General features: G+C 70.1%; 46 protein-coding genes and 1 pseudogene (1 of these 47 running past the window's edge). 25 read left to right on the top strand and 22 right to left on the bottom strand.

Annotation, left to right across the window (positions count from 1 at the left end):
- A protein-coding gene (locus I7X39_RS02850) for a nucleotide-binding protein (protein ID WP_198109459.1) crosses the window boundary here: on the top strand, positions 1-378 show its 3' portion. It extends 246 nt beyond the left edge of the window; the window shows 378 of its 624 coding nt (coding positions 247-624); the start codon falls outside the window, past its left edge; the stop codon is at positions 376-378.
- A gap of 5 nt (positions 379-383) precedes the next feature.
- Positions 384-1,052: a response regulator gene (locus I7X39_RS02845; RefSeq protein WP_198109458.1), complete on the top strand. Its 669-nt coding sequence runs from the start codon at positions 384-386 to the stop codon at positions 1,050-1,052.
- Here the strand turns inward: I7X39_RS02845 and I7X39_RS02840 are convergent.
- Genes I7X39_RS02840 through metG form a run of 4 tightly spaced genes read right to left on the bottom strand, consistent with a single transcriptional unit; the run spans position 1,046 to position 5,851 of the window.
- Positions 1,046-1,891, bottom strand: a complete 846-nt coding sequence (locus I7X39_RS02840) for a segregation and condensation protein A (RefSeq protein ID WP_232351680.1) — start codon at positions 1,889-1,891, stop codon at positions 1,046-1,048. The two genes, I7X39_RS02845 and I7X39_RS02840, sit on opposite strands and share 7 nt — an antisense overlap.
- Complete coding sequence (locus I7X39_RS02835; RefSeq protein WP_198109456.1) at positions 1,888-2,088, bottom strand: DUF3460 family protein; 201 nt, start codon at positions 2,086-2,088, stop codon at positions 1,888-1,890. Before I7X39_RS02835 ends, I7X39_RS02840 begins: the two co-directional genes overlap by 4 nt.
- 8 nt (positions 2,089-2,096) lie before the next feature.
- Entirely contained in the window at positions 2,097-3,761 is a 1,665-nt protein-coding gene (locus I7X39_RS02830) for a SulP family inorganic anion transporter (protein WP_198109455.1), read from the bottom strand.
- Between the two features lie 44 nt (positions 3,762-3,805).
- Positions 3,806-5,851, bottom strand: a complete 2,046-nt coding sequence (gene metG / locus I7X39_RS02825) for a methionine--tRNA ligase (RefSeq protein WP_198109454.1) — start codon at positions 5,849-5,851, stop codon at positions 3,806-3,808.
- A gap of 99 nt (positions 5,852-5,950) precedes the next feature.
- Here metG and I7X39_RS02820 point away from each other — a divergent pair, with 99 nt between their 5' ends.
- The 4 genes from I7X39_RS02820 to I7X39_RS02805 all read left to right on the top strand — a co-directional run bounded on the left by I7X39_RS02820 (position 5,951) and on the right by I7X39_RS02805 (position 13,455).
- The gene (locus I7X39_RS02820; RefSeq protein WP_198109453.1) at positions 5,951-8,608 is read left to right on the top strand and encodes a polysaccharide deacetylase family protein; all 2,658 of its coding nucleotides are present in this window, start codon (positions 5,951-5,953) and stop codon (positions 8,606-8,608) included.
- A 67-nt stretch (positions 8,609-8,675) separates the two neighbouring features.
- Positions 8,676-9,623, top strand: coding sequence for a hypothetical protein (locus I7X39_RS02815; protein WP_198109452.1), 948 nt, complete (start codon positions 8,676-8,678; stop codon positions 9,621-9,623).
- Positions 9,624-9,850: 227 nt separating this feature from the next.
- Positions 9,851-12,922, top strand: coding sequence for a DUF8508 domain-containing protein (locus I7X39_RS23585; RefSeq protein WP_198109451.1), 3,072 nt, complete (start codon positions 9,851-9,853; stop codon positions 12,920-12,922).
- A gap of 26 nt (positions 12,923-12,948) precedes the next feature.
- Complete coding sequence (locus tag I7X39_RS02805; protein WP_198109450.1) at positions 12,949-13,455, top strand: PEP-CTERM sorting domain-containing protein; 507 nt, start codon at positions 12,949-12,951, stop codon at positions 13,453-13,455.
- On the opposite strand, the gene I7X39_RS02800 is transcribed toward I7X39_RS02805, so the two are convergent.
- Both I7X39_RS02800 and I7X39_RS02795 read right to left on the bottom strand, forming a co-directional pair.
- Positions 13,456-14,163 carry a DUF599 domain-containing protein gene (locus I7X39_RS02800; RefSeq protein WP_198109449.1) on the bottom strand — a complete coding sequence of 236 codons (708 nt, stop codon included), beginning with the start codon at positions 14,161-14,163 and terminating at the stop codon, positions 13,456-13,458.
- Positions 14,164-14,166: 3 nt separating this feature from the next.
- Positions 14,167-14,775 (bottom strand): DUF6198 family protein, encoded by a 609-nt coding sequence (locus I7X39_RS02795; protein ID WP_198109448.1) that lies wholly within the window; start codon positions 14,773-14,775, stop codon positions 14,167-14,169.
- Positions 14,776-14,902: 127 nt separating this feature from the next.
- Between I7X39_RS02795 and I7X39_RS02790 the strand changes: the two genes are divergently transcribed.
- The gene (locus I7X39_RS02790; RefSeq protein WP_198109447.1) at positions 14,903-15,646 is read left to right on the top strand and encodes a PEP-CTERM/exosortase system-associated acyltransferase; all 744 of its coding nucleotides are present in this window, start codon (positions 14,903-14,905) and stop codon (positions 15,644-15,646) included.
- Positions 15,647-15,664: 18 nt separating this feature from the next.
- On the opposite strand, the gene I7X39_RS02785 is transcribed toward I7X39_RS02790, so the two are convergent.
- From I7X39_RS02785 to I7X39_RS02770, 4 genes are all read right to left on the bottom strand, one after another.
- Complete coding sequence (locus I7X39_RS02785; RefSeq protein WP_198109446.1) at positions 15,665-16,468, bottom strand: substrate-binding periplasmic protein; 804 nt, start codon at positions 16,466-16,468, stop codon at positions 15,665-15,667.
- Between the two features lie 5 nt (positions 16,469-16,473).
- On the bottom strand, positions 16,474-17,484 hold the full coding sequence (locus tag I7X39_RS02780) for an inorganic phosphate transporter (protein ID WP_198109445.1): 1,011 nt from the start codon (positions 17,482-17,484) through the stop codon (positions 16,474-16,476).
- A 21-nt stretch (positions 17,485-17,505) separates the two neighbouring features.
- Positions 17,506-18,153, bottom strand: a complete 648-nt coding sequence (locus I7X39_RS02775; protein ID WP_198109444.1) for a DUF47 domain-containing protein — start codon at positions 18,151-18,153, stop codon at positions 17,506-17,508.
- A 131-nt stretch (positions 18,154-18,284) separates the two neighbouring features.
- Positions 18,285-18,893: a PH domain-containing protein gene (locus I7X39_RS02770; RefSeq protein WP_198109443.1), complete on the bottom strand. Its 609-nt coding sequence runs from the start codon at positions 18,891-18,893 to the stop codon at positions 18,285-18,287.
- Between the two features lie 77 nt (positions 18,894-18,970).
- Here I7X39_RS02770 and I7X39_RS02765 point away from each other — a divergent pair, with 77 nt between their 5' ends.
- The gene (locus I7X39_RS02765) at positions 18,971-19,504 is read left to right on the top strand and encodes a GNAT family N-acetyltransferase (RefSeq protein WP_198109442.1); all 534 of its coding nucleotides are present in this window, start codon (positions 18,971-18,973) and stop codon (positions 19,502-19,504) included.
- On the opposite strand, the gene I7X39_RS02760 is transcribed toward I7X39_RS02765, so the two are convergent.
- The 5 genes from I7X39_RS02760 to I7X39_RS02740 are packed head-to-tail and all read right to left on the bottom strand — an operon-like array spanning position 19,464 to position 27,358.
- Positions 19,464-20,222, bottom strand: a complete 759-nt coding sequence (locus I7X39_RS02760) for a substrate-binding periplasmic protein (RefSeq protein ID WP_198109441.1) — start codon at positions 20,220-20,222, stop codon at positions 19,464-19,466. The genes I7X39_RS02765 and I7X39_RS02760 overlap by 41 nt on opposite strands.
- 29 nt (positions 20,223-20,251) lie before the next feature.
- Positions 20,252-20,557, bottom strand: a complete 306-nt coding sequence (locus tag I7X39_RS02755; RefSeq protein WP_198109440.1) for a hypothetical protein — start codon at positions 20,555-20,557, stop codon at positions 20,252-20,254.
- Between the two features lie 26 nt (positions 20,558-20,583).
- Positions 20,584-24,369 (bottom strand): translocation/assembly module TamB domain-containing protein, encoded by a 3,786-nt coding sequence (locus I7X39_RS23580; protein WP_198109439.1) that lies wholly within the window; start codon positions 24,367-24,369, stop codon positions 20,584-20,586.
- A 50-nt stretch (positions 24,370-24,419) separates the two neighbouring features.
- Positions 24,420-26,192, bottom strand: coding sequence for an autotransporter assembly complex protein TamA (locus I7X39_RS02745; protein WP_198109438.1), 1,773 nt, complete (start codon positions 26,190-26,192; stop codon positions 24,420-24,422).
- A complete protein-coding gene (locus I7X39_RS02740) occupies positions 26,189-27,358 on the bottom strand; it encodes a vWA domain-containing protein (protein ID WP_198109437.1) in 1,170 nt (389 codons plus the stop codon). Before I7X39_RS02740 ends, I7X39_RS02745 begins: the two co-directional genes overlap by 4 nt.
- A 71-nt stretch (positions 27,359-27,429) precedes the next feature.
- On the opposite strand from I7X39_RS02740, the gene I7X39_RS02735 reads away from it, so the two are divergent.
- Positions 27,430-28,599, top strand: a complete 1,170-nt coding sequence (locus tag I7X39_RS02735) for a GGDEF domain-containing protein (protein WP_198109436.1) — start codon at positions 27,430-27,432, stop codon at positions 28,597-28,599.
- Positions 28,599-29,768 carry a GGDEF domain-containing protein gene (locus I7X39_RS02730; RefSeq protein WP_198109435.1) on the top strand — a complete coding sequence of 390 codons (1,170 nt, stop codon included), beginning with the start codon at positions 28,599-28,601 and terminating at the stop codon, positions 29,766-29,768. The genes I7X39_RS02735 and I7X39_RS02730 overlap by 1 nt, the downstream gene beginning before the upstream one ends.
- Before the next feature lies 1 nt (position 29,769).
- On the opposite strand, the gene I7X39_RS02725 is transcribed toward I7X39_RS02730, so the two are convergent.
- On the bottom strand, positions 29,770-30,360 hold the full coding sequence (locus I7X39_RS02725) for a GNAT family N-acetyltransferase (RefSeq protein WP_375140735.1): 591 nt from the start codon (positions 30,358-30,360) through the stop codon (positions 29,770-29,772).
- Entirely contained in the window at positions 30,357-31,214 is an 858-nt protein-coding gene (locus I7X39_RS02720; protein ID WP_198109433.1) for an AAA family ATPase, read from the bottom strand. Before I7X39_RS02720 ends, I7X39_RS02725 begins: the two co-directional genes overlap by 4 nt.
- A gap of 92 nt (positions 31,215-31,306) precedes the next feature.
- Between I7X39_RS02720 and I7X39_RS02715 the strand changes: the two genes are divergently transcribed.
- The 6 genes from I7X39_RS02715 to pth (I7X39_RS02690) all read left to right on the top strand — a co-directional run bounded on the left by I7X39_RS02715 (position 31,307) and on the right by pth (I7X39_RS02690) (position 39,935).
- Complete coding sequence (locus tag I7X39_RS02715; protein ID WP_198109432.1) at positions 31,307-31,945, top strand: c-type cytochrome; 639 nt, start codon at positions 31,307-31,309, stop codon at positions 31,943-31,945.
- 111 nt (positions 31,946-32,056) lie between these two features.
- Entirely contained in the window at positions 32,057-33,295 is a 1,239-nt protein-coding gene (locus I7X39_RS02710; protein WP_198109431.1) for a cyclic di-GMP phosphodiesterase, read from the top strand.
- Positions 33,296-33,310: 15 nt separating this feature from the next.
- A complete protein-coding gene (locus tag I7X39_RS02705) occupies positions 33,311-34,894 on the top strand; it encodes an ABC transporter substrate-binding protein (RefSeq protein WP_232351679.1) in 1,584 nt (527 codons plus the stop codon).
- 62 nt (positions 34,895-34,956) lie between these two features.
- Complete coding sequence (locus I7X39_RS02700) at positions 34,957-36,066, top strand: serine hydrolase domain-containing protein (RefSeq protein ID WP_198109430.1); 1,110 nt, start codon at positions 34,957-34,959, stop codon at positions 36,064-36,066.
- A gap of 105 nt (positions 36,067-36,171) precedes the next feature.
- On the top strand, positions 36,172-38,067 hold the full coding sequence (pth, locus tag I7X39_RS02695; protein WP_198109429.1) for an aminoacyl-tRNA hydrolase: 1,896 nt from the start codon (positions 36,172-36,174) through the stop codon (positions 38,065-38,067).
- Positions 38,067-39,935, top strand: coding sequence for an aminoacyl-tRNA hydrolase (gene pth, locus I7X39_RS02690; protein ID WP_198109428.1), 1,869 nt, complete (start codon positions 38,067-38,069; stop codon positions 39,933-39,935). The genes pth (I7X39_RS02695) and pth (I7X39_RS02690) overlap by 1 nt, the downstream gene beginning before the upstream one ends.
- A 15-nt stretch (positions 39,936-39,950) precedes the next feature.
- Here pth (I7X39_RS02690) and I7X39_RS02685 read toward each other — a convergent pair whose 3' ends face one another.
- Complete coding sequence (locus I7X39_RS02685) at positions 39,951-40,808, bottom strand: HDOD domain-containing protein (protein WP_198109427.1); 858 nt, start codon at positions 40,806-40,808, stop codon at positions 39,951-39,953.
- 119 nt (positions 40,809-40,927) lie between these two features.
- Here I7X39_RS02685 and I7X39_RS02680 point away from each other — a divergent pair, with 119 nt between their 5' ends.
- From I7X39_RS02680 to ppk2, 4 genes are read left to right on the top strand one after another with little or no spacing between them, the layout of a single operon-like run.
- Positions 40,928-41,563 carry a transglutaminase-like cysteine peptidase gene (locus I7X39_RS02680; protein WP_310739838.1) on the top strand — a complete coding sequence of 212 codons (636 nt, stop codon included), beginning with the start codon at positions 40,928-40,930 and terminating at the stop codon, positions 41,561-41,563.
- Between the two features lie 9 nt (positions 41,564-41,572).
- Entirely contained in the window at positions 41,573-43,543 is a 1,971-nt protein-coding gene (locus I7X39_RS02675) for a bifunctional diguanylate cyclase/phosphodiesterase (RefSeq protein WP_198109425.1), read from the top strand.
- Positions 43,540-44,637, top strand: a complete 1,098-nt coding sequence (gene nemA, locus I7X39_RS02670; RefSeq protein ID WP_198109424.1) for an N-ethylmaleimide reductase — start codon at positions 43,540-43,542, stop codon at positions 44,635-44,637. The genes I7X39_RS02675 and nemA overlap by 4 nt, the downstream gene beginning before the upstream one ends.
- 3 nt (positions 44,638-44,640) lie before the next feature.
- Entirely contained in the window at positions 44,641-45,423 is a 783-nt protein-coding gene (gene ppk2 / locus I7X39_RS02665; protein WP_198109423.1) for a polyphosphate kinase 2, read from the top strand.
- A 37-nt stretch (positions 45,424-45,460) separates the two neighbouring features.
- Here the strand turns inward: ppk2 and I7X39_RS02660 are convergent, their stop codons facing one another.
- Positions 45,461-45,997, bottom strand: coding sequence for an NUDIX hydrolase (locus tag I7X39_RS02660; RefSeq protein ID WP_198109422.1), 537 nt, complete (start codon positions 45,995-45,997; stop codon positions 45,461-45,463).
- A 109-nt stretch (positions 45,998-46,106) separates the two neighbouring features.
- On the opposite strand from I7X39_RS02660, the gene I7X39_RS02655 reads away from it, so the two are divergent.
- Together I7X39_RS02655 and maiA are read left to right on the top strand one after the other, a co-directional pair.
- Positions 46,107-49,031 (top strand): M10 family metallopeptidase C-terminal domain-containing protein, encoded by a 2,925-nt coding sequence (locus tag I7X39_RS02655; protein WP_198109421.1) that lies wholly within the window; start codon positions 46,107-46,109, stop codon positions 49,029-49,031.
- A 15-nt stretch (positions 49,032-49,046) separates the two neighbouring features.
- Entirely contained in the window at positions 49,047-49,685 is a 639-nt protein-coding gene (maiA, locus tag I7X39_RS02650) for a maleylacetoacetate isomerase (RefSeq protein ID WP_198109420.1), read from the top strand.
- Between the two features lies 1 nt (position 49,686).
- On the opposite strand, the gene I7X39_RS02645 is transcribed toward maiA, so the two are convergent.
- From I7X39_RS02645 to I7X39_RS02635, 3 genes are all read right to left on the bottom strand, one after another.
- Complete coding sequence (locus tag I7X39_RS02645) at positions 49,687-51,048, bottom strand: sensor histidine kinase (protein ID WP_198109419.1); 1,362 nt, start codon at positions 51,046-51,048, stop codon at positions 49,687-49,689.
- Positions 51,048-51,452 carry a response regulator gene (locus tag I7X39_RS02640; RefSeq protein WP_198109418.1) on the bottom strand — a complete coding sequence of 135 codons (405 nt, stop codon included), beginning with the start codon at positions 51,450-51,452 and terminating at the stop codon, positions 51,048-51,050. The genes I7X39_RS02645 and I7X39_RS02640 overlap by 1 nt, the downstream gene beginning before the upstream one ends.
- A gap of 75 nt (positions 51,453-51,527) precedes the next feature.
- Entirely contained in the window at positions 51,528-52,451 is a 924-nt protein-coding gene (locus I7X39_RS02635; RefSeq protein WP_198109417.1) for a hypothetical protein, read from the bottom strand.
- A 217-nt stretch (positions 52,452-52,668) separates the two neighbouring features.
- On the opposite strand from I7X39_RS02635, the gene I7X39_RS02630 reads away from it, so the two are divergent.
- The 3 genes and pseudogenes from I7X39_RS02630 to I7X39_RS23575 all read left to right on the top strand — a co-directional run.
- A complete protein-coding gene (locus tag I7X39_RS02630) occupies positions 52,669-54,420 on the top strand; it encodes a sensor histidine kinase (protein ID WP_198109416.1) in 1,752 nt (583 codons plus the stop codon).
- Positions 54,404-55,732, top strand: a complete 1,329-nt coding sequence (locus I7X39_RS02625) for a diguanylate cyclase domain-containing protein (RefSeq protein ID WP_198109415.1) — start codon at positions 54,404-54,406, stop codon at positions 55,730-55,732. The genes I7X39_RS02630 and I7X39_RS02625 overlap by 17 nt, the downstream gene beginning before the upstream one ends.
- 108 nt (positions 55,733-55,840) lie before the next feature.
- Positions 55,841-56,465, top strand: a pseudogene (locus tag I7X39_RS23575) (hypothetical protein); the annotation flags it as partial.

Genomic DNA, 56,465 nt, shown 5'->3' with positions numbered 1-56,465 from the left:
GCCGGCCTGCACGGCAAACCGCTGGAGCAGGCCGTGGCGGTGGCGCGGCACATCCTCGTGCCCCTGCAGCCCAGCCCCTTCGATGCCCAGGCCAGCCTGCCCTTCGTGCGTCAGCTCGAAAAGCTGGCCGGCAAGCGCAGCCAGCCGCCGCGCATCGGCCTGGTGGTGATGCGCAACAAGGAGGGCACGCAGTCCAGCCAGCAGGTACAGACCTTTTTGGCCACCGCTGGTTTGTCGCCCGTGGCTGTTTTGCGCGACACGCAGAATTACATCCACCTCGCTGCCCGCGGCCTCACGCTTTGGGACGTGGCGCCCAGCCGGGTCGAGCGCGACCTGGAGCAATGGCAGCCCCTGCTGGAGTGGCTGAACTTGAACTGATTCCCATGCAGCTGCTGCTGATTGACGACCACCCGCTGATCCACCTCGCCCTGCAGGCCCTGCTGGCCGACTTCCAGCCCAGCGTGCGCCTGCAGCCGGTGCTGAACATTGCGGCTGCACGCGCGGCCCTGCAGCCGGGGCATGGCTTCGAGCTGGTGCTGCTCGATTTGCAGCTGCATGAGGAGGACGGCTTTGCCTTCCTGGACGAACTGCGCGAGGCCCACCCGGAGCTGCCGGTGGCGGTGATGTCGGCCTCCGATTCGATGAGCGACGTGATCCGCGCCATCGACCAGGGGGCGATGGCCTACATCCCCAAGACCATCGAGCCCGCGCTGATGAAGGAGGCGCTGGAGCTGGTGGTCAGCGGCGGCATCTACGTGCCCTCGATGCGCATGACCGGCGTGCCGCCCCCGCCGGCACCCGGCCAGCAGGCGGTGGCCGCCCCGCCGCCCCCTCGACCGCAGGCGCTGGACAGGCTCCCCATCACGCCGCGCCAGCAGGACGTGCTGCACGGCCTGCTGCTGGGCAAACCCAACAAGCTGATCGCCAACGAGCTCGGCATTTCGGCCGACACCGTGAAGGACCATGTGCAGGCCATCTTCCGCGCCCTGGGCGTGCGCACGCGCACGCAGGCGGTGCTGGCGGTCAGCCAGATGGGGAAGGTGAATCAGTAGGCCGCTTCCGCCTCGGCCTGGCGGTTGCCCAGCCGCACGTAAATCGGCGCAAAGGCCTCGGCCTGGGTCAGCTCCAGCAGGCCCTCGCGGGTCAGTTCCAGCATGGCGATGAAGGTCACCACCAGCACCTGGGGGCCGCGCACGGGCTCGAACAGGTCCTCGAAGCCCAGGTAGCGCTGGCCCTGCAGGCGGCGCAACAGGATACCCATGTGTTCGCGTACCGAGAGCTGCTCGCGCGTGATCTTGTGGTGCTGGTGCAGCTTGGCGCGCGCCAGCAGCTCGCGCCAGGCCTGGGCCAGGTCTTCCGGCCGCACGTCCTCATAGCGCGGCTCGGCGCTGAAATCGGCCTGCACCTGGGGGCGCCAGAAGTCGCGCCCCAGCAGCGGCAGCTCGTCCAGCTTCAGTGCGCCCAGCTTGATGCGCTCGTACTCCAGCAGGCGGCGCACCAACTCGGCGCGCGGGTCTTCGGCCTCGACGCCGTCATCGCGCGGCCGCACCGGCAGCAGCATGCGGCTCTTGATCTCGATGAGCAGCGCCGCCATCAGCAGGTACTCGGCGGCGAGTTCGAGGTTGTGCGTGCGGATCTGTTCGACGTAGCCCAGGTACTGCGCGGTCACGTCCGCCAGCGGGATGTCGAAGATGTTGAAGTTCTGCTTGCGGATCAGGTACAGCAGCAGATCCAGCGGACCCTGGAAGGCTTCCAGGAAGACTTCCAGCGCGTCGGGCGGGATGTAGAGATCCTGCGGCAGCTGGAACAGCGGCTCCCCATACAGGGTGGCCACCGCCACGTGGTCAACGACCTCGGGCGTGGTCTCCAGCTCGACCGGATCGGCGCTCAAGCCTTGTTTTGGTAAACGTAGGGCTGCTGCGGCACCTTGGCAGCCTGGAACTCGGCCTGCTGGCGGCGGTCCAGGTTCTTGTCCCACAGCAGGCCGCGGCCGGCGCGCTGTTCGGCTTCCAGGGTCGGCTTCTTGGCCTTGAGCTCCTGGATCATCTGGGTGACGTCCGAGGTGTAGGGCTTCCAGAAGAAGGGCATGGCTGATCTCAGGATTCCGGGGAACCGGCAATTTTAGAGTCGGCCAGCTTGGGCACGATCTGGGCGGCGCCCAGTTCGGCCTCGAAACCGCTGCGGCGGATCAAGGAAAGCGGCTGTTCGTTCACATCGGCCAGCACCAGGGCCACCTCGCGGCGCTGCAGGGCGCGGTGCAGCTGGCGCAGCGCGTCCAGGCCGGAGGTGTCCAGCTGCACCAGGCGGTGCAGGTCCAGCACCACCGCGCGGGTACCCGCAGCCACCTGCTCGGCCAGGCCCTCGACCTTGCCCACCGCGCCAAAGAACAGCGAGCCATAGAGCTCGAAGGCCTGCACGCCGGCGGGCAGCGGGCTGTCGGCCAGGGGGCTCACGCGGAAAAGCGTGCCCATGCGGTAGATGAAGAAGGCGCAGGCCAACAGCAGGCCGATCTCCACCGCCACGGTGAGGTCGAACACCACGGTCAGCACGAAGGTGCCCACCAGCACGGTGCGGTACTGCACCGAGAAATGGCGCAGGCGCGCGAACTCGTGCCACTCGCCCATGTTCCAGGCCACGAACAGCAGGATGCCGGCCAGCACCGCCAGCGGCACATGCAGGGCCAGCGGGGCGGCTAGCAGCATCACCGCCAGCACCGTGAGCGCGTGCACCATGCCGGCCAGCGGCGTGCGCGCCCCGGCCCGTACATTGGTGACGGTGCGCGCAATCGTGCCGGTGGCCGGCATGCCGCCCAGCAGCGGGCTGACCATATTGGCCAGGCCCTGCGCCATCAGCTCCTGATTCGGGTCATGACGGGGCAGTTCGGGGGCCAGGTTGTCGGCCACGCGGGCGCAGAGCAGGGATTCGATCGCGCCCAGCAGCGCGATCGTCAGTGTCGGGGTGACCAGCTGCTTGGCGTCCGTCCAGGCCAGGCTGGGCCACTGCGGCATCGGCAACTGGCTGGGGATGCTGCCGAAGCGGCTGCCGATGGTCTCCACCGGCCAGCCCAGCAGGGCGGCGAGCGCGCTGAGCGTGAGCAGGGCGACGATGGGCCCGGGCAGGCGCGAGATGGAGCGCAGTGCCTTGGCGCGTCGCAGCCCTTGCGGCAGCGGCGTGCGCTCGCCAAAGAGGCGTGGCCACAGGAACAAGCCGGCCACGCAGAGCAGGCCCAGCAGCAGGGCGTGCGGGTTCCAGCTGTGCGCGTGCTGGCTGAGCACATTGATCTGCGCAAAGAAGTCGGCCGGCAGCTTGCCCGGGATCTGCAAGCCGAACAGATCGCGCAGTTGCGACAGGGCGATCAGCACCGCGATCCCGTTCGTGAAACCGATGACGATGGTGACCGGCACATAGCGCACCAGCACGCCCAGGCGGAACAGGCCCATCAGGAAGAGCAGGCCGCCGGCCATCAGCGTGGAGAGCAGCAGGCCACCGAGGCCATGGCGCTCCACGATGCCGTAGACGACGACGATGAAGGCCCCGGCCGGCCCGCCGATCTGGACGTTCGAGCCGCCCAACAGCGCGATCAGAAAGCCCGCGGCAATGGCGGTGACCAAGCCCGCCTCGGGCTTGAGCCCGCTGGCGATGGCAAAGGCCATGGCCAGGGGCAGGGCCACCACGCCGACGGTGAGGCCTGCCCCCACATCCCGCCAGCCCGCCTGGCGCCAGACGTCCAGCGCGCGGGGGTGGAAGCGGTGCAGGGCCATGGTCTCAGTGTGTCAGACCCGCCCTTGCGTCACGCTGACGGGCGTCAGCGCACCCGCATCCCTGGCTGCGCGCCGGCGTGGGGTTCGAGCACGAACACGCCCGGCACCGCCTTTTCATCGGCGTGGCTGGCGGCCAGCACCATGCCTTCGCTGACGCCGAACTTCATCTTGCGCGGCGCCAGGTTGGCCACCAGCACGGTCAGCTTGCCTTCGAGGTCCTCGGGCTTGTAGGCGCCGGCAATGCCGCTGAAGACGTTGCGGGTGCGGCCCTCGCCGGCGTCCAGGGTCAGGCGCAGCAGCTTGGTGCTGCCCTCCACGCGCTCGGCCTTGACGATCTTGGCGATGCGCAGGTCGGGCTTGACGAAGTCGTCGATGGTGATTTCGGCCGCGATGGGCTCGCCACCCGGGATGGGCGCGGGCGGCTCGGGCTTGGTGAACAGGGCTTCGAGCTGCTCCACCGTGACGCGCTGCATCAGGTGCTGGAAAGCGCCGATCGGGGCCGCGCCCAGGCGCTGGCCAGCGGCCGCCCAGTCCATCGGGGCGATCTGCAGGAAGCTCTCCACCTTCGCGGCCAGCGCCGGCAGCACCGGCTTCAGGTAGAGCGTCAGCAGGCGGAAGGCCTCGATGCAGGTCGAGCAAGCCTGGTGCAGCTCGGTCTGCTTGTCGGCCTGCTTGGCCAGCTCCCAGGGCTTGTGGGCGTCCACGTACTCGTTCACGCGGTCGGCCAGGGCCATGATCTCGCGCAGGGCCTTGCCGAACTCGCGGCCGTCGTACTGCTCGGCCAGGCCGGCAGCCGCAGCCTGCAGCTGGGCAATCACCGCTTCGCCGTCGGCACCCAGGTCAGCGCACAGCCGGCCCTCGAAGCGCTTGGCAATGAAGCCGGCGGCGCGGCTGGCGATGTTGATGTACTTGCCGACCAGATCGGAGTTGACCCGGGCGATGAAGTCCTCGGGGTTGAAGTCCAGGTCCTCGACACGCGGGTTCAGCTTGGCTGCCAGGTAGTAGCGCAGCCATTCGGCGTCCAGCCCCACTTCGAGGTAGCGCAGCGGGTCGATGCCGGTGCCGCGGCTCTTGCTCATCTTCTCGGCGTTCACCGTCAGGAAGCCGTGCACGTAGACGCGATCGGGCGTCTTGCGGCCGCTGAAGTGCAGCATGGCCGGCCAGAACAGGGTGTGGAAGTAGGTGATGTCCTTGCCGATGAAGTGCACCTGCTCGGTCTTGGGGTCGGCCAGGAAGGCCTCGATGTCCTTGCCCTGCTGGGCGAACCAGGCGTACAACGAGGCCAGGTAGCCGATCGGCGCATCCAGCCAGACGTAGAAGTACTTGCCCGGCGCGTCGGGGATCTCGATGCCGAAGTAGGGTGCGTCGCGGCTGATGTCCCAGTCGCCCAGGCCACCATTGCCCTCTTCGTCGGTGGTGAACCACTCCTTGATCTTGTTCAGCACCTCGGGCTGCAGGCGGCCTTCCTCGTGCGTCCAGGCCTGCAGGAAGTCCTTGCAGCGCGCGTCGCTGAGCTTGAAGAAGTGGTGGTCGCTCGTCTTCAGCACGGGTGTCGCGCCACTGAGCACCGAGTAGGGGTTCTTGACCTCGGTGGGCGCGTAGACGGCGCCGCAGCTCTCGCAGGAATCGCCGTACTGGTCCTTGGCGCCGCACTTCGGGCACTCGCCCTTGATGAAGCGGTCCGGCAGGAACATGCCCTTGGCGGGGTCGAAGAACTGCTCGATGGCGCGCACCTCGATCAGGCCGGCGGCGCGCAGCTTGCGGTAGACGTCCTGGCTGAGCGCGTGGTTCTCGGGCGCGTCGGTGCTGTGCCAGTGGTCGAAGGCGATGTGGAAGCCGTCGAGGTAGGGCTTGCGGCCGGCGGCGATGTTGGCCACGAAGGCCTGTGGCGTGATACCGGCCTTCTCGGCCGCGATCATGATCGGCGCGCCGTGGGCGTCGTCGGCGCAGACGAAGTGCACCTCATGACCCTGCAGGCGCTGGAAGCGCACCCAGATGTCCGCCTGCGTGTACTCCATGATGTGCCCGATATGGAAGTTCGCGTTGGCGTAGGGCAGGGCGGTGGTGACGAAGAGCTGGCGGCGCGTCATGTCGGGCGGCTCACAGGAATCAGGCAGGGGGCGGGATTCTAGGGATTGCCCCTGGGCCGGGCCCAGAATGCGCGCCCCGCTTCGATTTGCTGCCGCGCCATGACCAAGAAAGTTCTGCTCGCACTGGCTGTCGCCTTGGCCCTGGCCGCGGCGGGCTATTGGGTCCAGAGGCCAGCACCGGCGGCGCCGGGAGCGCCTGCGGCCCCTGCGCCGGTGGCTGCGGAACCGGACCTGCGCCCCCGCCTGCAAGAGCTGGTGGCCGCGCAGCGCCAGATCATCGTGCTGCTGGCCGACGAGGCCCAGCTGAACCCGGCCGCGCGCACGGCCGCGCGCACGGTGGGCCAGGCCCTGTTCCACGACAAGCTGGCGCGTAGCCAGGCGCTGGAGGCCGAGCTGGCTGCGCTGGCGCAGCGCGAGCAGGGCCGCGGCTACCCGAACCTGGGCCGCCTGCTGGACTTCATCGAATCCGAGCCCGCGCTCTTCGACGCCGACCGCCTGGCCTTCCGCGAGCTGCTGCAGGGCCTGCAGCAGGCGCTCTCGCGCAGCGGCACGCTGGACGCCGTGAAGCTGCACAAGCGCCTGGGCGAGGACCTGGAGGCCCTGGCCGCCATCGAGCAGAACTACGAGAAGGAGTACGGGCAGATCTTCAGCCGCTTCCAGAGCCGCGCCATCGAGCAAAAGCGCGAGCGCTGGGACGACTACCTGGCCGCGCTGCGCAAGCTCTACAGCCGCGAGCAGGTCCTCAAGGACCAGGGCGTGGTGCTGGGCTACAGCCCTGAAAAGCTGGCCCAGCTGGACAAGGCGGCTGCCGAGCCGCCCCAGCCCGGCCTGCCGCCCAAGACCCTGCTGCTCACCTTCGACGACGGCCCGCACCCGCGCTACACGGAGGAGATCAAGGCCATCCTGCGCCAGTACGGCGTGCCGGCGGTGTTCTTCGCGGTGGGCCGCAACCTGGGCAGCGTGGCGGCCGATGGCAAGGCCCAGCTGGGCGCCCAGGCGGCGGTGGCGCGTCGGCTCAAGGACGAGGGCTTCACCCTTGCCAACCACAGCTACTCGCATGCCCAGCTCTCCAAGGCCAGTGGCGCGGCGCTGAAGGGCGAGATCCTGAACGCCGATGCCCTGCTCAAGGCCCTGGACCCGCAGCGGGCGCCGCTGTTCCGCTTCCCCTACGGCGCGCACAGCGGCGAGGGCCTGGCGATCCTGCAGGAGGCGCAGCTGCAGTCGGTGATGTGGCAGATCGACTCGCTGGACTGGGCCGACCCCGTGCCCAGCTCGATCGCCGACCGCGTGCTGCGCCAGATCGACCAGGCCGGCCGCGGCATCGTGCTGTTCCACGACATCCACGAGCGCACCGTCAAGGCCCTGCCGCAGATCCTCGACCGCCTGGTGGCCGAGGGCTACCAGTTCGCCGGCTGGGACGGCCAGGGCTTCAGCACCAAGACCCGCAGCGCGGCGGCGCCTGAGCGCATCACCACCGGCTACCGCCACAGCTGGGCGGTGGTGATCGGCATTGACGAGTACAAGGACTGGCCGCGCCTGCAGCATGCCGGCGCCGATGCCGACGCCATGCGCCAGCTGCTGCAGCAGCGCTTCGGCTTTGCGCCCGAGCGCACCATCGTGCTGAAGAACCAGGAGGCTACGCGCCAGGGCATCCTCTCGGCCTTCCACGAGCGCCTGGCCCATGGCGGCCTGCAGAAGGACGATCGCGTGCTGGTCTTCTTCGCCGGCCATGGCGCCACGCGCAAGCTCAGCTCCGGCCGCGAGCTGGGCTACATCGTGCCGGTGGATGCCGCCCACACGCCCGAGCGCCTGGCCACCGACGCAATTTCGATGAGCGAGCTGCAGAACATCGCCGAGAGCCTGCCGGCTAAGCACCTGCTGTTCGTGATGGACAGCTGCTACTCCGGCCTGGGGCTGACGCGCGGCAGTGCCGGCAGCGGCTTCCTGCGCCAGAACGCGCTGCGCCTGGGGCGTCAGATGCTCACCGCCGGCGGCGCCGACCAGTTGGTGGCCGATGGCGGCCCGGGCGGGCATTCCGTGTTCACCTGGACCCTGCTGCAGGCCCTGGGCGGCAAGGGTGACCTGAACGGCGACGGCCTGATCACCGGCACCGAGCTGGCCGCCTATGTGGCGCCGGCGGTGGCCGGGGTTTCGCAGCAGACGCCGGCCTTCGGCAGCCTGCCCGGTTCGCAGGGCGGCGAGTTCGTCTTCGAGCTGGCGGCGGAAAACGAGTTCCTGAGCCCGGAGAGCAACCAGCTGGCGCCCGAGGCGATCGCCCTCAACACCAAGCTGGATGCGGCCCAGGCCGAGGCGCCCGGCCCGGCCGCGGCACCCAAGGTGGCCGACCTCTCCGGCCAGGCCCGCCCGCTGGCCCCCAGCCCCACCGTGCCGCTGGCGGCGCGCCAGCTCGCCCAGCGCGCCAACGACCGCGGCCTGCAGCTCTACCGCGAGCAGCGCTACGCCGAGGCCGAGGCCGCCTTCACCGAGGCGCTGAAGCTGCGCCCCGAGTTCGCGCTCGCGGCCAACAACCTGGGCTACGTGTACCTGCGCCAGAACAAGCCGCGCGAGGCGGTGCGCTGGTTCGAGAACACGCTGAAGCTCGATCCCTCGCGCGCCATTGCCTACCTGAACCTGGGCGAGGCCTGGCAGGCTCTGGGCGACGCGACGGCCGCGCGCAAGGCCTTTCAGACCTATCTGGAGCTGGCGCCGCAAGGGGCCGGGGCCGAGCGCGCGCGGGCAGGGCTGAAGGCGGGCTAAGCCTCTGCCATTCAACCGTTCCGGCCCGCGCCGCGTTGTGGCGCGGCCTTCGACTCTCGGAATCCCCATGTCCCACACCCGCCGCACCTTGTTTGCCCTGAGCGCCCTGGCCTTGCTGCCCGCTCTGGCCCGGGCCGATCACGACGACCGCGACGAGGGCGAGTACCGCATCCTCTACGCCCGCTACGGCACGGCCGAACAGCAGGTCGACGTGACCGAGCGGCTCAAGCAGCTGGCACGCGAGGACGAGCGCTTCCGCGCCGGCAACGAGGCCTTCGGTGTGGACCCGGCGCCGGGCCGGCGCAAGACCCTGCGCATCGTGGCGCGCGGGCGCGACGGCCAGCAGCGCGTGTTCGAGTACCGCGAGGGCAGCCGCGTCGATGGCCGCGAGTTCATCGGCTGGCGCACTGGCCGCGGCTGGGGCGATGAGCGCGGCGGCTGGCGCGATGCCGATGGCGACGGCCGCGACAGCGGCCGCTACCGCATCCTCGAAGCCCGCTACGGCACGCCGCGCCGCCATGTGGATGTGACCGAGCGCCTGCGCCAGCTGGCCCGCCAGGACCTGCGCTTTCGCGTCGAGAACGAACGCCTGGGCGTGGACCCCGACCCGGGCCGCCGCAAGCAGCTGCGCCTGTTCGTGCGTGACCGCCAGGGCGAGGAGCGCGTGTTCGAGTACGACGAGGGCGCGGTGGTGGATGGCGCGCTGTTCACCGGCTGGCAGCGCGGCGACTGGGGTCATGAGCGCCGCGAGCGCGACTGGAGCGACGAGCGCCGCGAAGAGCAGTGGCTTCAGGTGCACGAGGCCCTCTGGGGTGCCGATTCGCGCTGGGCCGACGTGACCGCCGCCGTGCGCGCCGCCCTGGCGCGGGGCGGCCAGCCCCGTGTGAGCAACGAGCTGCTGGGCGTGGACCCGGCCCGGCGCGTGCGCAAGACCTTGCGCCTGCGCTACCAGCGCGGCCGCGGCCCGCTGCGTGAGCTGGAGCTGCGCGAGGGCGAGCCTTTGGCGCTGCCCTGAGCCCGCCGAGGGCCCCAGACGCGCCCCCCGACGGCCCCCCTCAGGCAGGGGGTGAAGCTGGGCCGGCCTCGCGCCGGTCAGCGCACTTTCTCCTATGAAGCGGCGGGCTTCTACGGGTTTGCCTGAGTGGGAAACAACGGAGCCGCCCTGTGTCCGTTTGTCACGGGATTTTCTTGACCGTTCGGTAAGTTACGCCGCTTGCAATTCACCCTCGACAGGCGGCTCCCGTGATCAGTCTCACCACCCTGGGTTCGGCGTACACGCAGAACTTCGATTCCCTGCCAACCAGCGGCACGTCCAGCACCCTGCCCGCGGGCTGGGTCATCCTGGAGTCGGGCACCAATGCCAATGCCACGCTCACGGCGGGCACGGGCAGCAGCAATACCGGCGACACCTACAGCTTCGGCCAGACCGGCAGCACCGACCGGGCGCTGGGTGGCTTGCTCTCGGGCAGCCTGACGCCGATGTTCGGCGTGGCCTTCACCAACAACACCGGGGCGTTGATCACCGAGCTGCAGATCAGCTACCGCGGCGAGCAATGGCGCCTGGGTACGCTGAACCGCGAGGACCGGCTCGACTTCCAGGGCAGCCTGGATGCGACCGCACTCAACACCGGTACCTGGCACGACCTGAACAACATGGACTTCATCGCACCGGTTCGCACCGGCTCGGTGGGGGCCCTGAATGGCAATCTCGATGCCAACTCGCTGCTCATCACCAACATCGCCGGCTTGAGCATCGCCCCCGGTGCCACCTTCTGGCTGCGTTGGACGGACTTCAATGCTTCGGGCTCCGATGACGGCCTGGCCATCGATGACTTCTCGATCACCCCGATCGGCACCGCGCCGGCCAAGCCCAGCGTCAGTCTGAGCGTCAGCAGCAACAGCGGCAGCGAGGCGGCCGGCAGCCAGATCACCGTGACGGCCACGGCCAGCAGTGCGGTCAGCGGCGACGAGACGGTGCAGCTGGGCGTCAGCGGCACGGGCATCGAAGCCAGCGACTACCTGCTCTCGGCCACCAGCATCACCATTCCGGCCGGCCAGACCAGCGCCTCGGTCACGCTGACGATCCAGAACGACAGCCTGCCCGAGCCCGACGAGAACCTGGTGCTGACGCTCAGCAGCCCGAGCAGCGGCATCGACCTGGGCGGCACCATCAGCCAGACCGTCAAGATCGTCGATGACGACGCGTTGCCCACGCGCATCCATGAGATCCAGGCGGCCTCGCATCTCTCGCCGCTGAACGGCCAGGCGGTGCGCAATGTGCAGGGCATCGTCACCGCCAAGGCCAGCAACGGCTTCTACATCCAGGACCCGCAGCCCGATGCGGACCCGGCCACCTCCGAGGGCATCTTCGTCTTCACCGGTGCGGGCTCGGCGCTGCTGACGGCGCGCACGGTGGGCGAGGCGGTGCTGGTGAGCGGCACGGTGACGGAGTTCCGCGCCGGCGGTGATGCGAACAACCTGACGCTGACCGAGATCACGAACAGCGCCGGCGTGCAGCCGCTCAGCGTCGGTCCCTGGACCGCTGGTGCCAGCCTCAGCATCACCCCGCTGGTGCTGGGTACGGACCGCGTGCCGCCCACCCAGGCCATCCACAACGATGCTGCCTCCAACGTCGAGACCGGTGGCGACTTCGACCCCGCCGGCGAAGGCATCGACTTCTGGGAGAGCCTGGAGGGCATGCTGGTGCGGGTGGAGCAGCCGCTGGCCGTGAGCCCCACGCTCAGCCAGGGCAGCTCGGAATCGATCTGGGTGCTGGCCCGCAATGGTGCCGGCGCCACCGGCCTGACCGGTCGCGGTGGCATCGAAGTCTCCGCGAGCGACTTCAACCCCGAGCGCATCCTGCTCGACGACATGGACAACGCGCTGGTGATGCCCTCCGTGCATGTCGGTGCGCGCCTGGGCACGGTGGACGGCGTGGTGGACTACAACGCCAACAACTTCAATGTGCGCGTCACCTCGGCGCCGGCGCTCGTCAGCAACGATCTGCAGCGCGAGACCACGGCGCTGGGCAGTGATGGCAACCACCTGCGCGTGGCGACCTTCAACGTCGAGAACCTCGATCCGGGGGACGGCGCGGCCAAGTTCAACGCCCTGGCCCAGGCCATCGTGGGCAATCTGCATGCGCCCGAGATCCTGAACCTCGAAGAAGTGCAGGACAACAACGGCCCCACCAACAACGGCGTGGTGGACGCCACCCAGACGCTGCAGGCCCTGGTCAACGCCATCCAGGCCGCAGGCGGACCGCGCTACGAGTGGCGCCAGATCGACCCCGTCAACAACCAGGACGGTGGCGAGCCGGGCGGCAACATCCGCACCGTCTTCCTGTTCGATCCGGCCCGTGTGAGCTTTGTCGAAGGCTCGCTCAGCCGCCTGACCGATCCTATGGCCTCGGGTTCCAACGACGGCGCGTTCGAGAGCAGCCGCAAGCCCCTGGTCGGCAGCTTCGTGTTCAATGGCGAGACCGTCACCCTGGTCGGCAACCACTTCAACTCCAAGGGCGGGGACCAGCCGCTCTACGGTCCCACGCAGCCGCCGGTGCTGGGCAGCGAAACCCAGCGCATGCAGCAGGCCGCGATCGTCAAGTCCTTCGTCGAGGGCCAGCTGGCCAGCAACCCGAACGCCAAGGTGCTGGTGCTGGGTGACCTGAACGACTTCCAGTTCTCGAACCCGGTCAATCTGCTGGAGAGCGGCGGGCTCACGGCGCTGATCGACACCCTGCCGGTCGGCGAGCGCTACACCTACAACTACCAGGGCAATGCGCAGGCCATCGACCATGTGCTGGCCAGCCAGAGCCTGGCGGGCCTGCTGCGCGGCTACGACGTCGTGCACATGAACTCCGAGTTCGTCGACCAGATCAGCGACCACGACCCGGTGCTGGCGCGCTTCTTCATCGAACGTGCCGGCTCGGTGCTGGAAGGCACGCGCGGCCGCGACACCCTGGTGGGCACGAGCGGCGCCGACCGCATCACCGGCGGCCAGGGCCGCGACACCCTGACCGGCGGAGCGGGCAACGACGCCTTCGTCTACACCAGCCTGCTCGATGCCGGCGACCAGATCACCGACTTCACGCCCGGCCAGGACCGCCTGGACGTCAGCGCCCTGCTGGCCGCGGTGGGCTATGCCGGCAGCACCCCCTTTGCCGATGGCTACCTGAGCCTGCTGCAGCAAGGCGCCAACACCGTCGTGTACTTCGACGCCGATGGCGCCGCCGGTGCTGGCCAGGCGCGGCCCCTGGTGGAGCTGGTGGGTGTGCTGCTCGGCGACCCCGGCCTGCTGCTCGACCCCGGCTTCTGAACCTCTCACGATCCAAGGACTTCACCATGAACAAGCAACTCCAACGCGGCCTGGCCGCCCTGGGTCTGAGCCTGGCCAGCTGGGCCAGCCTGGCGGCCCCTGTCACCGTCAACTTCAGCGTCACCATCGACAGTGCCGGCAGCCCGCTGGTCGGCCAAAGCTTTACCGGCAGCCTCAGCTTTGACGACGCGCTGGGCAGCGTGATGGGCGACGAGACCCTGTTTGACCTCAGCGCCTTCAGCTTCGATTTCGCCGGCGGCAGCTATGCGCTGGGCGATCTGTTCGCCGCCTCGGCCGTGTACAAGAACGGCCAGTTCGTGGGTCTGGACGCCCAGGGCGATGGCTTCAGCTTCATGCCCGCCTGGGGCGGTGCCGAGGCCTACTTCGGCTACGACTTCGGCCCCGACGGCATGGGCAACGGCAGCTTCGCGGCGCAGATCGACCCGGGCAACGGCGTGCCCGAGCCCACCGGGCTGGCGCTCGCGGGTCTGGGCCTGTTCGGCCTGGCCGCTGCGCGCCGCCGCACGCGCTGATCAGTACGTGCCGGGCTCGCGCAGCGCGCCCAGCACGTCGCTGTGGAACTCGCGCCGGTAGAGCACGAAGAGCACGAAGGCCGTGGCCGCCATGAAGGCGAAGGGCGAGAAGAACCAGGCCACGGCCGCGAAGCTCAGGTAGTAGGCGCGCAGGCCGTCGTTGAAGGTCTCGGCGGCCATGCCCATCAGCCGGCCGGCGTGGTCGGCAAAGGCCTGGCGCTGCGCTTCCTCGGCAAACTGCGCGGCTTCCGGTGCGGCACCCACCAGGATGGCGCCGAAGCTGTACTGGCGGATGCTCCAGGTGAAGCGGAAGAAGGCGAACACGAAGATCGCCGTCAGCAGCGCCAGCTTCAGATCGAAGACCAGCAGGCTGGTGCGCGCCGCGAACGGAATTTCCTTGACCAGGCCGCTGACCTTGTCGGTCGAGGCCATGGCGGCCAGCAGGCCGCCGATCACCAGGATGCTGGTGCTGGCGAAGAACGCCGGGCTGGCCGACAGGTTCTGCACGATGGCGGCGTCGACGATGCGGTTGTCGCGCTGCGTGGCCTGCAGCATCCAGGCACGGCGCCAGCGGTTGGTGATGGCCAGGATGCTGGGTCGGCGCGTGCTGAGTTGCCGCGCCCAGTGCGCGTAGCCCACCCAGCCGCCGAAGAACAGCAACAGGGCCAGCAGGTCGGGCAGGGGCAGGGGGCCAAGGACGGGGTTCATCGCTCAGAAGGCCATGTAACGGCCGGGCTTGTGGTTGACCGCCAGCGCAAAGTTCATCGCCAGCGCGGCCAGCACCGAGAGCGCCAGGCGCGTGGCATCCAGCCAGGGCCAGGCGGCCAGCAGGATGGTGGCGTCGATGCCCATCTGCAGCCAGCCGGCACGCAGGCCGAAGCGCTCTTGGCACCACAGCACCAGCACATTCAGCCCGCCCAGGCTGGCGCGGTGGCGGAACAGGATGATGAAGCCGGCCCCCACCAGCAGGCCGCCGCCCACGGCGGCGAACAGCGGGTGCACCGACTCGATGCGCAGCCACTGCGGCAGCCAGGCCGTCAGCAGGGTCAGCAGGCTCACGGCCGCCAGGGTCTTGAGCGTGAAGCGGGCCCCCATGCGCTTCCAGGCCAGGGCGTAGAAGGGCAGGTTGATGCAGAAGAACAGCGGCCCGAAGGGCAGGCCGCTGGCGTAATGCGCCAGGAAGGCCAGACCCACGGTGCCGCCGGTGACCAGGCCGGCCCGCTGGAACAGCGCCAGGCCCAGGGCCACGAACAGGGTGCCGGTCAGCAGCGCCTGCACGTCTTCGTAGGGGCGGTGGCGCTGGGCGGGGCTGCTGGTCATGACGGGCGGCAGTTTAGGAGCCGGTTTGGCGGCGGAATGCAACAGCGCTGTGCAAGCGGCCCCTGCATGGTTGACACTGGTTGCCTTGCAGCCGCGCGCCGCTCTTGCAGCGCCTCACCTCACGGCCATGTCCGATCGCAACCTAGGCGAAACCTTCGCGCAGTATTTCGAGATCCTGCCGGCGCTGGATGCGGCCACGCGCGCCGACGTGTATCACGTGCGCCATGAGGTCTATTGCCGCGATCTGGGTTGGGAGCCGCTGCGCGAGGACGAGCAGGAGACCGATGCCTACGACACCCACTCGGTGCACCTGCTGCTGCGCCGCCGTGGGGGCGGCGAGCTGGTGGGCTGCACGCGCGTCATCCTGACCAATCCGCAGGCGCCCGAGGAGCTGCTGCCGGTGGAGGAGAGCTGTGCCGAGGTGCTGGACCACCGGGTATTCGACCCGGCCAGCGTGGCGCGCACGCGCCTGGCCGAGGTCTCTCGCCTGGCGGTGATGCGCAATTTCCGGCAGCGCAAGGGCGAACAGGAGACGGCGGGCTCGATGTCGGGTGACGACTTCGAGTCGCGCGGCCCGCAGATGCGCTTCCCCTTCATCCCGGTCGGGCTCTACCTGGGAGCCGCAGCGGTGGCGCGGCGCTTTGGGCGCGACCATGTGCTGGTGCTGACCGAACCGCGGCTCGCGGTGCACTTCGCGCGCATCGGCTTCGCCATCCACCCCATCGGCGGCGCCATCGAGCACCGCGGCCTGCGCGTGCCTTCGCTGCTCTACACGGAGAAGGTCATCACCGGGCTGCGCCCCTTGATCCGGCCGCTGTACGAGCACATCGAGGCCAGCGTCGAAGCCGAGTACGCGCGCCACCCGGCCTGAGGGCGCTGCCCACGCGCATCAAGGCGGCGTGGGCAGGAACTCCTGGTGGCGGGCCACCGCCTCGCCCAGGTGCAGGCGCAGCAGGCGTTGCAGGGTGCCGTCCTCGCGCAGGCTGCGCGCGGCCTGGTGCAGGCGCTGACGCAGAGCCTCGGGCACGGCCTTGGAGACCGCCCAACCCGCCTGGAAGCGATCCTGCGTGAACCAGTCCTGCAGGCTCCAGTCCGCCAGTTCGGGCAGTTCGTTGACGGCCGATGGAAAGAGCAGCACCGCTGCCACGCGGCCGGCCTGAAAGGCGCGCAGCAGGGCCAGCATGTCGGCGCCTTCGCTGACGCGGCCCTGCTGGCGCAATGCATCGACCCAGGCCTGGGCCGCTGAGCCGCGCCGGCCGCCGCGCGTCACGCCCAGCAGCAGCTCGGGCTGGGCGTCGAAGGCGGCGCGGCTGGGCGTGGCCAGGGCTTGGGTGCTGCGCAGCAGCACCACCTCGCGGCCCTGCAGCAGCCACAGGAACTCGGCCTCGGCGCGGCGTTCCGGCAGGTAGCTGGCGCCGGCCGTGAGGTCGGTGGCGCCGCTGCGCAGATCGGACCAGAGGCGGCTCGGATTGGTGGGCAGCAGTTCGAGCTCGCAGCCGCTGCGGCGGGCCAGTTCGGCGGCGATGTCCACATCCAGCCCCGTGCTGGTCCCACCAGGGCTGGCGGGGCGGTAGTAGCCCGGGTAGGGCAGCACGGTGACGCGCAGATGCGGCGTCTCGGCCGCCCGTGCAAGCCCCAGCCAGCCGCCCAGCGCAAGCACCAGGGTGCGGCGGGCGAGGCGGGGGCCGGTCATGGCGTTCAGTACAGGCGCAGGCTCAGCCAGTAGCCGATGGCGGCGACAAAGGCCGAGGCCGGGATGGTCAGGATCCATGCCCAGACGATGCTGCCCGCCACGCCCCAGCGCACCGCGCTGGCGCGGCGCGTCGAGCCGACCCCGACGATGGCGCCGGTGATGGTGTGCGTGGTGGACACCGGGATGCCCAGCGCCGTGGCCAGGAACAGGGTCAGGGCGCCACCGGTCTCGGCGCAGAAGCCGCCCACCGGCTTGAGCTTGGTGATGCGCTGGCCCATGGTCTTGACGATGCGCCAGCCACCGAACATCGTGCCCAGGCCGATGGCGGCGTAGCAGGCAATGATGACCCAGGTGGGGGGCGACTTGTCGGCCGCATCGGCGTAGTTGGTGGCCAGCAGCAGCATCCAGATGATGCCGATGGTCTTTTGCGCGTCGTTGCCGCCATGGCCCAGGCTGTAGGCGCCGGCCGAAACCAGCTGCAGGCGGCGGAACCATTTGTCCACCTTGGTGGGCCGCGTGCTCCGGAAGATCCAGGCCACGATCACCATCATCAGCGAGCCCAGCACGAAGCCCAGCACCGGCGAGACGAAGATGAAGACGACGGTCTTCATGATGCCCGCCGCCAGCAGGGCCGAGGCGCCGGCCTTGGCGATGGTGGCGCCGACGATGCCGCCGATCAGCGCATGCGAGCTGCTGGAGGGGATGCCGTAGTACCAGGTGATGACATTCCAGCTGATGGCGCCGCACAGGGCGCCGAACACCACATGGGTGTCCACCACCCCGGGCTGCACGATGTTCTTGCCCACCGTGGCCGCCACGCTGAGGTGGAAGATGAAGATGGCGATGAAATTGAAGAAGGCGGCGAACACCACGGCCTGGCCGGGGCGCAGCACGCCGGTGGAGACGACGGTGGCGATCGAGTTCGCCGCGTCGTGGAAGCCGTTCATGAAGTCGAACAGCAGGGCCAGGGTGACCAGCACCATGACCACGTAAAGCGCGGTTTGGGTCGTTTCCATGACTGGTGACGGGCCCGCGGTTTACGAGTTTTCGAGAATGATGCCTTCGATGACGTTGGCAACGTCCTCGCAGCGGTCGGTGATGGTTTCCAGCAGCTCGTAGATGGCCTTGAGCTTGATCAGCTCGCGCACATCGGTGCAGTCGCGGAACAGCTTGCTCATGGCCATGCGCATCACGCGGTCGGCGTCGCCTTCGAGCTGGTCGATCTCCTCGCAGGTCTTCAGCGCGGCTTCCATGGTCGCCGGCTCGGCGATGCGCGGCAGCAGGCTCACGGCATGGCGCAGGCGCTCGCAGCACTTCAGGCTCAGGTCGGTCAGGCGGCTGATTTCCTCGGTCATCACCTGCACGTCGTACAGGGCCATGGTCTCGGCCGAGTCCTGGATCAGGTCGGCCACGTCGTCCATGGTGTTGATGAGCGCGTGGATCTGGTCGCGGTCGATCGGCGTGATGAAGGTGACGTGGATGGCGCGGTTGACTTCCTGGGTCACGCGGTCGGCGTCATGCTCGGCGCGGTCCACCAGCTCGTTGTACTTGGCGCGCAGCTCCAGATTGGCGTAATTGGCCACCAGCAGCGAGAAGGCCTTGGCCGCCTCGACGATCTGATCGGCATGCTGGTTGAAGAGTTCGAAGAAATTGCCGTCGCGCGGCAGCAGCTTTCCAAACAGCATGGGTCAGGTCTCCAGGGGTGGTGCAGAGGGGCAAACGAACGCGCGCCCGGTGGTGGCCGGGCGCGTCGCGGAGTAGGGGGTGAACAGGCGCTATTGTCACCGGTTCGTCACAGATGCCCGATCCAAGGCGCTCAGTTGTGGATGTAGCGCTCGAAAACGGGCGCGAAGTCGCGGCGGTGGAAGCGCTCCAGCACGGTGCCGTTGATGTTGTTGAGCAGGGCGTTGTAGTGGGCGGTCACGACCTCTTCGCTGGCCGTGCCGAGCTTGAACATCTGCCCCACCACGCCCAGGCAGTGCATGGCGTTGTCGCGCGCGCGCTCGTCACGCTCCTGCAGGCGGCCGATCATGATCAGCGCCTTGTAGATGTCCTTCACCTGCTCGATGAAGCTCTTGCGCACGTCGATGCTGAAGGGCGGCGCGTCGCCGATGGTGAACTTCAGCTCCACATCCATGTCGATGGTGCCGGCCGTCTCGATGGTGACGCGGCCGATGCGGTGGCTGCCGTACTCGTAGCGCTTGATGGTGCGCTTGCTCGACACCGCCGAATCGCCATCCACATGCACCAGGGCCAGGTTGGTGAAGCAGTACTCGTCCTTCTTGGACTTGATGAGGAAGAAGATCTTCTCGCCGTCCTCGCTGAAGAGGTAATCGTCGGCGTCGACCTTGTTGTAGTCGCTCGGCGGCACGATGACGCCGATGTCGCTGAGGCCCAGGGCCTCGGAAGCCAGCTTCTTGAACATGCGGGGGCTCCTTCCAGATGGGGAGCTGGCACGATAGTCGGGTGGCGCGCATTTGGCGAGCTGAGAAACTGCTGCGCATGACCATCCTGCACACCGCCCGCCTGCGCCTGGAGCCCATCCGCGACGCCCACTTCGAAGGCCTGCAGGCCATGAACCGGCTGCCCGAGGTGATGCGCTACATCAGCGGCGCGCCCGAAACCCCCGAGCAGACGCGCGAGATGATCGAGCGCGTCAAGGCGCGCTGGGCCGAATGGGGCTTCTCCTGGTGGGCCTTCATCCACCTGGCATCGGGCCGGGTGGCCGGGGCGGGCTGCATCCAGTACCTGGACCGCCAGCCCGGCAACCCGCACGAGATCGGCTGGCGCCTGCATCCGGACTTCTGGCGCCAGGGCCTGGCCAGCGAGGCCGCCGAGGCCATGGCCGCCTTTGCCTTTGACGGCCTGCAGGCGCCCGAGCTGGTGGCGGTGCGCCACCCCGACAACCGCGACTCCGCCAAGGTCATGGAGCGCTTGGGCATGCAGGAACGCGGCCTCGGCACCTGGTACGGCGCCGACATGATGCTGCACGGCATCAGCGCGGCGCAGTGGCGGGCACGTCGGCCGCTTCGCTGAGGTTGGGGATCCACTGCCGGCGCAGGCGCGCCAGCGTGCCGTCGGCCTTCGTTGCGGTCAGCGCCTGGCGCAGGCGGCGCAGCAGCTCGGGGTCGCTGCCCTTGGCCAGGGTGAAGTAGTAGCCGCCCTCGGTGGTGAGCTGCAGCACCGGCTCCAGTGCTTCTTCGGCCATGCCGGGCTCGGCGTCCAGCTTGCCGTCGCTCCAGATCACCATCGGGATCAGGTCGAAGCGGCCCATGCGCAGCATCCGCCCCAGCGCGCGCCGGTCATGCACCACCTCCAGGTTCCGGCGCGGCGCAAAGCCCAGCTGCTCCAGCTTCGGGATGATGGCGTCGGCATAGGCCACACCCACGCGGTACTGACGGGCCTCCGCCAGCTTGCGGATCTGGATGTCGGTGCGGCGCTTCATCTTCCAGAGCCAGACATCGCGCGGCGCAATCGGGCCCAGCCACTCGAACAGGGCCTCGCGCGGTGGCGTGCGGGCCAGGGTGAAGAGCAGCAGATCGGGCTGGTGCAGGCCGCGTTCATAGGCCAGGCGAAAGGGCAGGACCTCCAACTCCAGGCGCAGGCCGGCGCGGCGCGCGAGTTCCTCGGCCAGGTCCACGCTCAGGCCCTGCAGTCGGCCGTCCAGCAGGTAGTTGAAGGGCACGGTGCCGTCGCCGGCCACGGCCTTCAGCGTGGCCGCTGGCGCCGCATGGGCCAGCCAGGGCGCGAGCAAGGCGCCTTGCAAAAGGGGGCGGCGCCCTGTCATGCGTCTTCGGTGTCGACTTGCTGGAGCAGGGCCTCGCCCCAGGCCACGGGGCCGACCAGGGTCAGGGTCAGGGTCGTCCATTCGGGCCCTTCTTGCTGCTCCTGCAGGTGGGCGTCCCAGACGCCGTGCTCCTCCAGCGCGCCGCGCGGTCCCGGGGCATGGGCCTCGGCCCAGGCGAGCAGCTGATCGAGCTCCGCGCGCGCCGCGGCGGCATCCGCCGGGCGCACGCTGGCCATGGCCTCCCAACTGCCGTGGCCGTTGTCGTCCTCGCTGCTGGAGATGCTCAGGTACTGCAGGCGCATGGCGGCGATTCTGGCCCTGACGGCACTCAGTCGAACTTCCACACCCACAGCCCGTCCACGCCACTGTCCTCGCCACTGCGAGCGCGCAGCGTGAAGCGCTGGCCCAGGCGGTAGGCGAGCTGCCAGCTGCCGGCCGCCTGGCCGAGGCTGCGCTCGTAGGCCAGGCTCCAGCGTCGGCCCAGCTGGGCGCCCACGCGCAGCACGCGCTCGCCTTCGTCGGTGGGCGAAAGGCTCACCTCGGTCAGGCCCAGCTTGCCCATCAGCTCGGAGGCCGGGTTCTCGCCTTCGCCGGCCAGCAGGGCCAGGGCGGCGCGTTGCAGCAGGGCGGCGTCGCTGCTGCCCAGCTCATCCGGCGCACGGCCCAGCAGCAGCCAGGAGAGCACTTCGGTGTCGGACAGCACGGGCTCGCTGTACAGGCGCACGCGCGGGTTCTGTGCGCGGCCGTCCACGCGCACGCCCACGCGCTGCTCCAGGTCCGGCCGCACGGCCAGAAGGTCCAAGCGCGGGTTGTCCAGGCCGGCCTTGTCAAAGCTCAGCACGCCGGTCTCGATCTCCAGGTCCTGCCCATAGGCGCGGTAGCGCCCGCCGTTGGATTCGATCTGGCCGCTCCAGCGCGGCGGCTTGCCGGGCTCCTGCTGCACGCGCAGCTGGCCGGTGGCGCGCGTTTGCAGGCCGCGGCCGCGCACGGTCAGGCGCTGGCCCAGGTCCAGGCGCAGGTCCACCTGGGGCTGCCAAGTGCCGGCCTGCGCGCTGCCGCTGCGCGGCACGGGTGCGGTGCCGGCACGCAGCACGCGCACGTCCTCGCCCAACACCGGGGCGTCGGCGCGGCCGAGGTCGAAGCGACCCTGGTCCACCGTGAAGCCGCCCTGCAGGGCGAGCTGGCCGGGGCGCAGGCGCAGCTGGGCGTCGCCGCTGAGCACAAGCTGGCGGTCGTAGCGCTGCAGCACGCGCCAGGCCTGCGCCTGCAGTTGCAGGTCGGCCTGCGGATCGGCTTGCCAGTTCAGCTGGCCGGTGGCCAGCACCTGGCCGCCCCGTTCGGCCGGCGTGCCGCCCGGCTGACCGCCGAGGTGCGAATCCACCAGGCGTGCCTGTGCGCCTTCGAAGCGCAGCTCGACCTGGCCATCTTGCGTGGCAAAGCCGCTGGCCGGGTGCTGTAGCGCGAGTTCCTGCACGCGCAGGGGGCCGTGGATCAGCGGCAGGCTGCGCCGGCCGCTGACGCGCAGATCGGCCTCGGCGCGGCCGCGCAGGCGCAGGCCACCCAAGCTGCCCTGCAGCCAGGGTTCCAGCGCCTGCAGGGTGGGCAGGCGGGCTTGCAGGCGGCCCGTGAGCTGCTCGGCGGCGTCAAAGCCCAGTTGCAGCTGCAGCTCGCCATGGGCCTGGCTGGCCAGCTGCAGGCTCAGGCTGGCGGTATCCCCCAGGCGCTGGGCCTGCAGATCGAGCGTGCGCAGCTCCAGTGCGTGGGGCTGGCCGGCGTCGTCGGGCAGGCTGAGGTCGCCTTCAAGGCGGCTGAGGCGCACGCTGCCGCTGAGTTGGCTGCCTTGGCCTTGCAGGTCGGCTTCCAGTTGGGTGCGCAGGCCGCCCTCCCACTCGAAGGCGGTGGCGGCGCGCAGCCAGGGCGCCAAGCGCGGCTGGCCCTGCAGGCGCAGCTGCCAGGCCTCGGGCGCGTAGCGGGCCTGCTGCAGCTGCAGCGGCTCGCCCAGCAGCTGCAGCGGGGCGGGCCCCAGGTTCCACAGCCCGGTGGCGGGCTGCCAGCTCAAGTGACCCTCGCGCAGCTGCAGCCAGGCGCTGGCCGGGGTGGGGCCGGCGTCCAGCTGCAGGGCCTGCCAGTCCTGCTGACCACCACTCCAACGGCCCTGGGCCTGGCCGGCCACGCGCCAGTCCTGCGCGCCGCTACGGCCCTCGGCGTCCAGGCGCCAGGCCTGGGCCTCCAGCGGGCCCTGGGCGCTGAAGCGCGCCAGGCGCAGGCTTTGGCCGGCGCCTTCCAGGCCACGCAGGCTCAGTTCGGCCTGCAGGGTCTGGGCATCCAGCCGGCCGCGGCCCTGCAGGCTTTCCAGCTGCCAGCGTGCTTGCTGGGGCTGGCGCAGGCGCAGGGCTGCGGCGTCCACCTCGGCCTGCCAGACGCCGCCCTGCTGCTCGGCCTGCAGGCGCAGGCGGCCGGCGGCTTCCTGCAGCCAGGGCTGCCACCAGGGGCGCAGGCTGGCCAGTTCGTCCACCTGCACGCGTGCCCGCAGGGGCTGCCAGCCGCCCATCCAACCCGTCTGCTGTTCCTGCGCCGTCAGCGCCAGGCTGGCGGGCGCCTGAACCTGCAGGCTGGCCTGGGCCGGCTGGCCGGCCTGGGCGCGCTGCCAAGTTGCCTGGCCTTCCAGCGGCAGGCCCAGCCAGCGCGTGCCGGGCTGCAGCTGAAGCTGGGCCTGGCCGGTGGCCTCGCGCAGTGCGGCCAGGCTCAGGCTGGGAAGGGTCAGTTCGGCCTTCAGTTCGGCCTGCAGCGGGCTGCGCTGCGCCGGCCAGGGGCCCAGGGCGGGCAGCGGCCATTCACCTTGGCTGCGCGCCTGGGCCTGCCAGTGGCCGGGGCTGGTTTGCTGCGCTTGTGCGCTGAGCTGCTGGCCCGTGGGGCCTTGCAGGCTGAGCAGGAACTGCGTGGGCTGCAGCTGCAGCAGGCGCGTCTGGGCCTGCAGCTGCCAGATGCCCAGCGCTTTACCGGGTGGTTGCAGCTGGCCCTGCAGGCGCAGCTCCAGGGCGTCCTGCATCTGCTCCAGCGCCAGCGCTCCGCCAAGCTGCGCGGCCGGCCAGCCGGCGTGCAGGGCGTTCAGGCGCAAGGGTTGCAGGCTCAGGTCGGCCTGCCAGCGGTCTTGGGCAGGCAGGCCGGCGGGGTCTTTCAGGGCCAGGCGGCCGGCGCTGCGGGCGGCTTCGCCCAGGTCCAGCGCCAGGGCCTGCACGCGCAGGCCGCGCCAGTCGTTCAGCGGTACGCGCAGCCGCGCTTCCAGCGCGCGCAGCGGCCAACCGTCCTGGTCCAGCCGGCGTGCGGCGCCATTGCTGATGCGGGCCTGCAGCTCGGCCACCTGCTGGGCATCCACCTGGGCGTGCAGCTCGCCGCTCAGGGCCGTATGCGGCCATTGCGGGTGCAGGCGGCGCAGGTCGAAGGCCTCCAGTTGCAGGCGCAGCTGCTGCAGGGGTTGGGCGGCCAGGGGCTGCAGATCGGCCTGGGCTTGCGCCGCCGGGCCGAACTGGGCCTGCAGGCGCAGCGCGGCCAGGCTGCCCTGGGCCTGCAACTGCACGGGGTCGAAGCCCGGCACCTGCCAGCGCGCCTGGGCGCTGAGCTGGCCGTTCGCCTGCAGCCATGCCTGGCCCTGGGCGCTGCCCTTGGCCAGGCTCAGCGGCGCCAGCTGCACGGCCCACAGCGGGTCCTGGCGCGCCTGCAGCTGCAGGCTCAGGCCTTGCAGGTGCCGGCCGTCCAGGCTCAGTTCCTGGATCTTCAATGCGCTCAGGCTCAGGTCCAGCGGCAGGCGCAGGCTTTGCAGCAGGGCCTCGGGGCGCAGGGGCTCGGTGCCGGGCTGGCCGGTTTGCAGCGCCAGGCGTTGCGCGCCCAGGCGGCCTTGCAGATGCCACCGGCCGTCTTGGCGGCTCAAGCCCTCGCGCTGCCACTGCAGGCCCTGCAGCTCCAGGCGCGTGCCGTCCGCGCCCTGCCAGCGCAGCTGCTCGACGCGCAGGCCGCTCCAGAAGCTGCCCTGCAGGCCCTCGGCCTGCACGCCGGTGCGGGCCAGCCAGAAGCGCAGGCCGCTGGCCTGCTGGCTCCACGCCAGCAGCGCGGCCACGGCGGCCAGTGTCAGCAGGAGCAGCAGTAGGCTCCCACGCAGCGCCCGCTTCATAGCGCGATGCCCACTGACAGATGCAAACGCCACTGGCCGGCGGCCTGCTGGGGCTGGTCGCTCATGGCGCGCGCCAGGTCCACGCGCAGCAGGCCCACCGGGCTGCGCCAGCGCAGGCCCAAGCCCGCACCCACGCCGGGTGTGCCGGCGGCGCGCCAGCTCGGCGCGGCCTGGCCGGCGTCCACGAACACGGCGCCGCCAAAGCCGCCCAGGCCGCCGAACCAGCTGGCGGGCAGGGCCTGCTGGGCCTCGGCGCTGGCTGTCCAGAGCACCCGACCGCCCACGGGCTCCAGGCCTTTGGTTCCCAGGCGCTGCGGGCCCAGGCTGCGCGGGCCGTAGCCGCGCACGGAATCATCGCCGCCGGCGCGGAAGGCCAGGGATTCGGGCGCCTGCAGGGCGGCCGGCGCCCAGAGCTGGCCGGCTTCCAGGCGCAGGGCAAGGCCGCGACCGCTGCTGGCCGGGCCCAGGGGCAGGTAGAGCTGGCCGCGGGCCTGTGCCCGCGCCAGCCCGCCCTGTTCCCGCAGCGCCTGCTGCCGGGAGCGGGCGGGGCCAGCACTCAACTGTCCGACCAGCAGCCAGCCTTCGCGCGGCAGGCTGATGCTGTCCAGCCGCCGCCAGGCTGCACCGGCTTGGCCCAGCAGGGCCTGGCTGCGCGCGGCCAGCTCGCCTTCGCCCTGACGGCTGCTGAGCAGCTCGATGCCGTAGCTGCGGTCGTTGCGGTTGGTCTCTTCCACCCGGCCCAGGCGCAGGCTGCCCAGGGTGTAGGGCGTGGTGTCGGGTTCTTCGTTGCGCTGCCAGCGCAGCGCGCCCACCCAGCGCTGCTGTAGGCGCCCAGGGTGGGTGGAGAGCTCCAGCTCCAGGAGCTGCGCATGCTGCGCCAGCTGGGCGCGGCTGCGCGCGCGCAGGGGTTGATCCAGGAAGCGGCGGTGCAGATGCTCGACGCTGGCCTGCGCGCCGCTGCGCGTCTGCCAACCCAGGCCCAGGGCGAGCTGCTGGCGCGTGGCTTCCTTGACGCGGATGCGCACCGGCAGGCGGTTGCCTTCCTGCAGCTCCTCCCCGTCCAACTCCACCCACACGCCATCGAAGAGGCCGCTGCGCTGCAGCCGGGTCTGGGCGTCGAGCAGACGCTGCTCGGTGTAGCGGCGGCCAGGCCGCAGCGGCCCAAGGAGCTCGCGCAGCTCCTCCTCACGATGGCGTTGCAGGCCCTCAAAGCGCAGCTCGCCCAGCAGGACCTCGGGCCCGGGCTCCAACTGCAGCGTCAGGCGCACGCTGCGGCCGTCCACTTCGGCCTCGGTGCGTTCCCAGCGCGCCAGCGCATGGCCCTGGGCGCGCACCTGGGCCAGCAGACTGCGCTTGGCGCTGTCCCAGTCGGCCTGGCGAAAGCGCTCGCCCACGCGCAGGGCAAAGGCGGCGCGCCAGGTCTGCCAGCGCCCGAGCTCAGGCTCGGGGCCGCTGAGCAGTAGTTCGCTGACGCGTGCGGGCTCACCCGGTTCGATCTGCAGGCGGCCGGCTGCGCAGTCCAGCTGCACATGGGCCTCAAAGTAGCCCTCGGTCTCCAGCAACGCGCGCGCCTGCGCCGGGGCCAGGCGGCACAGGCGGGCCCACTCCAGCTCGGTGGGCGGGCTGCGGCCTTGCAGGGCCTGGCTCAGGTCCAGATGGGTGCGCAGCAGGGTGGCCAGCGCACTCGGCGCTTCGATGTCCACCGCCTTGGGCAGGGCCCAGGCGGGGGCGGCCAGCCACAGCGCGGCCGCCAGAAGCGCCGGCCTCATTTGCTCAGATGGCGCATCGCGGCTTCCAGGCCGGACAGCGTGAGCGGGTACATGTGCTGGTGCATCAGGCCTTGAACGAGGTGGATGCTCTGGCGGTATTCCCACACGCCCTGCGGCTCGGGGTTGATCCAGGCGTGGCGCGGGAAGGCCTGCGTGAGCCGGTCCAGCCACACCGAGCCGGCCTCCTCGTTCATGTACTCGACGCTGCCGCCAGGCTGCAGGATTTCGTAGGGGCTCATGGTGGCGTCGCCCACGAACACCAGCTTGTAGTCGCGGTTGTATTTGTGGATCAGGTCCCAGGTCGGGGTCTTCTCGGCAAAGCGGCGGCGGTTGTTCTTCCACACGTAGTCGTACACGCAGTTGTGGAAGTAAAAGAACTCCAGGTGCTTGAACTCGCTCTTGGTGGCGCTGAAGAGCTCCTCGACGCGGTGGATGTGCTCGTCCATCGTGCCGCCCACGTCCATCAGCAGCAGCAGCTTGACCTTGTTGTGGCGCTCGGGGCGCATCTTGATGTCGAGGTAGCCGGCGTTCGCCGCGGTGGCGCGGATGGTGTCGTCCAGCGCCAGCTCATCGGCCGCACCCTCGCGCGCAAAGCGGCGCAGGCGGCGCAGCGCCACCTTGATGTTGCGGGTGCCGAGCTCGACCGAGTCGTCGTAGTCGCGGTAGCCGCGCTGCTCCCAGACCTTGACGGCCGACTTCTGCCCGCCAGCGCCGCCGATGCGCACCCCGGCCGGGTTGACGCCCCCGTTGCCAAAGGGGCTGGTGCCGCCGGTGCCGATCCAACGGTTGCCGCCTTCATGGCGCTCCCGCTGCTCCTCCAGGCGCTTCTTGAGCGTATCCATCAGCTCGTCCCAGCCCAGGGCTTCGAGCTGGGCGCGCTGCTCGGGCGTCAGCTCCAGCTTCAGCTGGGCCTTGAGCCAGTCCTCGGGCAGGTCACGCGCCAGCTCCAGCTTCAGCTCCACGCCCTTGAAGAAGGCGGCGAAGGCGCGGTCGAAGCGGTCGTACAGGGCCTCGTCCTTGACCAGGATGGTGCGCGCCAGGCTGTAGAACTGGTCGAGCGAGGGCTCGATGACGCCCTGGCGCAGGGCGTCCAGCAGGGTCAGGAACTCCTTGGGCGAGACCGGCAGGCGGGCCGCACGAAGGGTCTGGAAGAAGGGCACAAGCATGGGCCGATTGTGAACGCCAACTGGCGCGAACCCGGGCAAACCCCTGGGTGGCGAACGGCTACGCTGGCAGCGTGGCACGCCTGAATTTCGCCGAACTGCTGCTGGTGCTGGTGGCCAGTCAGCAACTGCTGGCCGCCGTGATCTGGCTGCTGGCCGTGCGCTTGCGCGTGGCGCCGCGCGTGCCTTCGCTGCACTGGGTGGCAGCCTCGGCGTGGGTGGCGGTGTGCGCCGGCCTGCCGGTGCTCATGGCGCCCGATCCCTGGTACGGCTTTGGCCTGCCGGCCCTGCTGCTGCCCGGCGCGCTGATCCTCACGCGCCTGGGGCTGGAGATCCTGTTCCGCCAGCCGCGGCGCGACGGTGAGCACCTGTTCGTCATCTTGCTGGCCCTGGGCGGGGCGGCGCTGGGGTTCCTGCTGGGGGCAGGGGAGCGCTGGTGGCATGTGCAGGCCTCGCTGCTGTCGGCCGCCAGCCTGCTCCGCGGCGCGGCCTGCGTCCACGGCGCGGCGCGGCGCGAGCTGGGTTTGCGTGGCGCGCGCCTGGTGTGCTGGCCGCTGGTGCTGATGGCCCTGCTGTTCGGCGGCCGCGGGCTCGGGGCCTGGCTGCAGCCCGAGCATTTCGCGCAAGCGATGACGGCCGACAGCCCCAGCAACATCGCGCTGCTGATGGCCTACCTCAGCATGAGCGTGCTGTTCCACGTCATGCTCTCGCTCACCGTGGCGCTGCGCCTGGTGGGCAAGCTGCAGCAGCTGTCGCGTCTAGATCCGCTCACGGGCCTGAGCAACCGTCGCGGTCTGGAGGAGCGCTGGGTGAGCCTGCGCCACCGCCTGCCGCTGGCCGCGCTGGCGGTGGACGCTGACCATTTCAAGCAGGTCAACGACCGGCATGGCCACGCGGTCGGCGATCAGGCCCTGCAGCATCTGGCCGAGCTGATGCGCCGCAGCGTGCGCAGCGGCGATGGGGTGGTGCGCCTGGGGGGCGAGGAATTCCTGCTGCTGCTGGCCCATACCGACCCCGAGCAGGCGCGCCAGCGCGCCGAGCAGCTGCGCGCGCTGGTGGTGGGCAGCCCGCTGCGGCTGGATGAGGGCGAGTTGGCGCTGACCGTCAGCATCGGCGTCGCCGTCGCGTCCAGCGTCGGGCCGCCAGGCCCCCTGATCAGCGCGGCGGATGCGGCGCTCTACGAGGCCAAGCGCAGCGGGCGCAATCGGGTGGTGCTGGGGGCGCTGCAGGAGGCGCGCAGCTGATGCCGCGCCTCAGCCTGGCCGAACTGCTGATGGGCGTGATCGTCCTGCAGCAGGCGCTGGCGGCGCTGATGTGGTGGCTGTCCGCGCGTGTGCAGGTGGTGCCGCGCGTGCCGGCCCTGCATTGGGCCGCCGCCGCGCTCTGGGCCGCCGGCGTGGTGGGCTGCACGGTGCTGGGCCAGAACCTCGGACTCGCTTTCAGCCACAGCTTCACCAACATGATGGCGCCGGGCGTCTTCATCCTGCTCCGCCTGGGGCTGCAGATCTTGCTGCGCGCACCGCGGCAGGACGGCGAGCATGCGCTGGTGGCCATGCTGGCCGTGGCCTGCGCCTGGGGCGGGCACTTGGGTGGTGCGCCCTTGTTCTGGGGCATTGCCACCGCCTCGCTGCTGAACGCCTACTGCCTGCTGCGCCTGGCGCAGACCGTGCGTCTGCCGGTGCGCCAGGAGCTGGGTCTGGGTGCCGTGCGCCTGGTGGTTTGGCCGCTGCGCGCCCTGGCCGGGGTGTTCCTGCTGCGCGCCCTGCTGGCCCTGGTGGTGCCACCCGGGGCCGTGCGGCCGCTCTACGTCGACACCCCGCCCAACATCATCGTGCTGACCATCATGATGACCCTGGGCCTGGTGATGCACCTGGTGCTGGCGCTGTGCGTGGCATTGCGCCTGGTGCGGCGCCTGCACCGGCTTTCGCGCCAAGACGCGCTGACCCTGTTGCCCAACCGCCGCGCCGCCGACGAGCACCTGGCCCGCCTGCTGGCCCGGCTGCGTGCGGGCCAAGGCGGCTTTGCGCTGGCGCTGGCGGATGTGGACCACTTCAAGCGCGTCAACGACCAGCAGGGCCACGCGATCGGCGACCGCGCGCTGGCCCATCTGGCTGCGCAGCTGCGCGCGCAGGCCCGGCCGGTGGATCTGGTGGCCCGCTTTGGCGGTGAGGAGTTCGTGCTGCTGCTGCCCGATGTGGACGCGGCCACCGCCCGTGCGGTGGCGGAGCGCCAGCGCCTGGCGGTGGCGGCCGAGCCGCTGCGCCTGGGTGCCGCTGCGCTGCCGCTCAGCATCAGCCTGGGCGTGGGCCTGGCGCGTGCCGACGACAGCGCGGAAAGCCTGCTTGCGCGGGTGGATGCCGCGCTCTACCGCGCCAAGGCCGCCGGCCGCAACCGGGTGGAACTGGAGGCCTGATTCAGGCCCGCGCCAGGCGCACCAGCAGCCGCGCCTTGGCGGCCGGCCATTCGCTGGCCAGCAGGCTGTAGCGCACGGTGTCGCGCACCGTGCCGTCGCGGCGGCGCAGGTCGTGGCGGATGACGCCCTCGCGGTGCGCCCCCAGGCGCTCGATGGCGGCCTGGCTGCGCAGGTTCAGGATGTCGGTGCGCCAGCCCACCAGGGCAGCGCCCAGGGTCTCGAAGGCGTGCTGCATCAGCAGCAGCTTGGCGGTGGTGTTGATGGCCGTGCGCCAGCAGGACTGGGCGTACCAGGTGTAGCCAATCTCCAGACGGTCCAGGTCGGCCACGATGTCGTGGTAGCTGGTGCTGCCCAGCACGCGGCCGCTGGCACTGTCCAGCACCGCGAAGGGCAGGCGGTTGCCGGCCGCCTGCTGGGCCAGCGCCCGCTCGATGTAGCCGCGCGTGTCATCCGGCTCGGGCACCGAGGTGAAGGTCAGGTTCCAGAGCTCGCCATCCGCAGCGGCGGCGCGCAGGCCGTCTTCGTGGTCCAGGCTCAGCGGCACCAGACGCACCGGCGCCTGGGTCAGTTCGACGGGGCGGACGTGCATCAGCGGTTGTGACGTTGCATGTGCAGCAACTTTTCGAACAGGGTCAGGTCCTGCTCGTTCTTCAGCAAGGCGCCGGCCAGCGGTGGCACGCGGGTCGGGCCGCTCTCGGCGGCACCGAGCTGGCTGGCATCGATGTCCTCGGCCAGCAGCAGGCGCAGCCAGTCCAGCAGCTCGCTGGTGGAGGGCTTCTTCTTCAGGCCGGGCAGGTTGCGCACCTGGTAGAAGCTCTTCAGCGCGGCGCTCAGCAGCTCGCTCTTCAAGTCCGGGAAGTGCACGTCGACGATGCGCTGCATGGTCTCGGCGTCCGGGAACTTGATGTAGTGGAAGAAGCAGCGGCGCAGAAAGGCGTCCGGCAGCTCCTTCTCGTTGTTGCTGGTGATGAAGACCAGCGGTCGGTGCTTGGCCTTGATGGTCTGGCGCGTCTCGTAGCAGTGGAACTCCATGCGGTCGAGCTCGCGCAGCAGGTCGTTGGGGAACTCGATGTCGGCCTTGTCGATCTCGTCGATCAGCAGCGCCACCGGCTGGTCGGCCTCGAAGGCCTGCCACAGCACGCCCTTGAGGATGTAGTTGTGGATGTCCTTGACCTTCTCCGAAGCTTCCACATCCGCCAGCTGGCTGTCGCGCAGCCGGCTCACGGCGTCGTACTCGTACAGGCCCTGCTGGGCCTTGGTGGTGCTCTTCACATGCCACTGCAGCAGCGGCAGGCCCAGGGCGCCGGCCACTTCCTCGGCCAGCAGGGTCTTGCCGGTGCCGGGTTCGCCCTTCAGAAGCAGCGGGCGTTGCAGGGTGATGGCGGCGTTCACCGCGAGCTTGAGGTCGTCGGTGGCGACGTAGTGGGCGGAGCCTTCGAATTTCATGCGGGGCAGTATAGGAATTGACCTGCGTCAAGCCGGTTCCGCCCAGCCCATAGAATGCGCCCCCATTTCCTGACGCCTCCTTCAAGAACACCATGCGCCAGCTGCTCTCTGCCCTTGCGATCGCCTTCGTCGCCCTCGCCGCCCTGCCGGCCCATGCCCAGGACGCCGCCGCCGGCGCCAAAAAGATCGCCATGTGCATCGGTTGCCATGGCATTCCTGAGTACCGCGCCAGCTTCCCTGAGGTGTACCGCGTGCCCAAGATCTCGGGTCAGAACGCCGGCTACATCGTGGCGGCGCTGCAGGCCTACGCCAAGGGGGACCGCAAGCACCCGACGATGCGCGGCATCGCCGGCTCCTTGACTGAGCAGGACATGAAGGACATCGGCGCCTTCTACGAGCAGCAGGGCAAGGGCGAGCCGGCCCCGGCCACCGTGGCCGCCGCGCCGGAGGCCATCGCCGCCAAGCTGCAGGCCTGCACCGCCTGCCACGGCGCGAACTTCAGCAAGACCCTGGACGGCAACCACCCCAAGCTGGCCGGCCAGCACGCCGATTTCCTCTATGTGGCGCTGCGCAGCTACCAGGCCGAGGGCAAGGCCACCTGGGGCCGTGGCAACGCCATCATGCAGGGCCAGATCAAGGAACTGAAGCCGGCCGAGCTGAAGCAGATCGCCGCCTACCTGGCCTCGTTGCCGGGCGAACTGAAGACCGTGCCGCAGTCGGCGACGCGCTGAGCACCCTAGCTGACACCGCGCTGACAAGGCCGCCCTCTGGGTGGCCTTTTTGTTTTCGGGATCGCCCGGGGTGATCGGTCGTGAATTGCGCTGATACTTTTGGCGCCGGCCATGCTGAAAAAAATCCCGACGTCCCAAGCCGAACTGGGCATGTTCCTCCAGTCGATGGAGGGTTCCTGGCTATCGCATCCCTTCTGGAAGACACGCTTCCTGCTCAAGGAGCCGAGCGATCTGGAGGCGCTCAAGCGTTCCGGTGTGCCCTACATCTGGATCGATGTGGTCAAGGGCAAGGACGTGCTGGAGTCGCTCGCCACTGCAGACGAAGCGCCGGCCATTGAACTGCCCGCCGCGCCGCCCCCGGCCCCGCCCAAAGCGTCCGCGCCCGTGGCGGCCAAGCTGCCGCCGCCCAAGCCCTGCAGCTTTGCCGATGAACTGGAGCAGGCGGCCGAGCTGATGCAGCGCTCCAAGAAGCAGGTCATCAGCATGTTCAACGAGGCCCGCCTGGGCCGCGCCATCAAGAGCGAGGAATGCCTTCCGGTGGTGGAGGACATCACCGGCTCGGTCTGGCGCAACCCTTCGGCGCTGATCAGCCTGGCGCGCCTGAAGACACGCGACGACTACACCTATATGCACTCGGTGGCCGTGTGCGCCATGATGGTGGCGCTGGGCAAGCAGCTGGGGCTTTCGGAGGACGAGCAGCGTGCCGCCGGGCTGGCCGGGCTGCTGCACGACGTCGGCAAGATGCTGATGCCGCTGGAGATTCTCAACAAGCCCGGCGCGCTGACCGACCCTGAGTTCGCTGTCATGCGCAGCCACCCGGCGCGCGGCTATGAGGCCCTGAAGGCCAGCGGCGCGTTCGACGAGAACGTGCTGGACGTCTGCCTGCACCACCACGAGAAGATGGACGGCGGCGGCTACCCGCACCGGCTCAAGGCCGACCAGATCACGCTGTTCTCGCGCATGGGCGCGGTCTGCGATGTGTACGACGCCGTCACCTCGAACCGCCCCTACAAATCTCCCTGGGACCCGGCGGCCTCGATCGCCCGCATGGCGCAGTGGCAGGGCCATTTCGACCCCAAGGTGTTCCAGGCCTTCGTGGTCTCGATCGGCATCTACCCGGTGGGCACACTGGTGAAGCTGCACTCGGGCAAGCTGGCGGTCGTGATCGACCAGAACCCCGGCAAACTCACGGCACCCAAGGTGCGCGTGTTCTTCTCGACCAAGTCGAACCTGCCGATCGATGTCACCGACCTCGATCTTGCACAGGCCAATGACAAGATCGTCAGCCGCGAAGATCCGAACGCCTGGGGCTTCACCCAGCTCAATGACCTCTGGACCCAGCCGCGCTGAGCGGCTCCCACGCCCATGATCAAGCCTTTCCTGACGGCGCTGGCCGCCGCCAGCCTCCTTGCCTTTGGCGCTCAGGCGCAAACCCTGCGCTGGGCCAGCCAGGGCGATCTGCAGACCGCCGACCCGCACTCGCAGAACGAGTCAATGACCAACATGATCAATGGTCAGGTCTACGAAAAGCTCGTCAATCGCGACAAGACCATGGCCATCGTGCCGGGCCTGGCCACCGAGTGGAGCAACCCCGACCCGCTGACCTGGCGCTTCAAGCTGCGCCCGGGCGTGAAGTTCCACGACGGCGCGCCGCTGACACCCGAGGATGTGATCTTCTCCATCCAGCGTGCCAAGGAGCCGACCTCGCAGCTGGTGCAGTACGCCAATGCGGTGGGCACGCCACGCAAGGTGGACGACTTGACGGTCGAGTTCAAGCTCGAGCGCCCGAACCCGATCTTTCTGCAGCACATGGACCTGCTGTGGATCATGAACAAGGGCTGGAGCGAGAAGAACCGCGTCACCAAGCCGCTCGACTTCAAGAACAAGGAAGAGAGCTACGCCAGCCTGAACGCCAACGGTACCGGGCCCTACATGCTGGTGAGCCGCCAGCCGGGCGTGAAGAACGTCTACAAGCGCAACCCGAACTGGTGGGGCAAGTTCGAGGGCAATGTGCAGGAGATCGTGTTCACGCCGATCGGCAACGACGGCACCCGCCTGGCCGCGCTGATCTCGGGCGAGCTCGACTTCGTGCTCGACCCCGCGCCGCGCGACATCGCGCGCCTGCGCCAGCAGCCTGGCCTGCAGATCATCGACGGGCCCGAGAACCGCCTCGTCTTCATCGGCATGGACCAGGCGCGCGACAGCCTGCTCTACGGCAAGACGGCCAATGGCAAGAACCCTTTCAAAGACCTGCGCGTGCGCCAGGCGCTCTATCACGCCATCGACATCGAGGGCATCCGCGTCAAGCTCATGAACGGCCTGGCCGCGCCCACCGGCGGCCTGACACCCTCGCCCAAGGCCAGCTTCGACGACCCCAGCGTGCAGACCCGCCTGCCCTATGACCTGAACCAGGCCAAGAAGCTGATGGCCGAGGCTGGCTATGCCGATGGCTTCGAAGTGACGCTCGACTGCCCGAACAACCGTTACATCAACGACGAGGAAATCTGCCTGACCCTGGCCTCGATGTGGGCGCAGCTCAAGATCAAGGTCAAGGTCAACCCGATGCCGCGCTCGCTCTACTTCCCCAAGCTGGAAAAGCTGGACACCAGCCTCTACCTGTACGGTTGGGGCGGCGCCATCACCGATGCCGAATCCATCTTCGCGCCGGTGCTGCGCAACCGCGGCGAGAAGGGCATCGGTGCCTACAACTACGGCAATTGGAAGAACGACAAGTTCGACCAACTGGCCGCGCAGAGCGCCGTTGAGGTGGACGTGAAGAAGCGCGAGCAGCTGATCCGCGCCGCCATGGCCGAGTTCCGTGCCCAGACCCATCTGATCCCGCTGCACCGCCAGGTCATTCCCTGGGCGGCGCGTGCCGGCCTGAAGGCCGTGCACCGGCCCGACAACTGGCTGGAAGTGGCCTGGGTGACGGTGCCGACCCAGAAGTAATCAGGCAACAAAACAGCAACAGCGCAGGGGCCCAATGGGCCCCTTGCCTTTGGGAGTCCGCCATGCGCTTCGGCCGCCGCCTGTTTTCTGTGCTCCTGACCCTGCTCACAGGCGGCGTCGGGGCCCAGGCCCGCTTTGACCCCGCCACCCAGCAGCTGCGCATTCCCACCGTCGAGGTGGAGGGGCAGCTCTACCGCGATGCCCTGCTGCGCCTGGACGCCGATGGCCGCCTGAGCCTGCTGGCCCTGAGCCCGCCACCGGTCAGCCCGCCCAGCCAATTGGCCGCGCGCGTGGCCGCCGCCAGCCAGGCGGCCCAGAGCGATGCCCGCTGCACGGCCGTGCGGCCCTTCTACTGGGAGATCGGCGACGCCAGCCAGCGTCTGGCCGGCGGCTCGCTGGGCCTGCCGAGCATCGAAGCCGGCAGCCAGCTGCCGATTGCCTCGTCCAGCAAATGGATCTACGCCGCCTACGTGCTGGAGCGCCGTGCCGGCCAGCCGACGGCCGAGGACATTCAGTTCCTCAATTTCCGCAGCGGCTACACCCAGTTCCCGCCCAATGGCTGCCAGGCGCAGGACACGGTGGCCAGCTGCCTGGCGCGCGACAACAACGGCGTCAAGACGCCAGCCCACGAGGGCTTCTTCTATTACGGCGGCGGCCACATGCAAAAGCACGCCAGCCTGCCCAGCATGGGCCTGGGGGCACTCGACAACGCCGGCCTGGCCGCCGAGCTGCGCCGCCTGCTGGGCCAGGACATCGCCCTGGCCTACCTGCAGCCCCAGCCCGCCGGCGGCCTGCGCATGACGGCACGCGACTACGCCACCTTCCTGCGCAAACTGCTGGGTGGCCAGCTGCGCATGAGCGCCTGGCTGGGCGCCCAGGCCGTGTGCACCAACCCCACGCGCTGCAGCCAGGCCCTCTACACCCCGGTGCCGGCCACGCAGAGCTGGCATTACGGCCTGGGCCATTGGATCGAGGACGACCCGGCCGGCGATGGCGCCTTCAGCAGCGCGGGCGCGTTCGGCTTCTACCCCTGGATCGATGCCCAACGCAGCCACTACGGCGTGCTGGCGCGCTTTGACGCGGGCGGTGCGGGTGCGGATTCATCGGCCTGCGGTGCGGCCATCCGACAAGCCTGGGTGGGTGCGGCGCCAACCGCCAACCCGAGGCGCTGAGGCGGCCGCCTCCTTCGCCTGCAGCATTCGGCCGGGGTAACAGCCGGTCACAATCGTTGCCATCCCGGTGTTGTCGAGGGGGCGGGGGTGACGAGGCTGCCCAACGTGGACCTGCTGACCCGATTGGATCGGGCGCTGCGCTGGCGGATTCGCGCCCGCTTGGGCGATGCGCGCGTGGATCGCTGCTGGGTCCGGCTGGCCGTGGCCTACCGCCCCCTGGTTCGACGCCCGATCGCCGTCGGCGTCACCGGAAGTGGCGGCAAGTCGACGGCCAAGGAGCTGGTGCACGGCTTGCTGAAGACGCAGGGCCCCGGTGTGGCGAACCCGGGCTCCTTGAACATGCTCCACCACATCGCCCGGGTGGTGCTGGCCATGTGCCCCTGGCACCACCACGCGGTGGCCGAGCTGACCGAGCACGAGCCGGGGGCGATGGCCCGGAACGTGGCCCTGTTCAGGCCCACGGTGGCACTGGTGACCTTGCGCCGTGACGACCATTCGGCGTCCTTCGACCATCCCGACCAGGTGCTGGCGGAGTTTGCATGCCTGGTGGCCGCCTTGCCTGCGCATGGCGCGGCGGTGCTGAACGCGGACGAACCGGATATTGCGGCCCTGCGGGTTCACACCCGGGCCCAGGTGCTGACCTATGGGCTTTCGCCCGCGGCCGATGTTCGCGCCGAGTCTGTCGAGGGGGACTGGCCCCAGCGTCTGCACCTGGTGTTGAGCTACCGCGGCGAGCGCCTGCTGGCGCAGACCCAGCTGTGTGGCCGGCACTGGGTACCGGTCGTGCTGGGCGCCGTGGCCACGGCCCTGGCCTGTGGCATGAGCCTGAGCCAGTGCGTGGCGGCCTTGGCCCTTCAAGCCCCAGTACCGGGCCGGATGCAGCCGCATGCCACGCCGGATGGGGTGCAGTTCATTCGGGATGACTACAAGGCGCCCTTGTGGACCCTGCCTGCCTGCGTGGACTTCCTGCGGCGTGCCCAGGCGCCGCGCAAGCTGGCGGTCATTGGCACGCTGTCGGACTTCGGCCCTGGCGTGGGGGCTGCCAAGCGCTACGCGCAGTGGGCCGAGCAACTGGATGCGGCGGTGGACCTGGCCCTTTACGTGGGCGCCTGGGCGACGGCGGCCTTGTCCGGACGCCCTGGTGGTGCGGGGCGTCGTCTCGCGTTTTCCAGCGTGCTTGATGTGGCCGAGTACCTGAAAGCGGAGTTGCGGGCGGGTGATCTGGTGCTCATCAAGGGCACCAACAAGCAGGACCATCTGGAGCGCTTGGTGCTGAACCGGACAGCCCGGGTGGATTGCTGGCGCGACGACTGCAAGCTCACGCGCCGTTGCTCGGAGTGCCACCAGCTGACGATACGCAGCCGGCCGCCCAACCATTCCGAAGCGCCGCCCTGCCCGGTGGGGCGGGGCTTGGAGCCTGAACACCCCTGGGCAGCTGCGCCTCCAAGCCCAACGGAGTGGGTGGTGGTGGGCATGGGGAACCCGGGCAGCCCGTTCGAGGGCAGCCCGCACAACCTGGGGCGGGCGGTGGTGGAGGCCCTCGCGCAGCAGCAGGGCTGGCCCTGGCACCGGGGCGCCGCGGCCCATGTGGCCTGCGGCCTCCTGGGCGGGCGCCGGGTGAGCCTGCTGCTGCCGCAGGCGCACATGAACCTCACCGGACCGCTGCTGCAGACCCTGGCACGCGAGTGGGGCCTGGCCGTGAGCCAGATGCTGCTGGTGCACGACGACCTGAGCCGGCCACTGGGGGAGGTGAAGCAGCGCGCTTCGGGTAGTGCCGGCGGGCACCGCGGGGTGGACTCGGTGCTGGTGGCCTTCCAGACGGATCGCTTCCGACGCCTCAAGCTGGGCGCCAGGCCGGAGGTGATGAAGCTCCCGCTGGCCCGCTATGTGGTGGAGCCCCTGGAGGGTGCGCTGCGGGTGCAGGCCGAGGCCGGACTGGCGTTGGCGGTGACACGCCTGCAGCAGATGATCGAGCACAGCTCCCCGGAGGCGGGCGCTTGATGCGGGCCTTGGTGCGTGCGCTGGCCTGGCGCGTGCGTGCACGCCTGGGGGACGCGGCGGTGGATGCGCTCTGGGTGCGCTGCGCGCTGCGCTATCGCAGCCTCTTGCGTGGGCCGGTATGCATTGCAGTGGCGGGCAGTGGCGGCAAGACCACGGCCAAGGAACTGCTGCGCGGAATCCTGTCCGCACATCGGCGCGGCGTGGCGACGCAGGCCTCGCTCAACGTGGTGCCGGAAGTGGCGAAGATGGTGATGCGCCTGCGGCCCTGGCACCAGTACGGCCTGCTGGAAGTCAGCGAGGACCGCCCGGGCGTGATGCAGACGAACGTCGCGCTGCTGCGGCCTTCCATCGCCTTGGTGACCGTGTTCCGCGACGACCACGCCGCCGCGTTCCAGCACCCGCAAGCCGTGGCCGATGAATTGCGATGGTTGGTGCGTTCCGTGGGCCCGCAGGGCACGGCGGTGCTGAATGCCGACGATCCGGCGGTGCGGGCCATGGCATCGGACTGCCCTGGCAAGGTGCTCAGCTATGGGCAGTCGGCACCGGCGGACTTGCAGGCGGAAGCCGTGCAGGCGGCCTGGCCTGAGCGGCTGAGCTTCACCCTGGTCTATCAAGGGCAGCGGGTACCCGTACGGACGCAGCTGTGCGGAGCCCACTGGGTGCCCTCGGTGCTGGGTGCGGTGGGGGTTGGTCTGGCCTTCGGGCTGAGCCTGCGGCAATGCGCGGAGGCCTTGGCGGCTGTTCCGCCCTTCGAGGGTCGGATGCAGCCGGTGAGCACCCCAGAGGGTGTGCACTTTGTGCGCGACGACTTCAAGGCGCCAGTCTGGACGCTGCAGTCCTGCGCCGACTTGCTCCGGGCCGCGCGCGCGCCGCGCAAGTTCGCCGTATTGGGTGAGATTTCCGACCGGCGATCGGGTTTCAGCAAGGAAAAAGAGCTGCGTTACGCGGCGCTGCTGCTCGCCGAGGTTTGCGATGAAGTGCTCGTGGTCGGCCCTTGGTCGACCACTGTCCTGGCGACCAAGAGCCCGGAGCTGCGGCAGCGCATCAAAGCCTTTGACTCTGTCTGGATGGCCCATGGCCACTTGCACCTGCAACTGCAGGCCGGCGATCTGGTCCTGCTCAAGGGCACCGCCAGGATCGACCACCTGCAGCGCCTGGTGCTCGCCCAGACCGGCGAGATCCGCTGTTGGCAGGACGACTGCAGGCGCGGCGAGTTCTGCACCACCTGCCCGCAGCGGCTGCAAGACCGCCCAGCCGCCGGGCCGAGCCGCGCACAGCGGCAGGAATGGGCGGCAGGCCTGGGCAGCACGGCGTGGCCGCCGTCAGACGCCTTCACCCTCCTGGTGGTGGGGCTGGGCAACCCCGAGCAGCGTTACCAGGACAGCCCCCACAATGCTGGCTCTCAGGCCCTGGATTCATTGGTGGCCGAAAGCGGACAGGACTGGCTTGAATCTCCGCTGGGCCCCTGGTGCCGGCTGGTGATCGAGGGACGCGCCCTGCTTTTCATCAAGCCGGCTGTGGCCATCAATCTGAGCGGTGAGATCGTGCAGCTCCTGGCGCGCCTTTGGGGGCTGGCGCCGCAGCGGATCGTTCTGGTGCATGACGACATCAACCTTCCAATGGGCGATGTGTGCATCAAGATGGATGGCGCCGCGGGCGGCCACCGTGGGGTAGCGAGCGTTCTGGTGCATCTGCAGTCAGACGAGGTGCTGCGCCTCAAGCTGGGGGTGCGCCCCGCCCAGCAGCCGGCTCCCTTGAACTACGTGACCACACCGCTGGCGCAGAGCGATCTGCAGGCCCTGCGGGCGGCGCTGCCAAAGCTTCGCTGGCGTTTGCTCAGGCTCGCGTCCGGGCCGCCACCCGGCTGAAAGCGATCCGACCCGTCAGTCTTCGAGCTCGGCAAGCTGGTCGGCCCACTCGTCCAGCTCGTTGGCGTGGATGTGCAGCCAGTTCAGCACGGCCTCGCCGTGCTGCGTCCAATCGGCGTCAGGCGGCAGGCTTTCGGTGCGGCGCATCAGCTGCTCGGCCACCAGGCCGGCGGCCACCAGCAGGGGCACGCCGGGCTCGATCTCGCGGTCCGTCAGCACTGTGAAGTCATGGTGCAGGCGCACCGCGGCCATCAGGGGCTGGGGCAGGCCCCAGGCGCGTACCACCAGGGCACCCACCACGGCGTGGTTGGTCTTGTGGTTGATGTCCTCGGTCTTGACGAAGGGCCGGTCCAGGCGCGCCGCGCCTTCCACCATGGTGGCGCCGTAGCCGCGCACCGATTGCAGCAGCACCGGCATGCCGACATGCTGGAACAAGCCGAAGCTGCTCGCCAGGTCGACGTCCAGACCGGGCAGCTTGGGCGCCAGCAGGCGCATGGCGGCGGCGCGCCGGCTGCTGCGCTCCCAGAAGCGCGCCAGGTGCGGGCTGTTGACCGGTATGGCGTTGCGCACCAGAAAGCCCGTCATCAGCTCGGCGGTGAGGTTGAGCCCCAGGCGCGTCATGGCCTGGCCCACGCTCACGCAGGGGCTGCCGCCGCCCAGATGCACCGGGCTGTTGGCCACGCGCAGCAGGGTGGCGGACATGGCCACGTCCTCGGCGGCGATGGCCTGCACCTCGTTCAGATCGGGCTGTGGCAGGGCCAGCGCGGCGCGCAGGCGGCGCAGGTGCTCGGGGCAGGGCGGGATCTTGATCTCGCGCAGCGGGCCGCGCTCACGGGCGGTCTGGATCTCTTGTTGGACGGCGGCGATCTGCATCGCGAAAGCATACCCAGGGGGCACCCCACGCCCCTGCGGCAAGAGCGCAGGAATTCGCGCTGCGCCAGGGTTTTTCAGCCATGGGGCCGCCAAGGCCTGCCCCTACAGTGCCCGCTGCCGTGATCGACCGCCGCCTGCTTCCCGTTCTGCTGCTGGCCCTGGCCCTGCCCGTGCTGGCCTGGGAACGCGCCCGCTTGCTGGAGCAGGCCGTGCAGCTGCCGCCCCCGGCACAGCGGGTGGTGCAGGGCCTGGTGGAGCTGATCGAGCGCAGTCCGGCCCAGGCGCCGGCGCAGCGCGTGCGCGAGGTCAATGACTACATCAACCAGCGCGTGCAGTGGCAGACCGACCAGCAGATCTGGGGCCAGGTGGACTACTGGGCCAGCCCGCTGGAGATGTTCGAGAAGGGCCGCGGCGACTGCGAGGACCTGGCCATGGCCAAGTACTTCGCGCTCTTGGCCGAAGGGCTGCCCGAAAGCAGCCTGCGCCTGGTCTATGTGCGTGCCCAGTACCAGGGCCGCCCGCAGGCGCACATGGTGCTGGCCTGGTACCCCACGCCCCAGGGTGAGCCCTGGATCCTGGACAACATCGACCCCGAGCTGAAGCGCGCCGGCGAGCGGCCCGATCTGGCGCCGGTATTCAGCTTCAACGCCGAGGGGCTGTGGCGGGGCGTGGGCGCGCAAGGCGCCGGCAACCCGCTCACGCGCCTTTCACTCTGGCGCGATGCCCTGGCCCGCGCCAAGGCCCAAGGTTTTTAGGAGAAGGCGATGAGTCTGATTCGCCAAGTAAGCCTCTTGATCGTGCTGGCGCTGCTGGTCGGCCTGATGGGGGCCCTGGGGGTCTCGGTGGGCTCGATGCGGGCGGTGCTGCAGGACCAGGCCCGCATCAAGAACGCCGACAACGCGCAGTCGCTGGCGCTGGCGGTATCCCAGCAGGGCGGCGACGCCGCGCTGATCGAGCTCCTGATGAGCGCCCAGTTCGACACCGGTCATTACCAGCAGCTGCGCTGGGTGCAGGCCGATGGCAAGACCGCCTTCGCCCGCGAGGCCCAGGCCAGCGGCGGCCGTGCGCCGGCCTGGCTGCGTCAGGCCCTGCCGATCGACGCCGAACCCGGCATCGCCCAGCTCAGCAACGGCTGGCAATCGATCGGCCGCGTGGAGCTGCGCAGCCAGCTCGGCTATGCCTACGACGCGCTCTGGGACGGCCTGCTGCGCGCCGCCGCCTGGTCGGCCCTGCTGACGCTGCTGGCGCTGGCGCTGGCGCAAGCGGTGCTGGGGCGCATCCGCCGGCCGCTGGACGCGCTGGTGGCCCAGGCCGATGCCATGGCCGAGGGCCAGTTCGTCACCGTCGAGCCCTCGAAGGTGAGCGAGCTGCGTTCGCTGACCGACGCGCTCAACGCCATGGTGCAACGCATCAAGCGCATGTTCGAAGCACAGACCGAGCAGCTTGGCCTGCTGCGCCAGCAGGCGCATTGCGATGCGCTCACCGGCCTGTCGCTGCGCAAGCACTTCCTGGCCGAGCTGGCTTCGGCGCTGGCGCGCGACGACCTGCCCGAGCGCGCCGGCCTGCTGCTGCTGCGCCTGCAGGACCTTGCCGGCGTGAACCGCGTGCTCGGCCGCGAGGCCACCGACGAGGTGCTGGCCCTGCTGGGCCACGCCCTGCAGCAGTACACCGAGCGCGTGCCGGGCAGCCTGGCCGGGCGCTTGAACGGTGCCGATTTCGCCCTCTGGCTGCCCGCGCCCGCCGTGTTGGAAGAGAGCGCCCAGGCCCTGGCGGATACGCTCAAGCTGGCCCTGCAGCAGGGCGGCGGGCAGGGCGGCAACGGCGTGCTGCGCCTTGCCCTGGGCGGCGCCGAGCTGACGCGCGACCAGGCGCTCTCGCAGTGGTTTGCGCAGGCTGACGAGGCCCTGGCCCAGGCCGAGGGCCAGGCGGCGGCGGGGCAGACGATCGGCATCGCGTTGCGCCAGGTGCCCGCGCGTGCCGACGCCCCCGTGCTGCCCAGCGGGGAGCGCGCCTGGCGCGCCCAGATCGAGGCCGCGCTGGCCCAGGGCCACACGCGCCTGCTGCAGTACCCGGTGCTGGACCGCGACGGCCATCTGCTGCACTGGGAGTGCCCGCTGCACCTGGGCCTGGCCGAGCGCAGCGGCAGCACGCCCGATTTCGTCAACGCCCAGACCTGGCTGCCGCTGGCCCTGCGCACGCAGCTCACCGCCGAGGTGGATCTGGCCGCCGTGGCCGCCGCCCTGCAGCTGGTGCGCGACGACGGCCAGATGCGCGCGCTCAACCTCGCCCCGGCCTCGCTGCTGGCGCAGGACTTCGTGGGCCGCCTGCGCGAGCTGCTGCGCAGCCAGGCGCTGGCGGCGCGGCAGATCGCGCTGGAGTTCGACATTTCCGCCGCCCAGCCCAAGAGCTTCGAGCTGCTGCGCGAGCTCTCGCGCAGCCTGCACCCGCTGGGCGTGCGCGTGGGCCTGGAGCATGCGGGCGCGCAGCTGCAGCGCATCGAGCGCCTGTACGAGTTGGGCCTCGACTACGTCAAGCTGGACCGCGCCATCCTGGTGGGCGTGCACGAGGACGCCAGCCGCGCCGGCTTTGTGCGCAGCCTGGTGATCTTTCTGCACAGCCTGCAGCTGCAGGTGCTGGGTGAGGGCGTGGACGACCCGCGCGATGCGCAGGCGCTGCTCGATTGCGGTTTGAACGGCCTCACCGGCCCCTGGGCCACCGGCCACCAAGTCAGATGAACGCTTCTCCCTTGTTCGAACCCTTGCGCGCTGGCGCGCTGGATTGCGCCAACCGCATCTGGATGGCGCCGCTGACGCGCCTGCGCTCGATCGAGCCCGGCGACCTGCCCGGGCCACTGGCGCCGCTGTACTACCGCCAGCGCGCCGGTGCCGGGCTGATCGTGAGCGAGGCCACGCACATCAGCCCGCAGGCCAAGGGCTATGCCGGGGCGCCGGGCATCTACTCGGACGAACAGGTCGAGGCTTGGAAGCCGGTGACGGACGCGGTGCACGCGGCGGGTGGGCGCATCGTCTGCCAGCTCTGGCATGTGGGGCGCATCTCGCACAGCCGCCTGCAGCCGGGCGGGCTGGCGCCGGTGTCGGCTTCCGCCATTGCCGCGCAGGCGCGCACCAGCCTGAAGGATGCGAATGGCGAGGTCTACCGCGAGGCCTGCAGCACGCCACGGGCGCTGGAGCGCTGCGAGCTGCCCGGCTTGGTGGACAGCTATGCCATGGCCACGCGCCGCGCTCGCGCGGCCGGCTTCGACGGCGTGGAGATCCACGCGGCGCACGGCTATTTGCTGCAGCAGTTCCTGGCCGCGGCCAGCAACCAGCGCGACGACGACTACGGTGGCTCAATCGAGAACCGCGCGCGCCTGTGCCTGCAGGTGGTGGATGCCGTCTGCGCCGAATGGGCGCCTGAGCGAGTCGGCATCCGCATCTACCCCTGCCCGGCCGCCGCCGATCTGGCCGACGACGACCCCGATGGCAATGCGCTCTACCTGGTGGAGCAGCTGGGCCGGCGCGGCCTGGCCTACCTGCATGTCTCGGAACCCGACTGGGCCGGCGGGCCCGAGTTGCGCCCGCAGTTCCGCCAAGGCTTGCGCGCGCGCTTTCCTGGCGTCATCGTTGGGGCCGGCAATTACCAGGTGCCCGAGGCGGTGGAGCGCATTCAGGCCGGCTTGATCGATGCGGTGGCCTTCGGGCGGCCCTTCATCGCCAACCCGGACCTGCCGGCGCGCATCCGCCAGGGCGCGCCCTGGAACACGCCGGAGCCGCAGAGCTTCTATGGTGGCGGTGCCGCGGGCTATACCGACTACCCCACGCTGGAGTGAACGATGGCCAAGGACGCGAAGAAGGACCGCATGGGCAAGGGCGAGTACCTCGAAAAGCTCGCCCCGCTACAACTGGAGCTGAACCAGATGGCGCGCTGGGTGCAGCAGAGCGGCAAGCGCGTGCTGGTGCTGATCGAGGGCCGTGACACGGCGGGCAAGGGCGGGGTGATCGCCGCCATCTCGGACACCCTGAACCCACGCCAATGCCATGTGGTGGCCCTGGGCAAGCCGAGCGAGCGCGAGCGCAGCCAGTGGTACTTCCAGCGCTATGTGCCGCATCTGCCAGCGGCTGGCGAGATCGTGCTGATGGACCGCAGTTGGTACAACCGCGCGGGCGTGGAGCCGGTGATGGGCTTTTGCTCGCCCGAGCAGGCCGAGGCCTTCCTGGATCAGGTGCCGCGCTTCGAGCAGCTGCTGGTGGACGACGGCATCCTGCTTTTCAAGTACTGGCTGTGCGTGGACCAGGCGCAGCAGGAGCAGCGCTTTGCCGAGCGCCTGGCCGACCCGATGAAGCGCTGGAAGCTCAGCCCCATCGACCTGCAGGCGCGCGACAAATATGCCGCCTACACCGCCGCGCGCGAAACCATGCTCAAGGCCAGCCACCGCGCCCACGCGCCCTGGACGCTGGTGGACTTCAACGACCAGCGCCGCGGCCGGCTCAAGCTGATCCGCCACCTGCTCGACCGCCTGCCCGATACCGCCATCCCGGACGAAGCCATCGAGTTCCCGCCGCTGGTGGGCGAGCCGCTGAAGGAGCGCTACAAGGGCAAGCTGCGGCCGCTCTGAGGGTGGCCTGATGCCGCTCTGACGCCCCGCCGGCCGCTCAGGCGATATCGGCGATCAGCAGCTCGGTGCGGCCGGCGCGCTGATGCTCCAGCGTGGCGCGCACGGTGCGGAAGGCCAGTTCGTCCCAGGGGATCTCGGCGAAGTGGAACAGCGCCACTTCCAGGGATTCCGGCCCGGGTGCGAAGTCCAGGTCGAGCAGGCGGGCGCGGTAGAAGAGATGGACCTGGCCGATGCGTGCCACGTTCAGCAGGCTCATCAGACCGAGCAGTTCGACGCGTGCACCGGCTTCTTCCAGCGTTTCGCGCAGCGCCCCCTCGGCCACCGATTCGCCCAGCTCCATGAAGCCGGCCGGCAGCGTCCACCGCCCGCGCTGCGGCTCGATGGCGCGCCGGCACAGCAGCACCCGGCCATCCGGTGCGAGCGGCAGGGTGCCCACCACATTGGTCGGGTTCTCGTAGTGGATCTGCCCGCAATCCGTGCAGACGGCGCGTTCGCGGTTGTCCTCGGGCGGGATACGGTATTGCACGGCCGCCCCGCAGGCGGCGCAGTGCTGGTAGCGGCGGGTGACGTGCATGGGGGGCCGAGTGTCGCCCAGCGCCCGGGCGGCCGCTGGCTCCTCTGGGCCATGCCAGCGCCGCCAAGTCGGGTTCCAATGCGGGTCAGATTTTTCAAGGGAGCCTCCCATGGCCATCGCACAGTGGACCCTGGCCCAAGTCATCGCCCAGCTGAACAGCGGGCGCAAATGGACCGGGTCGACCATCACCTACTCCTTTCCCACCAGCGTCTCCGGCCTGTATGCCGACGAGGAAGGGCCGGGCTTCCGGCCCACCAACGGCAGCCAGCAGACGCTGATGCGCTTGGCGCTGAACACCTGGGATGACCTGATCCCGGCCAACTTCCAACTCGGCAGCGCCGGCTCCACGGCGCTGGAGTTCGGCTACACCAGCACCGGCATCGGCTACGCGCATGCCTACTACCCCACCAACGGCAGCATCTGGTTCAACGCCACCGAGGGCGACCTGACCGATCCCGTGCTCGGGGCCTATGGCTTCCTGACCTTCGTCCATGAGATCGGCCATGCGCTGGGCCTGGACCACATGGGCGACTACAACGGCAACGGCAACTGGTCGCCCTCGTCCTACCAGGACAGCATCGTGCTCTCGGTGATGTCCTACTTCGGCCCGCGCTATGCGGCCTCGCAGTACTCGCCCGACATCGCGCAGGCCGACTGGAGCGACAGCCGCAACCAGGTGCACGACCCGCAGACGCCGATGGTGAACGACGTGGCCGCCATCCAGCAGATGTACGGCACGCCCACCGACACCCGTGCCGGCAACACCACCTATGGCTTCCGCAGCAATGTCGACGGCGCGATGGCGCAGATCTTCGACTTCACGCGCAATGCCAACCCGATCCTGACGATCTTCGACAGCGCCGGCACCGACACCCTGGACCTCTCGGGCTGGAGCACGCCCAGCCGCATCGACTTGACGCCGGGGGCCTACTCCTCGGGCAACTCGATGACGAACAACATCGGCATCGCCTACAGCGCCTGGATCGAGAACGCCATCGGCGGCAGCGCCAACGACGTGCTCATCGGCAACAGCCTGGCCAACCGGCTCGAAGGTGGCGCCGGCGACGACGAGCTGGAAGGCCGCGAGGGTGACGACCTGCTGGTGCCCGGCAGCGGCAGCGACCGTGTGGATGGCGGCGACGGCACGGACACCCTGGTGCTGTCGCTGGCGCAATCGGCCTACAGCTTCAGCCTCAGCGGCAGCCTGCTGACGCTGAGCAGTGGCGCCCTGGTGGTGCGCAGCAGCAATGTCGAGCGCTTCCAGTTTCTGGACGTCACCCGCACCCTGTCCGAACTGGTGGGCGGGGGCGGCAACCCGCAGCCCAGCGCGCCCGTGCTGCTGAGCCGCACGCCGGCCGACGACAGCGCCAACGTGCCCATCGGCGCCAACCTCGTGCTGGGCTTCAGCGAGGCCGTGCTGGCCGGCTCCGGCACCATCCGTTTGCTGGGCAGCGATGGCAGCGTGCTGCGCGAGGTCGCCGCGAACGACACCCGTCAGGTGCAGATCAGCGGCAGCACGGTGACCCTGAACCTCGAAACCGATCTGGCCGCCGGCACGCAGTACGTCGTCAACATCGGCGCCACGGCCTTCCGCAACGCCGCCGGTGTGTACTACGGCGGGCTCACCGGCCTGAGCAGCTGGGACTTCCGCACCGTCACCGCCACGGTGAATGACGACTACCCGCTCGACGTCAGCACCACCGGCCGCATCGTGCCCGGCGGCGCGGGCGTGACGGCGAACATCGACAGCGGCACCGATGGCGATCTGTTCCGCGTCGACCTGAGTTCCGGCGTCACCTACCGCTTCACCATGACGGCGCCCGCCACCAGCGCCGTCGACCCCTACCTGATGCTGTACGGCATGCAGCCCGAGGTCGACCTGATCACCTTCGACGACGACAGCGGCGGCAACTTCAACTCGGTCATCTACTTCACGCCCACGCAGACCGGCAGCTACTACCTGGCCGCCTACGACTACGCCGATGCGCAGGGCAGCTACACGCTCTCGGCCAGCATCCCCAGCGACGACTACCTGGGCTCCGCCGCCACGCTGGGGCGGGTGTCGGCGGGCGATGTGGTGAGCGGACGCATCGGCGTGCCCAGCGATGCCGACAACTTCTTCATCAGCCTGGTGGCTGGCCAGACCTACACCTTCGAGCTGAACCGCACGGCCGGCGATGGCCTGGACGACCCCTACCTGACCCTGCTGGACACCAGTGGCAAGGCGCTGGCCTTCGACGACGACAGCGGCGTCGGGGGCAACGCCATCATCGTCTTCAAGGCGCCCACGACCGGCAACTACCAGCTCAGCGTCAGCGACACCGACCAGGGCACCGGCAACTACCGCATCGTGACCCAGGTCAACACCCGCTTCACCGGCACGCCGAGCAACGACAACTTTGCCGGCGGCAGCGGGCCTGACACCCTGGACGGCGGCGACGGCAACGACACGCTGCGCGGTGGCGGCGGCTCCGACCTGCTGGACGGCGGCGCGGGCATCGACACCGCGAAGTACAACGGCTCGGCCGAACTGTTTGAGATCTTCATCACCGACCAGGGCTGGCTGCTGCGCGACGCCACCAATGCCGAGGGCTCGGACACCCTGGTGAACATCGAGCGCCTGGCCTTCCCGGATGCGCATGTGGCGCTCGACCTGGACGGCAATGCCGGCATCACCGCCCTCATCCTGGGCGCCGTGTTTGGCGCCGACGCCGTGTACGAGCCCGGCTACGTGGGCATCGGCCTCTCGCTGCTGGACGGTGGCATGAGCGACGACGCACTCATGCAGCTCGCCATCGAGGCCCGCTTCGGCCGTGCGCCCAGCAACAACGAGCTGGTCGACCTGCTGTACTTCAACCTGCTGGGTGTGCACCCTGGGCAGGACGAGCTGAGCTACTTTGCCGGCCTGATCAAGCCCGGCTTCAGCCAGGTGGACCTGGCCTGGCTGGCGGCCACGCAGGACATCAACTTCGAGAACATCGACTTCGTTGGCCTGGCGCAGTACGGCCTGTTCTTTGAGCCAATTGGGCCGTGAGTCTGGACTTTGACCATGAAGCTTGAGCTGTATTCCTACTTCCGTTCCTCGGCCAGTTGGCGCGTGCGCGCCGCGCTGGCGCTCAAGGGCCTGGCTTGCGATTACCACGGTGTGCACCTCGTCAAGGGCGAGCAGCTGGCGCACGAGCGCCTGGGGCCGGCTCATCTGCTGCCGGCGCTGTGGGCCGACGGCGAGCGCGTCACGCAATCGCTCGCCATCCTGGAGTTCCTGGAGGAGACCCACCCTGAGCCGCCGCTGCTGCCCGCCGAGCCGCTGGCGCGCGCCTATGTGCGTTCGCTGGCGCTGGACATCGCTTGCGAGATCCACCCGCTCAACAACCTGCGCGTGCTCAAGTACCTGAAGAACACGCTGGGCGTGGCCGAGGACGCCAAGAACGGCTGGTACCGGCACTGGGTGGAGCAGGGCCTGGCGGTGGTCAACGAGCGCCTGCTGGCCGAGGGCCGCAAGGGCCGCTTCTGCTGCGGCGACACCCCCGGCTATGCCGACTGCGTGCTGGTGCCCCAGGTCTTCAATGCGCAGCGCTTCGAGGCGCGCATCGAGCATCTGAGCGCCGTGATGCAGGTGTTCGAGGCCTGCATGGCACTGCCGGCCTTTGCCGACACGCACCCGAGCCGCGTGCCGGACGCCGAATAAGTCAGGAAAGCGGCAGCCGCGCCCGCACCGTGCAGCCCTGGCCGGGCGCGGACTGGATCTGCATCCGCCCCTGCAGGGATTCGATGCGGTAGCGCATGCCCACCAGGCCATGGTGGCCGGCGCGGCGCGTGCTGGGCAGAAAGCCCGCGCCGTCATCCCGCACCAGCACCTCGCAGGCCAGCCCGCCGTCGGCCGCCGGGCCGAGCTCCACCGTCACCTCGCGCGCCTGCGCGTGCTTGGCCACATTGGTCAGGCTCTCCTGCACCAGGCGGTACACGGCGAGTGCGGCGTCACCGGCCAGGGGCACCGGCTCCAGCCGGGTGTCAACGCGCAGGCCGCTGCGTTCGGCGAACTCCGCCGTCAGGATCTCCAGCGCCGGCAGCAGGCCCAGATTGGTGAGGGCCGAGGGTCGCAGGTCTTCGATGATGCGGCGCTTGATGGCGATGCCCTCGTCGATCAGCTTGGCCATGTGCTGCAGCCGCTCCACCAACTCGGGTTGTTCCTTGCGGTGCATGCGCACCAGGCGCGCCAGGTCCAGCTTGGCGGCGGTCAGCAGGCCGCCCAGTTCGTCGTGCAGCTCGCGCGCCAGGCGCGCACGCTCGTCCTCGCGCACGGTCTGCAGGTGGCGGGCCAGCTCGGTCAGCTCCTGGGTGCGGTGCATCACCTCGGCGTCCAGCCGGTCGCGCTCGGCCACCAGATCGCGTGCGGCGGCGCGCTGCAGCTCGTGCAGGATGGCGTTCTTGCGCAGGAACAGCACCAGGGCCAGCAGGCCCACCCCGGTGAGCAGGTAGGCGCCGATGCGGCCGAGGTTCAGCGCGCGGTGGATGGCGCGGCGGTCGGCCTGCAGCAGCTGCGCTTCCAGGGCCAGCAGCTCGGTGGTGGCCTTGCGCGCGGCCTCCATCTGCTCGCGGCCGATGTCGGTGAGCACCACGCTGCGCCAGGCATCGTGGCGCCCAGCACGGTAGAGCTCGGTGGTGAGCTTGATCTCCGAATGCTTCTGCAGCACGGCCTCGCCCAGCAGCGCGCCGCGCTTGGCGTTCTCGCCGTCCTGGTAATAGCCCTTCACTCGCGCCAGCGCCTCGTTGACCTGCTGGCCCTGGCGCAACACTTCGTCGAGATAGCTGTCGCGTCCGGTGAGCAGAAAGCCGCGCTGCGCCGACTCCGCCTGGTTCAGGCGCTGGAACAGGGTGGCGATGTCGAAGCGCAGCGCATTGCGGTGCTCGACGCCATCGAGTGCCTCGCGCGCCAGCCGGTAGGACGATTCGGCCAGCAGTACCACGGCCGAGACGCCCAGCGCCAGCACCAGGGCGGTGAGCACCCAGGGCCAGCGCCAATTCGGTGGCAGGCGGCGGCTCAGGGACATCAGAGCAGCGGCGCCGGCCGCGTGCCTTCGCCACACAGCTCGGCACAGTAGGCAATCAGCTCGTCCAGATCGCGGCTCTTGTCGAACACCCGCTCGGCGCCCAGCGCCAGGCAGCGGCGCCGCATCTCGGCGGTGGCGTAGTTCGTCAGCACGACGAAGCGCCCCGGCAGGCTCAGCTCCAGTGCCGCCTGCAGCACGCCCAGGCCGGTGCCGGCGCGCAGGAACACGTCAATGATGTAGAGGTCGATGTCGGCCGCCTCGGGCTGGCGCAGCGCCGCCACGGCCGCGGCCTCCTCGGTCACGCAGCCCACCACCTCGACGCTGGTCAGGTCTTCCAGCGTCGACACCAGGTTTTCCAGGATGACGGGGCTGTCCTCGACGATGAAGGCTTTGACCTTGGCCATGTTCGGTTGTTCGTGATGGGTTGGGACCTGCATGCCTAGTGTCTCTTGCCGCTCTTGTGTCTCATGCGCCCCTGCTCAACACCCGCGCATCAGCAGCAGGGGTGTGTCGGCCAGCCGCAGGGCGGCGTGGCCGGCTTCGGCGGCCGGCTGGCCGTCGATCTCCAGCCGAAGGCCCGCCTCCGCATCCTGCGCCAGTGCAATGGCGCTGTGAAATGGCCGCAGCTGGCTGCTGCCGTCGGCCAAGCGGATCAGCGCGTGCAGCGCGCGCGCCGGGGTGGGCCCGGCCGGCCCCGCCCCTGGCAGCTGGGTGCCGGCCTGCAAGGCCCGCACCAGCTCCGGCGCCGCGTCCTGGTCCAGCCGCAGGCGCAGCGTGGTGGGCGGGTGGGCCGGGCTGGCGGGGTCGTGGTGCCGCCAGGGCAGACCGAATGCCGACGGTTGCCCCGCCTCGGACGCGGCGGGCGCCAGCCGGGCTTCGGCGAAGAAGGGCTCGCCGTTCAGCAAGCCTACCGCCGCCGGCGTGGCCAGGCGGCGCTGCCAGGCCTGCACGGCCAGGGGCAGGTCCTGCGGCAGCCCGTGCAGATGCGCGAGCTGTCGGCCCGGGCCGCGCGCCAGCAGGCCCAGCGGGCAGCCCCGTGTCCAGGCTGCACGCGCCAGCTGCAGGGTCAGGGCGGCGCCGCCGATGCCGATCACAAAGCCTTCCTGACTGGCGGCCAGGCCGGCGGCGAACTGCGCGCACGCCTGCAGGTCCTGCGGCCCCTGGCACTCCAGCGCAATGCTGCTCAGGCCCTGCAGCAGGAGCAGCTGCTTGAGTGCCGCCAGCTCGGGCGCGTCCTGCTGCCGCAGCCCGGCTTCCAGCACCAGCAGGAAGGGGCCTTGGCGCGGTGGCCGCTCATGCGCCCGCGCACCCAGGCGCAGGGCCATGGCGGCCGCCAGCTCACGCGGCGCAGGCGCGCCGGACGGCGCGTCGGGCGGTGGCGGCTGGGGAGAAAAGAAGGACATGCCTGCAATGTCAACCGCGGCCGCTTCCGTGACTGTCGGTGCGCACCGGATTGCGGTGTGGGAGTTGTCTGACGCGCGGCGATCCGAGAACCAGGCTCTTTCGCGCGGCTTCCCGCCGTGTGAACAGGCCCTCGTCCTACACGCGCATCCGCCCTGCGCCGACACGAGTGCGGCAGGGCCGCCTTCAGCATGGCGGTGGTTGTGTGAAGGGAGTTGCATGCAGGACGCCATGGCTCAGCTGGCGCTGGACGCGCTGGCTCAACGCGAGGGCGCGCAGGCCTGGGCGCTGTTCACGCCCGGCGGGGTGCTGCTGGCCTGCAGCGCCGGCCTGCAGGAGCGCTGGCCGGCGGCGGAGGCTTCGGCGCCCTGCAGCGCCAGCGCGCTGGAGGCGCTGGATGCCAGCTGGCCCGCCGGGCTGCTCGACACCCTGGCCCAGCCTGGCCCGCTGGAGGCGCAGCAGCGCCAGGGCGATGCCTGCTGGCGCGCCCGCGTGCTGGGCAGCCCGCCCCTGCACCGGGTGCTGGTGCTGATGCACGAGGGCCCGGCGGCGCCGGGGCCGCCCGAGCTGCCTTGGGCCGCGCTGCTGGATCAGGTGCCCGCCTTCGTGATGGTGCTCAGCCCCACGGGCCGGCTGCTGCATGTGAACCGTGCGCCCCTGGACGCCGGCGGCATGCAGGCCGACGAGGTGCTCGGCCTGGACCTCTGGGACACCCCCTGGTGGAGCCACGACGCGGCCCTGCAGCAATGGCTGCGCGAGGCGGTGCAGCGCTGTGCCGCCGGCAGCGTGGTGCGCGAGGACGTGGTGCTGCGTATGCGCTTTGACACCCGCATGTCGCTCGACTTCGTGCTGGCCCCCTGTGCCAACCCCACCGGGCGGCCGCGCCTGCTCATGGCCACTGGCATCGATGTGACGGACCGCAAGGTCGGCGAGCGCCTGCTGCGCAGCACCATGGCGCGCTTTCGCAGCATCTACCAGGCCGTGCCCCAGGGCCTGGCGCTGCTGGATGTGCAGGGGCGCATCGCCACCGTCAACCCGGCCTGCAGCGAGCTGTTCGGCTGGAACGCCAAGGAGTTGGTGGGCCGCGGCATCGAACGCCTGATCCCGGGCGTCTGGGCCGCGGCCGACGGCGAGCTGTGCGGCCTGCCCGAGGGCGCGCAGGCCCGCGTGCCGGTGCGCGTCACCGGCCAGCACGCGGCCGGGCACGAGCTGGCGCTGGAGCTGGAGCTCAATCCCGTGCCGGGCAGCGAGCCGCCGCAGACCCTGCTGACCCTGGTGGACGTGGGGGAGCGCGAGCGCCTGCAGCGCGAGCTGCGCCAGAACCTGCGCGAGAAGACGGTGCTGCTCAACGAGGTTCACCACCGCGTCAAGAACAACCTGCAGGTGATCGCCAGCCTGCTGCGCCTGCAATCGCGTTGCGTCGAGGCCAGTGCCCAGGCCGCGCTGCAGAGCAATATCGATCGCGTGCGCGCGATGGCGCTGACGCACCAGCTGCTGTACGAATCCACCAGCTTCAGCGCGCTGCGCCTGGGCAGCTTCCTGAGCCGGCTGGGCGCGCTGCTGCGCGACAGCCACGGTCAGCTGGCCGGCCGCGTGGCGCTGGAGGTGCGCGTGCCCGATGCCGAGCTGGCCATCGCGCTCGACCAGGCGGTGCCGGTCGGGCTGATCGTCAACGAGCTCGTCAGCAACGCCTTCAAGCACGGCTTTGCGGATGGGCGCGCGGGCTGGATCCGCGTCGACGCCTTTCAGCGCAGCGCGGGCCGGCTGGCGGTGCGGGTGGCCGACAACGGCATCGGTCTGCCGGCCGACAGCGTGCTGGGCGAGGGCGACAGCCTGGGCTTTCAGCTCGTGCCGGCCCTGGGTGAACAGCTGGGCGGCGTGATCCGCCGTCTGGACAGCGAAGGCGGTGCGGGCACCGCGTTCGAACTGGAATTTGAAGTGGAGGAGCCCCACCATGATTCAGCATCCTGACGCCGGCGCCATCCGCATCCTGGTCGTGGAGGACGAGCGCATTGTCGCGCTGGACCTGCGCAACGCCCTGCGAGACCTCGGCTTCGTCGTGCTCGGCATCAGCGCCTCGGAGGCCGAGGCCTGCGAGCAGGCGCGCGCGCTGCGCCCCGACCTGGTGCTGATGGACATCAACCTGGGCCGCGGCGGAGATGGCGTGAGCGCAGCGCAGCGCATCGCGAGCGAGCTCGACATCCCGGTCGTCTACCTGACGGCCTATGCCGGCGTCGAACACCTGGAGCGCGCCAGCCAGCTGCCGCCCTATGGCTACCTGCTCAAGCCCATCGAAGTGCGCGAGCTCAACGCCACGCTGCACATGGCCGTGGCGCGCCACCGGCTGGACCGCGAACGCCTGCGCCAGCAGCGCCAGGCCGGCCAGGTCTTCGAGGCCAGCGCCGACGCCATCGCCGTGCTCGATGCCGACGATCGCGTGCAGGCCGTCAACCCGGCCTTCGCGGCACTGACGGGCTGGACGCTGGACGAGGTGCGCGGGCGCCAGCCGGCCGAATTCCTGCACGCGCGCCGTGCCGGCGACCGCGTGGCCACCGCGGGCGGCACGCGCCATGGCGAGGTGGTCTGTCGGCGCCGCGACGGCAGCTTCTTCCCGGCCTGGGAGCACCTGGCCGAGGTGCGCGACGCCGACGGCCGGCTCACGCAGCGCGTGCTGACCTTCTCCGACATCAGCCCCCTGCGCCAGCAGAGCGGGCAGATCCAGCACTTGGCTTTCCATGACCCGCTCACCGGCCTGCCCAACCGCCACCAGTTCGAGCAGCAGCTGCAGGCGCTGCTGGCGCGCTACGAGCGTTGTGGCGAAGGCTTCTCGCTGCTGTTTCTCGATCTGGACGGCTTCAAGGCCGTCAACGACAGCCTCGGCCACGCCCAGGGCGACTGCCTGCTGCAGACCCTGGCCCAGCGCCTGCGCGCCAGCCTGCGCCAGCAGGACTTCGCCGCCCGGCTGGGCGGTGATGAATTTGTGGTGCTGGTGGCCGGCACCCAGCCCGAGATGCTGGCGCAGGTGGCGCACAAGCTGCTGGCGGCCTGCCGCGAGCCCTTCGAGCTGGACGCGCGGGTTCAGCTCTCGGCCAGCGTGGGTGTGGCCAGCCTGCCCCTGCACGCCACCGGGGTGCAGGAGCTGGTGGAGGCGGCCGACGTGGCCATGTACGCCGCCAAGCAGGCCGGGCGCGACGCCGTGCGCTTCCATTCGGCGGCCCTGGGCCGGCGCCCGCGTGGCCCTGCACGCGCGGGGCAGGGCCCGGGTGTCCGTGCAGCCGGCTGAAGCGGCCTTGTCCTACATGCGCTTGTGGGCTTGGCCGACAAGCGCTGCGTGCGGGCGTTCGCACACTGGCGCCATGCGGCCCGACCAGGCGCCGAAGGAGCGAACCCGATGCGTTTTCCCTCATCCATCCATGCCGAAAGCGGCCTTGACGCCGCCCCGTTCACCCTGAGTGCCCATGGCCCGCAGCGCGGCGGCGCGGCTGCAACGGGCGCGCGCCCGCAGCGCCCGCAGGGTCTGACCTGGACCCTGGTGGGGCTGGCGCTGGGCCTGCTGAGCGTGGCGCTCTACCTCGCCCTGCGCCCGGCCGAGCCGGTCGATCCGGTGTGGACCTTCGGCAGCCCGGGTGCCGGTGCGGCTCCGGTCGCCACCGCGGCACCGCAGGCCACGCCAGCCGCGCGCGGCGATCTGAGCCCGGCCCTGGCCGATGAGAAGGCAGCTGCGCAGGCCGAGCCGGAGCCGGCCCCTGAGCCCGCCGCGGTCGAGCGTTCGGTGCCGCCTGCACCGGTGCCTGCGCCGGTGCAGGTGCCGGTGGGGGCCAGGAAGACCATCCCCTTGCCGGCACTTCCTGCCACGCCGCCCACGCGCCTGCCCGAGCCGGCCGCCGAGCGCATGCCGGCCCCGGAGCCCGCGCGCACCCCGGAAGCCGCGGCCCCCAGCCCGACCCAGCCGGCGCCCAGCCTGCCGCAGCCCCAGGCGCTTGCCCCCGCCAGCCCCAGCGCCAGCGCGGCCGCCA

Origin of the sequence: Inhella proteolytica (assembly GCF_016093275.1) — a bacterium.
Lineage (GTDB): Bacteria > Pseudomonadota > Gammaproteobacteria > Burkholderiales > Burkholderiaceae_C > Inhella > Inhella proteolytica.
The sequence above is the reverse complement of the archived record's forward strand: the minus strand, read 5'-3'. Positions and strand labels throughout refer to the sequence as shown.

Coding starts and splice junctions, on each gene's coding strand:
- I7X39_RS02645 (WP_198109419.1), bottom strand. CDS start 51,048: ATGTCCCTGAGCCGCCGCCTGCCACCGAATTGGCGCTGGCCCTGGGTG.
- I7X39_RS02640 (WP_198109418.1), bottom strand. CDS start 51,452: ATGGCCAAGGTCAAAGCCTTCATCGTCGAGGACAGCCCCGTCATCCTG.
- I7X39_RS02745 (WP_198109438.1), bottom strand. CDS start 26,192: ATGAGGCCGGCGCTTCTGGCGGCCGCGCTGTGGCTGGCCGCCCCCGCC.
- I7X39_RS02700 (WP_198109430.1), top strand. CDS start 34,957: ATGCGCTTCGGCCGCCGCCTGTTTTCTGTGCTCCTGACCCTGCTCACA.
- I7X39_RS02755 (WP_198109440.1), bottom strand. CDS start 20,557: ATGCGCCTGCAGTACCTGAGCATCTCCAGCAGCGAGGACGACAACGGC.
- I7X39_RS02835 (WP_198109456.1), bottom strand. CDS start 2,088: ATGCCCTTCTTCTGGAAGCCCTACACCTCGGACGTCACCCAGATGATC.
- I7X39_RS02715 (WP_198109432.1), top strand. CDS start 31,307: ATGCGCCAGCTGCTCTCTGCCCTTGCGATCGCCTTCGTCGCCCTCGCC.
- nemA (WP_198109424.1), top strand. CDS start 43,540: ATGAACGCTTCTCCCTTGTTCGAACCCTTGCGCGCTGGCGCGCTGGAT.
- I7X39_RS02740 (WP_198109437.1), bottom strand. CDS start 27,358: ATGCTTGTGCCCTTCTTCCAGACCCTTCGTGCGGCCCGCCTGCCGGTC.
- I7X39_RS02830 (WP_198109455.1), bottom strand. CDS start 3,761: ATGGCCCTGCACCGCTTCCACCCCCGCGCGCTGGACGTCTGGCGCCAG.
- I7X39_RS02720 (WP_198109433.1), bottom strand. CDS start 31,214: ATGAAATTCGAAGGCTCCGCCCACTACGTCGCCACCGACGACCTCAAG.
- I7X39_RS02685 (WP_198109427.1), bottom strand. CDS start 40,808: ATGCAGATCGCCGCCGTCCAACAAGAGATCCAGACCGCCCGTGAGCGC.
- I7X39_RS02790 (WP_198109447.1), top strand. CDS start 14,903: ATGTCCGATCGCAACCTAGGCGAAACCTTCGCGCAGTATTTCGAGATC.
- pth (WP_198109428.1), top strand. CDS start 38,067: ATGCGGGCCTTGGTGCGTGCGCTGGCCTGGCGCGTGCGTGCACGCCTG.
- I7X39_RS02705 (WP_232351679.1), top strand. CDS start 33,311: ATGATCAAGCCTTTCCTGACGGCGCTGGCCGCCGCCAGCCTCCTTGCC.
- I7X39_RS02635 (WP_198109417.1), bottom strand. CDS start 52,451: ATGTCCTTCTTTTCTCCCCAGCCGCCACCGCCCGACGCGCCGTCCGGC.
- I7X39_RS02710 (WP_198109431.1), top strand. CDS start 32,057: ATGCTGAAAAAAATCCCGACGTCCCAAGCCGAACTGGGCATGTTCCTC.
- metG (WP_198109454.1), bottom strand. CDS start 5,851: ATGACGCGCCGCCAGCTCTTCGTCACCACCGCCCTGCCCTACGCCAAC.
- maiA (WP_198109420.1), top strand. CDS start 49,047: ATGAAGCTTGAGCTGTATTCCTACTTCCGTTCCTCGGCCAGTTGGCGC.
- I7X39_RS02800 (WP_198109449.1), bottom strand. CDS start 14,163: ATGAACCCCGTCCTTGGCCCCCTGCCCCTGCCCGACCTGCTGGCCCTG.
- I7X39_RS02625 (WP_198109415.1), top strand. CDS start 54,404: ATGATTCAGCATCCTGACGCCGGCGCCATCCGCATCCTGGTCGTGGAG.
- I7X39_RS02660 (WP_198109422.1), bottom strand. CDS start 45,997: ATGCACGTCACCCGCCGCTACCAGCACTGCGCCGCCTGCGGGGCGGCC.
- I7X39_RS02775 (WP_198109444.1), bottom strand. CDS start 18,153: ATGCTGTTTGGAAAGCTGCTGCCGCGCGACGGCAATTTCTTCGAACTC.
- ppk2 (WP_198109423.1), top strand. CDS start 44,641: ATGGCCAAGGACGCGAAGAAGGACCGCATGGGCAAGGGCGAGTACCTC.
- I7X39_RS02770 (WP_198109443.1), bottom strand. CDS start 18,893: ATGTTCAAGAAGCTGGCTTCCGAGGCCCTGGGCCTCAGCGACATCGGC.
- I7X39_RS02675 (WP_198109425.1), top strand. CDS start 41,573: ATGAGTCTGATTCGCCAAGTAAGCCTCTTGATCGTGCTGGCGCTGCTG.
- I7X39_RS02815 (WP_198109452.1), top strand. CDS start 8,676: ATGTCCCACACCCGCCGCACCTTGTTTGCCCTGAGCGCCCTGGCCTTG.
- I7X39_RS02780 (WP_198109445.1), bottom strand. CDS start 17,484: ATGGAAACGACCCAAACCGCGCTTTACGTGGTCATGGTGCTGGTCACC.
- I7X39_RS02785 (WP_198109446.1), bottom strand. CDS start 16,468: ATGACCGGCCCCCGCCTCGCCCGCCGCACCCTGGTGCTTGCGCTGGGC.
- I7X39_RS02730 (WP_198109435.1), top strand. CDS start 28,599: ATGCCGCGCCTCAGCCTGGCCGAACTGCTGATGGGCGTGATCGTCCTG.
- I7X39_RS02655 (WP_198109421.1), top strand. CDS start 46,107: ATGGCCATCGCACAGTGGACCCTGGCCCAAGTCATCGCCCAGCTGAAC.
- I7X39_RS02765 (WP_198109442.1), top strand. CDS start 18,971: ATGACCATCCTGCACACCGCCCGCCTGCGCCTGGAGCCCATCCGCGAC.
- I7X39_RS02845 (WP_198109458.1), top strand. CDS start 384: ATGCAGCTGCTGCTGATTGACGACCACCCGCTGATCCACCTCGCCCTG.
- I7X39_RS02630 (WP_198109416.1), top strand. CDS start 52,669: ATGCAGGACGCCATGGCTCAGCTGGCGCTGGACGCGCTGGCTCAACGC.
- I7X39_RS02805 (WP_198109450.1), top strand. CDS start 12,949: ATGAACAAGCAACTCCAACGCGGCCTGGCCGCCCTGGGTCTGAGCCTG.
- I7X39_RS02820 (WP_198109453.1), top strand. CDS start 5,951: ATGACCAAGAAAGTTCTGCTCGCACTGGCTGTCGCCTTGGCCCTGGCC.
- I7X39_RS02795 (WP_198109448.1), bottom strand. CDS start 14,775: ATGACCAGCAGCCCCGCCCAGCGCCACCGCCCCTACGAAGACGTGCAG.